This is a genomic window from Agromyces sp. NPDC055661 (genome assembly GCF_053618135.1).
The window spans coordinates 1,850,300-1,906,651 of record NZ_JBSHHC010000001.1 but is presented as its reverse complement, the minus strand read 5'-3'; the positions used below and the strand labels follow the sequence as shown (position 1 = coordinate 1,906,651).

Genomic DNA, 56,352 nt, shown 5'->3' with positions numbered 1-56,352 from the left:
GATCCAGGCCACGGCCAGGCCGACCAGGAACGCGACGGCGCCGGCGAGCAGGGCGACGGACTCGAGCGACTCCGCGTTCTCGGCCGGATGCCGCAGCACGCGGCGGATCGAGGTGGACGGCTGCGTGCTGCGCGCGGGAGCGGTGCTGGTCTGAGCGGTCATCGGGGCTTCCCTCCCGCGGCCCCAGGCGGCCGCTGTGGGGATCAGGATGCCAGCCGGATCGCTCGGTGTCACGCATCGGTTGCGGCGATCGTCCGGAATGCCCGGCGCGCGGCATCCGCTCGGTTCGAACGTGGGCGGAGCTCAGGAGTCGGTCGGGTCGAGCACCTCGAGCATCGAGCCCTGCACGAAGCCCGCCCACTCGTAGGCCGCGCGCAGGTAGTCGTCGCGCGTCTCGTCGGCCTCGTCGTCGTCCTCCTCGACGATGCCCACGCGCTCGGCGAGGATGAGCCGCAGGTCGGTGAGGAACGTGAGCCAGCCCCACGCCTCCGACTGGTCGAGCTCGATCTGCACGACGCCCTCGTCGCCGTCGGCGACCGCGGTCGCGTCCCGCACGCGCTGCGCCGCCTGGCGCTTGCCGTCGACGAGGCTCTCGCGCGTGTACCGGCCGAACTCCTGCGACGCCGGCGGGTCCTCGGGGTAGGCGTTCGGCAGCAGCCGCCCGAGCGCCGGATCGTCGGCCTCGCCGAGCAGGAGCACCGAGTCGACCTGGTCGGCGAGCTCGGAGAGGAGCATCGCCTCCTCGACCTCGAGCACGATGCGCACGCCTTCGCCGCCGCTGCGCCCGGCGACGATCACGTCTCGGCCCTCGACACCGTGGCCTGCAGGCCGTAGCCGTGCATCGCCTGCACGTGCCGCTCCATGGCCTCGCGATTGCCGGATGCCACGACGGCGCGTCCCTCGTGGTGCACCTGCAGCATCAGCCGCTCGGCGACCTCGCGCGGGTACCCGAAGTACGTGCGGAAGACGTACGTCACGTACGTCATGAGGTTGACCGGATCGTCCCAGACGATCGTGCGCCACGGCTGCTCCGACACGTCCTGCGTGGTCGTGTCGGCGTCGAGCTGTTCGAGCGTGGGCGTCACCCGTCCAGCCTTCCACGAGCGCCCGCCCGACGGAACCCGGCTGCGACGGCCCGATCGGATGCCGCCGCCGGCGTCCGCGGCGGGTACACGAACGTGACGAGCACCACCGAGATGATCATGAGCAGGAACCACGAGACCAGCTTCGACACCGACACCGGCTGCCATCCGTCGGCCTGGTCGGGGTAGAACCACGCGCCCGCCCAGGTGGCGATGTTCTCGGCGATCCAGATGAAGAGCGCGACCAGCGCGAAGGCGAGCAGGAGCGGCATCCGGTAGGTGCGCCGCCACACGCGGAAGTGCATGACCGTCGGCCACCAGAGCAGCGCGACCGCGGCGAGGAGCACCCAGCGGAGGTCGACGATGAAGTGATGCGTGAAGAAGTTCGCGTAGATCCCGGCCGCGACGATGACGGTGAGCCAGCGCCGCGGATACCTGGTGAACCCGAGGTCGAAGAGCCGGTGCACGCGCACGAGGTAGGAGCCGACGGCGGCGTACATGAACCCCGAGAACAGCGGGACGCCCGCGATGCGCAGCACGCCGCCGTCGTCGTAGGCCCACGACCCGACGTCCGTCTTGAAGATCTCCATGACCGTGCCCGTGAGGTGGAACAGCACGACGACCCAGAGCTCCCGACCCGTCTCGAGCCGCGTCGCGACCATCACGACCTGGATGAGCACGGCCGCGATCGTGAGCGCGTCGTTCGGCGCGAGGGCCGCGTCGTCGGGGTACCAGAGCCGGGCCGCGACGATCACGGCCAGCAGCGCCGCACCGAACACGCAGGCCCACGCCTGCTTGGCCCCGAACACCAGGAACTCGATGAGCCCCGCGCGGATGCCGCGGTCGGACGCGTCGGCGAGCAGGCGGTGCGCCGCGCGATCGATCGCCCGCTCGACCGGGGTGAGCCGCTGCTCGTGCGCCGAGGTCGGGTCGAACGGGGCTGCCGCGGACGCGGGTCGCGCGAGGTGCGCATCGTCGCCGGCGCGGGGGCGCTCGTCGGTGGTCATCCCGGCCGCCGGGAGGCCGTGACCGTGAACTTCGGGTTGCGCGCGACCTGGCGGGTCGACCCCACCGCGCGCTCCAGGAGCGGCCGGTAGCGCAGGTGCGAGTTCCACACGCACCACAGTTCCCCGCCCGGCGCGAGCACGCGGGCCGCGTCGTCGAACAGGTGCGCCGCGATGCCGGTGTGCAGCGCGGCATCCGAGTGGAACGGCGGGTTGAGCACCACGAGCGCCTCGCTCGCGTCGGGCAGGAGCTCGAGCGCGTCGGCGTGCGTGACGGTCACCCGATCGGCGACGCCGTTCACCTCCGCGGTCTCGCGAGCGGATGCCGCGGCCGCCGCCGAGCGGTCGGTCGCCGTGACGCGGAGTCCGGGGCGCCTGCGGGCGAGCCACGCGGCCACCACGCCCGAGCCGCACGCGAGGTCGACGGCGGACGCGGCATCCGGCACCGCGCCGTCGAGGTGCTCGAGCAGGAAGCGCGTACCGATGTCGATGCCCGTGCCGGCGAACACGCCGCCGTGCGCGACGACCGTGACGCCGACGTCGTCGTGCCGCTCGCCGCGCGGCCAGCCCGGCGCCGACGGCTGCCGCTGGGCCCGCGGGCCGCGCGCCGTGAGCACGCGGGACTTCTGCCGCGCGTGCGACACGTCGACCCGCTCGAACCAGGCGCCGAGCACGTCGTTCATCGCGAGCGACATGTGCTTGATGCGCCCGCCGGCGACGACGACCACGTCGGATGCCGCGGAGCCGGCCACGAGCCCGGCCAGCTCGTCGAGCCGGTCGAGCGACCGCGGCAGGCGCAGGAGCACGAGGCGCGCGTCGCGGAGCAGGTCGGCGCCGAGCGGGAGCGACCGCACCCGGTCGGCGAGCCCCGCGCGGTCGGCATTGGCGGCGAGCGCCCGCTCGCCCGTGACGAGGTCCTGATGCACGCGGATGCCTCGGGCTCCCGCCGCCGCGGCGCCCAGCGCGAGGGCCCCGTAGGCGTCGTCGAGCACCACGACGCCGCCGTCGCCGGCACCTGCCAGGAGCGGCGCCGACTCGTCGAGGATCAGGCGGTCCGCGGCATCCGACGCCTCGAGCCCATGCCCCTCGACGTCGGGGTGGCGACGCAGCAGGGCGAAGTCCAGGACCATGGTGAAAGGCTACGCGTGGCGGTCGACCCGAGTGCGGCTCCCGGTTCGGTTTGCTACCCTCGTGCCCGCATGCCAGCAGCAGGGCGACCGGTTCAGGGGGAGCGGCGCGCGGCGAGGATCCACGCCGCGAGCCTCGAGCACCGTGCCCGGATCGGACGACGCCTCGCGCCGCTCGCGGCCGCGATCGCCGTGCTCTCGCTCGGGCTGACCTACGCGCTGACGCCCCCGGCGCCCGCCGCGTCGGAGGCTCCCGGCGCGGGGGAGGCGTTCTCGGGCGCGACGCAGACCGTGAGGGTGGCCGGCGACGTCGCCGCCCCCGACGTGTCGCACGAGTCCTACGTCACGACGACCGGCCCCGAGACGCTCGTCGAGTCGGGCACGAACCACGACTGGGCCGAGCTCGTGCTCATCTACGGCGACTTCCCGATCACGCAGGCGAACATCGACGTGATGCTGCGCTGGATGCGGCAGGAGAACGGTCCCGACAACTGGTGGAACCGCAACAACCCCCTCAACAACGGCAACGGATCTGGCGGCGGATCGGGCCTCGGCAGCTACGCGACCCTCTCGATCGCGGCCGAGTACGCCGCCGACAGCCTGCGTCGCTACTCGTTCTACGACGCGATCGAGGCGTCGCTCGAAGCGGGGAACGACGCGAACGCCACGGCGCAGGCGATCTGGGCTTCGCCGTGGGCGGGGAGCCACTACGGGTACGGCTCGCACTGGTCGACGGCGCCCGTGAAGGTGATCACGGCGCCCGAGTCGGCCTGGAGCTGACCCGAGCGCCGTGACATGACACGGCTCGGCGCGCTAGGGCACCACGATGTCGAACGACGGATCGCCCTGGTCGAGCACGTCGATGAGCCGGCGCAGGATGTCGAGGTCGCCGTCCACCTCGATGCCCTCGGGTGACAGGTCGCCGCCGGCGAGCCGGAGGAGTCGCGGCTTGTCGAGAGTCAGGTGCAGTGCGGCATCCGGCGCCGGTTCGCGCTCGACGTAGACCAGCACGCCGTTGCGCAGCGTGAGGTGGAAGCTGCGGCCCAGGTCGGTGAGGGTGAGGTCGAGCGCCAGGTCCAGGTCCCACGCCCGCGGACCGTCGACGCGGATCGCGACGGCGTCGAACAGCTGCTCCGGGGTGAGCTGCGCGAGGATCGCCGGTGGGGCGGTCGAGGTGGGGGTACCGAAGTTGCCCGCTCGGAGCTCGGTCGCACCGGAGAGGAAGAAGTTCCGCCAGGTGCCGTTCTCCGCCCCGTAGCCGAGCTGCTCGAGCGTGTCCGCGTAGAGGGCCCGCGCGCCCTCGTGCGAGGCATCCGCGAACACCGCGTGGTCGAGCAGGGTCGCCGCCCATCGATAGTCGGCCGCGTCGAACGCCGCCTGCGCGAGCTCGACGACGCGATCGATGCCGCCGATGGCGTCCACGTACCGTTCCGCGAGCGCCTGCGGCGGGTGCGGCCAGAGACGCGCGGGGTTGCCGTCGAACCAGCCCATGTACCGCTGGTAGATCGCCTTCACGTCGTGGTTGACCGAGCCGTAGTAGCCGCGGGCGTTCCAGGCGTTCTCGAGTGCGGGCGGGAGCTCGAACGCCTCGCCGATCTCGGCGCCGGTGAGGCCCTGGTTGAGCATGCGTAGCGTCTGATCGTGCAGGTAGGCGTAGAGGTCGCGCTGCGTCGACAGGAACCGCACGAGCTCATCGTTGCCCCAGGTGGGCCAGTGGTGGGAGGCGAACACGACCTCGGCGCGGTCGCCGTAGCGCTCGATCGCCTCCGTGAGGTACTGCGACCAGACGTGGGGATCGCGCACGAGCGCTCCCCGCAGCGTGAGCAGGTTGTGCAGCGTGTGCGTGGCGTTCTCGGCCATGCACAGCGCCTTGAAGCCCGGAAGGTAGAAGTGCATCTCCGACGGCGCCTCGGTACCGGGCGCCATCTGGAACTCGATCTCCACGCCGTCGATCACGTGCGTCTCGCCGGTCTCGCGGATGTCGAGCGTCGGCACGATCATCCCGGGCTGGCCGGTCGAGGTGGTCTGGCCGAGGCCGGCGCCGACCTGGCCCTTGGGTCCGCGGTCGAGGCGCGCGCCGTACATGTACCCGGCACGGCGGCCCATCGCGACGCCGGCGTACACGTTCTCGGCGACGGCGTGCTCGACGAAGCCCTCGGGCGCGATGACCTGCACGTCTCCGGCGTCGACCTGCTCCTGCGTCACCATGCCGAGCACGCCGCCGAAGTGGTCGATGTGGCTGTGCGTGTGGATCACCGCGACGATGGGGCGATCGCCACGGTGCCGGCGGTACAGGGCCAGCGCCGCGGCTCCGGTCTCCTTCGAGATGAGCGGATCGACGACGATCACGCCCGTGTCGCCCTCGATGAAGGACGTGACCGACAGGTCGAGCCCACGGACCTGGTAGAGGCCGGGAACGACCTCGTAGAGGCCGTGCTTCGCGACGAGCTTGGACTGGCGCCACAGGCTCGGATGCACCGACGTCGGCGCGTCCCCGTCGACGAAGTCGAACGACGAGGCATCCCACACGACCGTGCCGCCCTCGTCGCGCACGGCCGGATCGTCGAGCGTGCCGACGAAGCCCCGATCGGCCGCCGCGAAGTCGGCGTCGTCGTCGAACGGCAACGCCGACAGCGCCGCCTGGTTCGCCGCCGTGACGGCCTCGGACGGTTCGCGCTGTTCCATGTGTGCTCCTTCCCCCGGGGAGGTCCCCCGGAGCGAGCCTCCCGCACGAGGGGCGGGGGCGCAAGGAATCAGCCGACGTCGAGGATCACTCGCGGTCGAGCGGTCGCCAGACGACGAGGGCGTTCTCGCGCCGCACGCGCGTGCCGGTGCGGAGCGACACGATGTCGCCCGCGGATCCGGCGGCGAAGACCCGGCGGCCGGGCCGGTTGAGCATCTCGTCCGCGAGCGCGGCCTCGAGCTCGCGCACGCGGGCGCGCAAACCCTGCACCTCGTCCTCGAGGCCGAGCACGCGGCGGATGCCCTCGAGGCTCACGCCCTCGCTCGAGAGCTGCGCGATCTCGCGCAGCTGCATGACGTCGCGCATCGAGTACCGCCGCGACTTGCCCGCCGTGCGGGTCGGCGAGACGAGCCCCATGCGGTCGTACTGCCGCAGCGTCTGCGGGTGCATCCCAGCGAGGTCGGCCGCCACCGAGATCACGAACAGCGGGCTCGACTCGTTCATCGCTGGCTCCTCGCCTTCGCGAGCAGCTCCTCACGCGGGTCCTCGTCGGGCAGCAGCGCCGCGAACTCCTCGAGCTTCTCGGAGGCGTCCTTCGAGAGGTGCGACGGCACGGCCACCTGCACGACGGCGAGCAGGTCGCCCGTGCCCTTCTTCGTCTCGACGCCGCGACCCTTCACGCGCAGCACGCGGCCGCTCGGGGTGCCGGGCGCAACGCGCAGCTTCACGGGATCGCCGCCGAGCGTCGGCACCTGGATCGTGGCGCCGAGCGTGGCCTCGGCGAACGTGACCGGGACGGTCACGCGCAGGTTGAGGCCGTCGCGCTCGAACACCGGGTGCTTGCGCACGTGCACGGTGAGGATGAGGTCGCCGGACTCGCCGCCGTCGGGCGACGGATGGCCCTTGCCGGGCAGCTTGATCTTCTGGCCGTCGGCCACGCCCGCGGGGATGCGCACGGTGATCGGCTTGCCCTCGGCGGTCTGCAGCGTGATCTGGTCGCCTTTGGTGGCGGTGATGAACTCGAGCGTGGTCGACGCGGTGACGTCGCGGCCCTTCGTGGGCCCGCCGAAGCCGCGGTAGCCGCCGCTCGGCGTGCCGAAGCGGCCGCCGCCGAACAGGCCCCCGAGCAGGTCGTCGTAGTCGCCGCCCTGCTGGAACGTGTAGCGCGTGCCGCCGCCGGCGCCCCCCGGGCCGCCGAACATGCCGCCGAACACGTCCTCGAAGCCGCCCGCACCGCCGGCGCCCGGAGCCGTGAATCGCGCGCCCGTGCCCATGGCCCGGATCGCGTCGTACTCCTTGCGCTCCTCGGGATCGGCGAGCACGGAGTGCGCCTCGCTGATCTCCTTGAACCGCGCCTCGGCCGCGGCGTCGCCCGGGTTCTGGTCGGGGTGGTACTTGCGCGCGAGCTTGCGGTACGCCTTCTTGATGTCGCTGTCGCTCGCGTCCTTGGAGACGCCGAGCACCTGGTAGAAGTCCTTGTCGAACCAATCCTGGCTGGCCATCGGCACCTCCTCTTCTGAGTCTGTCTGATGAACCGGTGGTCGAGGAGCGCCCGGCGGAGCCGGACGCGTATCGAGACCCGTGTGCGTCTCGATACGCGTCGCCTTCGGCGGCGCTACTCGACGACCCGGATCATTCCTGCGGCGTCTTGACGACGACCTTCGCCGCCCGCAGCAGCGTGCCGCCGAGCAGGTATCCCGTCTCGACGACGTCGCCGACCGTGTCGGTGTCGACCTCGTCGGACGGCTGCTGGAAGATCGCCTCGTGCCGCGTCGGGTCGAACGGCTCGCCGACCTCGCCGAACGGGGTCAGCCCGAGCTTCTCGACCGCCGCGCGGAGCTTCGCCGCGATGGTTGCGAAGGGTGCGTCGCCCTCGAGGTCGCCGTGCTTCTCGGCACGGTCGAGGTCGTCGAGCACGGGCAGCAGCACGGCCACGGCCGCGCCGACCGCGCGCTCCCGCTCGACCTCGCGGTTCGCCTCGGTGCGCTTGCGGTAGTTCGCGTACTCGGCGGTGACGCGCTTGAGGTCGGCGAGGTGCTCGTCGCTCGGCTCCTGCACCTCGGCCTGCGCCGCGTTCAGGATGTCGTCGACCGTGAGCACGTCCTCGTCGTCGGGCTCGGCCGACGCGGCATCCGTCGCCTCGACCTCACCCTCGACCTCGCCCTCGGGATGCCGAACCGCACCCGTCTCGGGGTCGATCCGCCGCTTGTCGCGGATGATCGGCTCGTCGTGGTCCTGGTTCTCGTCCGTCATGGCTACTTCTTCTCGTCCTCGTCGTCGATGACCTCGGCGTCGACGACGTCCTCGTCGGAGGAGCTGCCGCCGTCGGTGCCGCTGGCCGAGGCGTCCTCGCCGGGGTTGCCCGGGTTGGCGCCCGCGGGCTGCTGCTGCGAGGAGGCGTAGATCGCCTCGCCGAGCTTGCCCTGCGACTGCGAGAGCTTGTCGAACGCCGACTTCACGGCCGCGTCGTCGTCGCCGGCGAGCGCCGACTTCAGCGCGTCGACGTCGCCCTGCACCTCGGACTTCACGTCCTCGGGGAGCTTGTCGTCGTTGTCCTTGATGAGCTTCTCGATCTGGTAGACGAGCTGCTCGGCCTGGTTGCGCGTCTCGGCCGACTCGCGGCGCTTCTTGTCGTCGGCCGCGTGCTCCTCGGCGTCGCGCACCATGCGCTCGATGTCTTCCTTGGGGAGGCTCGAGCCGCCCGTGATCGTCATCGACTGCTCCTTGCCGGTGCCCTTGTCCTTGGCGGACACGTGCACGATGCCGTTCGCGTCGATGTCGAAGGTGACCTCGATCTGCGGGATGCCGCGGGGTGCCGGGGCGATGCCGGTGAGCTCGAAGGTGCCGAGCGGCTTGTTGTCGCGCGTGAACTCGCGCTCGCCCTGGAAGACCTGGATCGCGACCGACGGCTGGTTGTCGTCGGCGGTCGTGAAGGTCTCGCTGCGCTTGGTCGGGATCGCCGTGTTGCGCTCGATGAGCTTCGTCATGATGCCGCCCTTGGTCTCGATGCCGAGGCTGAGGGGGGTCACGTCGATCAGCAGCACGTCCTTGCGCTCGCCCTTGAGGACGCCCGCCTGGAGGGCCGCGCCCACGGCGACGACCTCGTCGGGGTTCACGCCCTTGTTGGGCTCCTTGCCGGTCTCCTGCTTCACGAGCTCGGAGACGGAGGGCATGCGGGTCGAGCCGCCGACGAGCACGACGTGCGCGATGTCGGACACCTTGATGCCGGCCTCGCGGATGACGTCCTCGAAGGGCTTCTTGGTGCGGTCGAGCAGGTCGCTCGTCATGTTCTCGAACTGCGCGCGCGTGAGCGTCTCGTCGAGGTTGGCCGGCCCGTTCTCGGTGAGCGAGAGGTAGGGCAGCTGGATGTTCGTGGACATGGAGCTCGAGAGCTCCTTCTTCGCCTGCTCGGCGGCCTCCTTGAGGCGCTGCAGCGCGATGCGGTCCTTCGAGACGTCGACGCCGGTCGTGTCCTTGAAGCGCTTGATCAGCCACTCGACGATCCGCTGGTCCCAGTCGTCGCCGCCGAGGCGGTTGTCACCGGCGGTCGCACGGACCTGGATGGTCGAGAAGTCGTCGTCCTTGCCCACCTCGAGGAGGGACACGTCGAACGTGCCGCCACCGAGGTCGAAGACGAGGATGAGCTCGTCCTCCTTGCCCTTGTCGAGGCCGTACGCGAGGGCCGCGGCGGTTGGCTCGTTGATGATGCGGAGCACGTTGAGGCCGGCGATCTCGCCCGCCTCCTTGGTGGCCTGGCGCTCGGCGTCGTTGAAGTACGCGGGCACGGTGACGACGGCGTCGGTGACCGTGTCGCCGAGGTACTGCTCGGCGTCGCGCTTCAGCTTCTGCAGGATGCGCGCCGAGATCTCCTGCGGCGTGTACGTCTTGCCGTCGATCTCCTTCGACCAGTCGGTGCCCATGTGGCGCTTCACCGACGCGATGGTGCGGTCGACGTTGGTGACGGCCTGGCGCTTGGCGGTCTCGCCGACCAGCACCTCGCCGTCCTTCGTGAACGCGACGACCGACGGGGTCGTGCGGAAGCCCTCGGCGTTCGCGATGACCGTGGGCTCGCCGCCCTCGAGCACGCTCACGACGGAGTTCGTGGTGCCGAGGTCGATTCCTACTGCTCGTGACATGTGTGTTTCTCCTTCTGCCGAGGAGCCTGCGCGAGCGGATGCCGCGCGCACTCGATCGGCGGTCGGCCCGGCCGTCCTGGCCCGCGACCGAAGTCAATGGCGCCGGAACTTGAGTCCCGACGGCTCAAGTGTCTCAACGGCGCGAGGAGCATGTCAAGTCGGATCCACCGAAGTTGAGCCGACTCGACTCAACTCACGGCGGGTTCCCAGTCTTCCACCGAGCGCGGGGTCGCACGGCCGCGCCCGGAGGGGATCCGGATCCGCACTCGGCGGATCCGGATCCAGCCTCAGCAGAGGGGCTGCAGGTTCTCGACGGCGGGCGACAGGGTGGCCGGTCCGCCGAGGAGCCGGATCGAGGAGGCGCCGGAGTCGGCGATCCGGTCCATCGTGACGGCGGGCATGCACCCGGGCCGGGCCAGGAGCAGCGGCGCGCCCAGCGCCCCGGCGAGCGGAGCTCCGGCGAGCGCATCCACGAAACCCTCGCCGGTGGCGACGAGCGCGTTCTCGCTCGAGCCGATGAACTGCGCGCTGATCTGGGCGGCGGTGAGGTACCGGTCGGCGCCGGCGACCCGGCTGACGTCGACGACACCGGGAACGGCCGCGAGGCTGTCGGCGGTGTCGCGGCCGACGGAGGCCTCGCCGCCGACGATGACGATGTGGTCGATCCCGAGGTCCACGATGGCCTTGCGCGTCCCCGCCGAGACCGGCCCGCCCGGAACGAGCAGGACCGGGGCGTCCAGCTTCCCTGCGGCCGGTGCGGCCGCGAGGGCGTCGGGGAAGTTCGTGCCGGTGGCCACGAACGCGTATCGGCCGGAGGTGCCGTTCTCGGCGGCGTCGCGGGCGATCAGTTCAGCGGTCTCGTAGCGGTCAGCTCCGCCGATCCGCTCGATCTTCGCGTCCAAGTCCATGCTGTGCTCGAGGATGTGTTCCACGAGCGGGTCGATGACGGCCGTGCCGCCGACGATGACGATGCGCTCGGGATCGAGGCGGAGGAGCTCGAGGCCGACGGGGTTCGTGATCCAGTCCTGGGGGATCGAGAGGATCACCCCGCCCTGCCGGATGGCCGCAGGCCCCGCAGCCATGGCGTCGGGGAAGTTGTGGGCATTGACGAGATAGACGACCGGGGCCCGTTCGCCGTCGGGGATGATCTGGCGGCTGATCGCGGCGGCGGTGGCGAATCGATCGTCGCCGGCGACGCGCTGCACGTCGTAGGCGGCGGCCGCATCGACCTGCACGGACGGCGCCTCCTGGGAGCCGAGGCCGTCGTCGGCGCCGGCCGGGGCGGGAACGAGGAGGGTGATCGCGCACGCGGTCGCGATGGTGATCGCGAGGGTGCGGACAGGGCGGGTGAGTAGGGTCACAGCGCGAATATACCGGTCGGCGGGACTCCGTCGGAAGGAACTTCCTTGCGGCGGCATCCGCCCTGCGCTAGACACGGATCGGGCCGCGCGCCCGCCCTGCACCGTTCGCACCTGGGGGATCGAGCACTGGGGAGGGACGACCGATGACGACCGCTGCCGAGACGTCGACGACGACGTCGAAGCTGAGCCTCCCGGCCCTGACGGCGATGGTCGTCGGCTCGATGGTCGGCGCCGGGGTGTTCCAGCTCCCCGCGCGCTTCGCGAGCCAGACCGGAGTCTCCGGCGCGCTGATCGCGTGGGCGATCGCGGGGCTCGGCATGCTGACGCTGGCGCTCGTGTTCCAGACCCTCGCGGTGCGCAAGCCGAAGCTCGACAACGGCGTGTACGTCTACGCGCGCGAGGGGTTCGGCCTCTACCCCGGCTTCCTGTCGGCCATCGGCTTCTGGGCGTCGGCGTGCGCGGGCAACGCCTTCTACTGGGTCCTCATCATGACGACGCTGAGCCAGCTGTTCCCCGACCTCGAGCCGCTGCTCGGGCAGGGCGACACCTGGCCGGCGTTCTTCCTCCCGAAGGCGGAGCTCGCCGCTCTGCCGCAGCCGTCGGTCGGCGGCGTCCTCGAGGCCGCCGTCGGTCCGTGGGGCGGAGCGTTCATCCGCGTCGGGCTCATCATCTCGGTGCTCGGGGCGTACCTCGCCTGGCAGCTCCTGGCCGCCGACGTCGTGTACGCCGCCGCGCGCGACAACGACCTGCCGCGGCACTTCGCCGTGCTCAACGGGCGAGAGGTGCCCGAGCACGCGGTGCTCTGGACATCGATCTTCGTGACGGCCATCCTCTTCGCGGTGCAGTTCGTGCGGAACGCCCTCGACTTCACGCTCGACCTCACCGCCGCACTCGCCCTGGCGCCGTACGCGCTCGCCAGCGCCTACGCCGTCAAGATCGCCCTGCGCCGCGACGGCTACGGCGACGTCCAACCGGCACGGCGCACGCGCGAGCTCGTCATCGCGTCGATCTCGACGATCTACACGCTCTTCCTGATGTGGGCGGCCGGGTACGTGTTCCTCTTCCTCGCCTGCATCCTCCTCGCGCCGGCGACGGTGCTCTACATCCTGGCCCGCCGGCAGCAGGGGGCACGCGTCTTCACCCGGCCGGGCCTGGTGAACTTCATCGTCGTCCTGGCCTTCGCGGTCGTCGGCGTCGTGCTGCTCGCGACGGGGGTCGTGCAGGTCTGATCACGTGCGAGCGGATGCCGCGCGCACGACGGAAGGGAGCGTCCATGTCCACCACGTTCGGGGTCCACTCCGAGGTCGGGAAGCTCAACCGGGTGCTCGTGTGCCGGCCCGGACTGGGGCACGAACGGCTCACGCCGAGCAACAACGACGCCCTGCTGTTCGACGACGTGCTCTGGGTGCACAACGCGAAGCGCGACCACCACGACTTCGTGCTGAAGCTGCAGGAGCGCGGGGTCGAGGTGGTCGAGCTCCACGACCTGCTCGCCGAGACGCTGGGCGTGCCGGGCGCGCGGGAGTGGCTGCTCGACCGCAAGATCACCGCCAACGACGTCGGGTACGGCCTCGTCGGCGACACGCGCGCCTACCTCGACTCCCTCGACGACGCGCTGCTCGCCGAACTGCTCATCGGCGGGCTCTCCACCCGCGAGCTGCCCGACGACTTCCGGTCGGACGCCCTCGCACTCGCCCGGGAGTCCTCCGGCGTCGACGAGTACCTCATGGCGCCGCTGCCGAACACGATCTACACGCGCGACACCACGTGCTGGATCTACGGGGGCCTCACCCTGAACCCCCTCTACTGGCCAGCCCGGCACGGCGAGACCCTGCTCATGAAGGCGATCTACGAGTTCCACCCCGGGTACACGGGCAACACCGTCTGGTGGGGCGACCCCGAGGAGGACTGGGGCCAGGCCACGCTCGAAGGCGGCGACGTCATGCCGGTCGGCAACGGCGCCGTGCTCATCGGCATGAGCGAGCGCACGTCCCGGCAGGCGATCACGCAGGTCGCCGCGAAGCTGTTCGAGGCGGGCGCGGCGACCCGGGTCGTGGTCGCCGGCATGCCGAAGCTGCGTGCGGCCATGCACCTCGACACGGTGTTCACGTTCGCGGATCGCGACCTCGTGACGTACTACCCCGACATCGTCGACGGCATCCACGCGTTCTCGCTGCGGCCGGCCGACGACGGCGGGCTGGAGGTCACCGAGGAGCGCCGGCCGTTCGTCGAGGTCGTCGCCGACGCGCTGGGACTGCCCCGGCTTCGGACGGTCGAGCCCGGCGGCGGGTGGTACGCGGGCGAGCGCCAGCAGTGGGACAGCGGCAACAACGCCGTCGCCGTCGAGCCCGGCGTCGTCTTCACGTACGACCGCAACACGCACACGAACACGCTGCTGCGGAAGGCCGGCGTCGAGGTGATCACCATCGTCGGCGCGGAGCTCGGCCGCGGTCGCGGCGGCGGCCACTGCATGACGTGCCCGCTCTCGCGCGACGCGGTCGAGTACTAGCCGTCCCGGTCGGCGATCGGATGCCGCGGCGCGGTCGTGCGGCGACGCGCCGCGGCATCCGACCCCAATTGCGCCCCGCTCAGGGTCTATCGGCGCCATGTCACACACCGCTATGGTTTCGCCCAAGTGTGCGTCATACGGAACGGTGAAGGAGGACAGGTGGACAGGATGCGGAGACGAATGCTCGGCGGTGCGACCGTCGCGCTGGTGGTGGTCGCCGGGATCGGCGTGACGGGCGCGGCCGCCGCGCCGAAGGGGCCCGGACCCCGCTACACGGCGGGCGCCACCGGCGCCGGCGACCCCTACTTCCCGTACGCGGGCAACGGCGGGTACGACGTGCAGCACTACGACCTCGCGCTGAAGTACACGCTCCCGGCTGCGGCACCGGCGCCGCTCGAAGGGCAGCTCGCGGGCGTTGCGACGATCGACCTCGTCGCCACCCAGGACCTCGACCGGTTCAACCTCGACCTGCGCGACATGGACGTGACGGCCCTCACCGTCAACGGCAAGCGCGCCAGCGAGGTGGCGGTGCCGGCAGCCGGAGCCGAGGTCGACGGTGCCGCCTACTGGCAGGTGCAGGACGACGGCGCCCGCGTCTGGGAGCTCACCGTGCAGCCCCGCCCGAAGATCAAGGCGGGCCAGCACGTGCAGGTCGTCGTCGAGTACGGCGGCACCACCACTCGCCCGGAGGACATCGAAGAGGCCCTCTACGGCTGGGTCACGACGCGCGACGGCGCGATGGTCGTGAGCGAGCCCGATGGCTCGATGACGTGGTACCCGGTGAGCGACCACCAGACCGACAAGGCCTCGTACAGCTTCGCGATCACGGTGCCCGAGGGCAAGGTCGCGGTCGCCAACGGCGTCCAGCCGAAGCCCGAGGAGACGGCGAACGGCTGGACGACCTGGTTCTGGGACGCGCCCGACCAGCAGGCGAGCTACCTCACGACGGCGTCGGTCGGCGACTTCGACCTCCGCGACACCTACACCTCGACGAGCGGCGTGCCGATCATCGACGCGGTGGACACGAAGCTCACGGCCGCGCGGCTCAACACCACCAACGCGAGCCTGGCCCGCCAGGTGGCCATGATCGACTTCTTCGAGAGCAAGTTCGGGAAGTACCCGTTCAACTCGTTCGGGTCCATCGTCGACAACGACACCGTCGGCTACGCGCTCGAGACCCAGACCCGCCCGGTGTACTCGTCGTCGGCGAGCGAGGGCACGGTCGCGCACGAGCTCGCGCACCAGTGGTTCGGCGACGCGGTGAGCCCCGAGCGCTGGCAGGACATCTGGCTCAACGAGGGCTGGGCGACCTACGCCACATGGCTGTGGAACGAGGAGCGCGGCATCCGCACCGCGCAGACGGCGTACAACAACTGGTACAACGCGAACCGGCCCGCCTCCTACTGGCAGCTCCAGATCGGCGATCCGCAGCCCCTCGGGCTCTTCGCCGGTCAGGTCTACGACCGCGGAGCGGGCACGCTCCACGCCCTGCGCCTGGAGGTCGGCGACGAGAAGTTCTTCGCCGGGACGCGGCTCTGGCTGGAGCGGTACAACGACTCGGCGGGCACGGCCGAGGACTTCCAGGCCGTGTTCGAGGAGGTCTCGGGCAAGGACCTCGACGCCTTCTTCCAGACCTGGTTGTACGACCAGGTGAAGCCCCCGGCAACCTGGACGCTGCCCTAGGCAGCAGGCGGTCGGCCACCCATCGGCCCTCGCACGTCACGGCTCCGGCTCGGCGCGCGGGGGCCGATCGGTGTGCGGGGGCGCGGGCGCAGCGGCGCACGCGGCCTCCGCCGATGAATCGCTGCCCGGAACCTAGCCGAGCATCATCCCCTCGCTCGCGCCCGACGCCTTGGGATCGGGCAGTCGACGCATCCGGAACCCGTTCAGGATGCCGAGCACGCCGGCCAGGATCGGCACGAGGAGCGCGACCTGCAGCGCGATGTTCCGCGAGTCCGTGTTGATGGCCAGCACCTCGGCCTGCACCTCGGGCGTCTCGTCGGCCAGCAGCTCCTCGAGGCCCGTGTTCGACATGATCTCCGCGTCCTCCTCGAGCACCGTCGAGACCTGCTGTTGCTGCTCCGACGAGAGCACCGTGCTCGAGTCGGCCATCGCGGTGAACGTGAAGGCGAGCGTCGCGAGCATGATCGCGCCGGCGAACGCGAGCCCGAACGAGAGGCCGAAGGAGCCGGCGGCCGAGTTCACGCCCGCCGCCTCGCTCACCCGCTCGTCGGAGATCGGCGACAGCGTGTAGTTGTTGAGCTGGGACACGAGCAGGCCGAGGCCGCAGCCCGAGATGATGAGCGGGATCGTGAGCCACCAGCCCGAGTCGGCGATGGGCACGATGGGCACGAGGATCGCGAGCCCCGCGACGACGAGCACGAAGCCCCAGAGGATGACGCTCGCCGGACGTCGCTTGAGCCCGCGGCCAGCGAGCAGCGCGATGACGAACATGCTGATCGACAGCGGCGCGATCGAGAGTCCGGCCTGCAGCGCGTTGTACTCGAACACCATCTGCAGGTAGATCGGCAGCACGATCATGGTGCCGCCCAGCGCGACCTGCTGCAGCAGCTGCCCGGATGCCCCGGTGCGGAACATCTTGGACTTGAAGAGGTCGGGATCCAGCAGCGTCGGCTTGCCGCGGGACTTCCGCCGCCGCAGCCACCACACGAGCGCGCCGAGGGCCATGACGCCAAGGCCGATGATCACGCCGACGTAGCCGCCGCCCTCCTGCCAGACGAGGATGCCGGTGACCACGCCGCCCATGCCGATGATCGAGAGCGCGGCGCCGACGAGGTCGATCGAGCGGTCGCCGTGGTACGGCACGTCCTTCACCAGGCCGATGCCGGCGAGCACCACGGCGATGATCACGGCCTCGAGCAGGAACCCGACCCGCCAGGAGAGGAACGTGGTGATGAAGCCGCCGAGGAGCGGTCCGACGGCCGCGGCGATCGCGGCGGACGCCCCGACGAGGGCGTACACGCGCTTCTGGTGATCTCCCTCGAAGTTGCCGTGGATGAGCGACTGCATGGCGGGCAGCAGCAGGGATGCCCCGATGCCGCCGATCACGGCCCAGAAGAGGATGACGGCACCGAGGTTCTGCGCGAGCGTCATGGCGATCGCCCCGACGGCGTACCCGAGCAGGCCGAGGATGTAGGCGAGCTTGCGGCCGATGAGGTCGCCGGTCTTGCCGCCGATGAGGATGAACGCGGCCGAGACGAGCGCCTCGAGCGCGATCGCGCCCTGCACGCCGCTCACCGTGGTGTCGAGATCGCGCACGACCGCGGAGATCGACACGTTCATGAGCGACGTATCGACCACGAGCACGAACATCGCCATCGCGAGGAGGAACGCGAGACGGAAGTTGAACGGCGCCCCAGGTGCGCCCTGTCCACTCATGAGTGAACACAACCACAGTCCGCCCGGCGCGGGTAGACCCGACGCGCGGCGGATTCCATGACCGCGTTCCACCGGGCGCTGGCAGAATGGGGAACCGGATCACGGAGCACCGGCGAAGGGAGCCAGGCATGGCGGAACCGATCGAGGTCGGACAGGTCTCGTACACCCTCTCGGCGGACTACTACGCGACGGTCGGCGCCGACTTCGACACCGAGGCGGTCGACGACGCCATCCTCGCGAAGCTGAACGAGCTGGTCCCCACGGGCGTCGTCGTGCACCGCAACGGCCAGGCGTTCGCCGACCCCGACGTCGCCGACGTGGCCCGCCGGCTCGACTGGCAGCACCTGCTCTCGCAGATCGACGTCGACCAGATCCTCGCCGACCACGCCCGCTGACGCGCGCGGTCGGGCGTCGTCGGCGGGCGGAGGCTGGCCTCAGCCCACGACGGCGTCGAGCAGGCGCAGCATCGGCTGCGGCATCCGCTCGATCGGCAGCACCTCGACGACGTCGGCGGCGAACCAGGTCTTGCGCCCGGCCGCCGTGCCCGCGAAGCGGCGCAGCTGCGCGTCGATCGGCCGGTCGCGCTGGGAGGGCTGGCGCTGGAACGTGCGGAATCGCGAGAGGTCGCGATGCCCGGCGAGCACGCCCTCGATCACGTCGGCGCCCGCGGCGCGGATGAGCTCGTCCTCGAGGTCGAGCGTGCAGGCGAAGAAGCCGAGCGCCTCGAGGTCGTCGACCGAGTCGGCCGGTCCGCGCCCGGCCGCCGTGAGCATGCGCGCGACGTGCCCCTGCTCGCCGACGTCGAACAGGCCGAGCACCCGCGGCGGCGCCTCCCGCGCGTCGAGCTCGGCGAGGTGGTGCCGCAGGTTGGTGATGCCGCCCATGGGCACGACGTCGGCGCCCGATGCCGCGAGATCGTGTCCGAGGCGACGCGCGAGCGCCGCGAGCGCGCGCCGGTCGCTCTCGCCCTCGACGAGCACCACGGTCGCGTCCGCGCGCATGGCAGCACCCTACTCGCGCGCACGGACGCGGCATCCGCTCGGCGACCGGGCCCCGAATCGACCGTGGACACGGCGGCGCACAGCGCGTATGCTCGCCTCCGGACCGCGCCACGCGGCATCCGTGCCCGAGAGCGGAAGGAGAGAACGATGACCACCGTCTTTGTCGCGCGCCTCATCGCAGACACCCTCCCCTGCGAGGCCGCCCGCCCGTAGCGCACAGCGCCGCGTCCGGTGGCCTCCATGATCTCGGAGACACCACCGTGAACTTCCTCTCGTCGCTCGACGATTCCGCCGCGCCGTCCGGCGCGCCCACCGCCCTCGCATTCCAGGCCGCCGAGCCCGGCGAGGGCCAGCGCTGGTCCACGTGGCCGGCGACCATCCCATCAGAGCGCGGCCCCGAGCCGCGCCCCGACTGGCTCGTCACCTCCGCCGCGGCCATCGACACCGAGCTCGGCGTCGTGAAGACCGGCAAGGAGGCGAACCTCCACCTCATCGAGCGGGCGATCCCGGATGCCCCGGCCGACGTGCCGGGCAACCGGGTGCTGCTCGCCGCCAAGCGCTACCGCACGAGCGAGCACTCGGACTTCCATCGCTCGACCATCTACACCGAGGGTCGCGGCCTGCGCCGCACCCGCGATGTCCGCGCCGTGGCCAAGGGCACGTCGTTCGGTCGCGCCGTGGCGCGCGTGCAGTGGGCCTACGCCGAGTTCGACGCGCTGACCCGGCTCACCGAGCTCGGGGCATCCGTGCCGTACCCGGTGCAGGTGCACGAGACCGAGGTGCTCATGGAGTTCATCGGCGACGGCCAGGTCGCGGCACCGCGCCTCGCCCAGCAGCGTGCGGATGCCGCGACCCTCCGCGACCTGTTCCAGCAGGTGGCGGACTTCATGCGGCTGCTCGCCCGGGCGGGCCTCGCGCACGGCGACCTCTCGCCGTACAACCTGCTCGTGCACCACGGACGGGTCGTGGCGATCGACCTGCCCCAGGTGGTCGACCTCGTGTCGAACCCGCAGGGCTTCGACCTGCTGCACCGCGACTGCGTCAACGTGTGCGACTGGTTCACCCGGCAGCGGCTCGAGTGCGACGCCGAGGAGCTGTTCGGCGAGCTCGTGGGCGAGGTCGGGTTCTAGCCGCGAGAGGGCGCGTCCGCGGACGCGCCCTCTCGCGCGCGGAGGATCGGCGGCGTTACAGTGCAGCAGGATCAGCGACGATCCCCGGCCGATGCGGCGGCGCTCAGCTGCGCGACATCCGCCGTTCACCCGAACGAACGAGGCTCTCCCACATGACCCAGCACTCCGAGTCCGCCGGCGCGACCGAGCACCTCGAACCCGTGACCGGACTCGAGCTCCAGGGCGATCACCGGATCCCGGCGAAGCAGGTCTGGTCGTGGGCGCTGTGGGACTGGGCGACGCAGCCGTTCAACTCGGTGATCCTCACGTTCGTGTTCACAGCGCTGTACCTGACGAGCGACGCGTTCCTGAACCCGTCGGTGGCCGGCCTCGGCGAGGACGACCCGGCGCACGAGCAGGGCCTCGCCGATCTCGCGAGCGGGCTCGGCTGGGCCATCACGATCGCCGGCATCCTCATCGCGCTGCTCGCTCCCGTGCTCGGCCAGCGCGCGGACGTCTCGGGCCGCCGCAAGGTCTGGCTCGGCGGCGCGACCATCGCGCTCATCGTCACGATGTTCGCGCTGTTCTTCGTGCAGGCGAGCCCCGCGTACTTCGTGCTGGGCATCGCGCTCATCGCGGCCGGCACGGTGTTCAGCGAGATCGCGGGCGTGAACTACAACGCGATGCTCGTGCAGGTGTCGACGCCGAAGACGGTCGGCAAGGTGTCGGGCCTCGGCTGGGGCCTCGGCTACATCGGCGGGATCATCGCGCTCGTGCTCGTGGTCGTCGCGACGACCTTCGACTGGTGGGGCATGCCGACCGACAACGGCCTCGCGTACCGCGTCATCGCCGTCGGCTGCGCCGTCTGGGCGATCCTGTTCGCCTGGCCGATCTTCGCGTACGTGCCCGAGGCGCCGCCCGCCGCGCACCGCGAGAAGGTCGGGTTCTTCCGCGGCTACGTCGTGCTCGTCCGCGACATCAAGGCGCTCTGGCGCGAGTCGCGGCCCACGTTCTGGTTCCTGCTCGCGAGCGCCGTGTTCCGCGACGGGCTCGCGGGCGTGTTCGCGTTCGGCGCGGTCATCGCGGCCGTCGCGTTCCACTTCACGTCGAACGAGGTGCTGTTGTTCGGCGTCGCCGCGAACCTGCTCGCGGGCCTGTCGACGATCGTCGCGGGCCGGTTCGACGACCGGTTCGGCGCGCGGGCCGTCATCCTCGTCGCCCTGGGCGGACTCGTGGTCTCCGGGCTGCTCGTGTTCTTCCTGCACGACGCGGGCAAGCTCGTGTTCTGGGTCTTCGGGCTCGTGCTCACGCTCTTCGTCGGACCTGCGCAGGCGGCATCCCGGTCGTTCCTCGCGCGCGTCACGCCGGCCGGCCGCGAGAGCGAGATCTTCGGGCTCTACGCCACGACGGGGCGCGCGGCGAGCTTCCTCTCGCCGCTGCTCTGGTCGCTGTTCATCGGCATCGCGGGAGCGACCTACTGGGGCATCCTCGGCATCATCATCGTGCTCGCGGCCGGCTTCGTGATGATGCTGTTCGTGCGCGTGCCCGCGCGGTCGGAGGCGCCGGCGGCGTAACCGCGGTCAGCGCCGTGGGCGCGGGCCCGAGCCGCCAAGGCGTCAGCCCGCGGCATCCGCACGCCATCGGCACCTCCAGTGGGATTCAGGCGATCGACGCGTTTTCAGGCGGGTATCGCGGATTCCCGCCTGAAACGGCGCCGAACGCCTGAATCGAGCACGAGCCGCGCGCCTCAGCCGTGCTTGAGGCGGTCGACGAGCTCGTCGATCGTGCGGCTGAGGATACGGGGCATGTCGATGGCCTCGGGCTCGAGCAGCCATTGCACCTGCAGGCCGTCCATGATCGCGATGAGGGCGGATGCCGCGTCCTCGAGCTCCTGTTGGTCGGTGTTGCCCGACACCTCGCCCAGCACGCCCGCGATCTTCGCCCGGAGCACGTGGAAGCGCCCCTGGAAGTAGTCGTGCGCCGGATGCCCGTCGGTGACCGACTCGCCCGAGAGCACGGAGTACGCCTGCACGACGCCGCGCCGGTGCGTGTTCTCCTCGACGGTGTCGACGAGGTGCTGCAGGAACGCGGGGCCCTCGGTCTGCGCCCGCGCGGGCACGCCCGCGACCTCCTCGCCGTCGCGGTACTTCAGCATCGCGACGAGCAGGCCCTCCTTGCTGCCGAAGTGGTGCAGCACTCCGGCATGGGTCATGCCCGCCTGCTCGGCCACCTCGACGAGCGCGCCCTTGTTGTACCCACGGGCGCCGAAGACGTTCATCGCCGCCTTCAGCACCGCCTCGCGGCGCTCGGTCGTGCGCGCCTGCGGGCGCTGCACGCGCTCGGCGGCGGGCCGGCTGCGCGTGTCGTCTCGCGCTGTCTCCACCACGGTGTTCCCTTCCTGTGCGGCTCGCCGCCGCGGCATCCGCTGCACTGCCGGAGGCGCCGACGAGGCTCGCGAGTCGAGTGCAGCACTCGTGACGCGGCCCCGGAACGGGCCCGGGCACGCCGTTACCGAACTGTGACTCTGCCAAACTTACTTACAAGTCAGTAAGTGTGCCAGCATGTCGTTCGTCACTCAACGACGAGCTGTGAATGGAGTATAGGCGTGACCCCAACGACCGCCACCGGCGCCCTCGACGAGAGCGGATCCCTCTCCGGCACCGAGACGATCGCGCGGGGCCCGGGCTTCGACGCCGCGGCCGTCGCCGCCTCGCTCCCCCTCGACGAGAAGGTCGCCCTGCTCACCGGCGCCGCGACCTGGACGCTGCGCGAGATCCCCGCGATCGGCCTGCGCACGATGACGGTGTCCGACGGCCCGATCGGCGTTCGCGGCACCGGCGACGACGGACTGGCCTCAGCCCAGCTGCCGGCGCCGTCGGCCACCGCCGCGACGTGGGACGTCGACCTGCAGGCCCGCCTCGGCGCGCTCATGGCGGCCGAGGCGCGGCGCAAGGCGGTCGACGTGATCCTCGCGCCCGTCGTGAACCTGCAGCGCAGCCCCGTGGGCGGCCGTCACTTCGAGTGCCTCGCCGAGGACCCGCTGCTCACCGCGCGCCTCGCCGTCGCGTTCGTCGGCGCCATCCAGGAGCAGGGCGTCGCCGCGTGCGTGAAGCACTTCGTCGGCAACGAGACCGAGACCGACCGCACCGAATACCTGTCGCGCATCGACGAGCGCACGCTGCGCGAGGTCTACCTCGCACCGTTCGAGGCCGTGGTCGACGCGGGCGTCTGGACGATCATGGCCGCCTACAACGGCCTCACCCGCGACGGCGTCGACGCCACCGCGACCGCGCACGGTCCGCTGCTGAACGGGATCCTCAAGGGCGAGTGGGGCTTCGACGGCGTCGTGGTGAGCGACTGGCTCGCCACGAAGACCGCGGTCGAGCCCGCGCTCGGCGGCCTCGACCTCGTGATGCCCGGGCCCGGTGGCCCCTGGGCCGAGGGGCTCCTCGACGCGGTCCGCGACGGACGCGTGCCCGAGTCGGCGATCGACGACAAGGTCGCCCGCATCCTGCGCCTCGCCGAGCGGGTCGGCGCGCTCAGCGGCCTGGCCGGCGAGGTCCTGCCCTACGACGCGAGCGGTGCGACCGAGGACCCCGCGTCCGACGAGGTCGTCGCGCTCCTCACCGAGGCCGCGGCGCGCTCCACCGTCGTGCTGCGCAACGAGGGCGGCCTGCTCCCGATCGAGGCCGGTGCCGACGGCCCCCGCCGCATCGCGCTCATCGGCCACAACGCGGTGGAGCCGTTCACCCAGGGCGGCGGCAGCGCGTTCGTGACGCCGCCGCACGTGAGCGCGCCGATCGACGCCCTTCGTGCCGCGTTCCCCCTCGCCGAGGTCGCCCTGCATCGCGGCGGCGCGGCGACGGTCGGCGCCCCGCTGACCCCGGGCGAGCTCCTGACGACGCCCGACGGCGAGCCGGGCATCCGCATCGACCTGTTCGACGCCGACGGTGTCGTGCGCGAGTCGCTGCAGGTGCCGGATGCCGCGAGCCTCTGGTTCCCCGTGCACGACGGCGCCGTGGCATCCGCCCGGCTCACCACCGACGTCGAACTGCGCGCGGCGGGCCGGCACGTGATCGAGCTCGCGCCGGTCGGCGCGCACCGCGTCGCGGTCGACGGCGTCCTGCAGGGCTCGTCCGACGAGCCCGTCGGCGTCGAGGTCGTGCTGAACTCCAGCTACGCGAACCCGCCCAGCGTCGAGGCCGTGGTCGAGGTCGACGCCCCGCGGCTCGCCCGCGTGGAGGTCGACGCGCAGGTCATCGACGGGGAGTCGTACGGACGCTTCGTGCGCGTGCACTTCCGCTACCGTGCCCCGGGGCTCACCATCGACGAGGAGCTCGACGCGGCCGTGGCGGCCGCCGTGGCATCCGACGTCGCGGTCGTCGTCGTGGGCACCAACCCCGAGACCGAGTCCGAGGGCTGGGACCGCCCCGACCTCGCGCTGCCCGCGCGGCAGAACGAGCTCGTGCGCCGCGTCGCCGCGGCCAACCCGCGCACGGTCGTGGTCGTGAACGCGGGCGCCCCGGTGATCCTGCCGTGGCTCGCCGAGGTGCCCGCGGTGCTCTGGTGGTGGCTGCCCGGACAGGAGGCCGGCACGTCGCTCGCCGCCGTGCTCACGGGCGCGATCGAGCCGAGCGGCCGCCTGCCGTGGACCCTCCCCGCCCGTGAGGCGGACGTGCCCGTGCCGCACGGCATCCCCGTCGACGGCGTGATCGAGTACACCGAGCGCCTCGACGTGGGCCACCGCGGCTGGGACCGGCTGGGCCGCACCCCCGCCCGCGAGTTCGGGTTCGGACTCGGGTACGCCGAGTGGGAGTACCGGTCGGTCGAGCTCGTCGACGCGGCATCCGCCGAAGCCGAGGTCGCCGCCGTCGTGCGCGCCACGATCGCCAACACGAGCGCCCGCGACGGACGCGAGGTCGTGCAGCTCTACCTCGCCCCCGACCCGGCCGACGCGGCATCCGACCCCGACCGCCCGTTGCGCTGGCTCGCCGGCTTCGCGGTCGTCGACGTGGCCGCGGGCGGCACCGCCACCGTGGACCTGCCCATCGACCGCCGCGCGTTCGAGACCTGGTCGACGGATGCCGCGCGCTTCACCCTCCGGCCCGGCGCCTACCGCGCGCACGTCGGCCGGTCCTCACGAGACCTCCGCCTCGAGATCGGCGTCCCGATCCGCGGCTGAGCACCACGCAACACCAACGCACCAACTCACACAGAAATGCAAGGAGGCATGGAAATGCGAAAGAGCATCCTCGCCGCCGGCGCCCTCGTGGTCGCCGCCGGCCTGGCGTTCACCGGGTGCAGTGCCGGGGGCGGCGGGGGCGGTGACGCGAGCAACAAGGTGCTGACGATCGGCATGCCGAACGGACCGCAGGCGCCGAACCAGAACCCGCTCGCCACCGGCTCGGCCTCGCTCTCGCTCGGCTACGCGTACGTCGTCTACGAGTCGCTCATGCAGGTCAACGAGCTGCACCCCACCGACGACCCCACCCCGTGGCTCGCCGAGTCGGTCGAGTGGAACGACGACTCGACGCAGGCGGTCATCACCGCGCGCGACGGCGTGCAGTGGTCGGACGGCGAGGACTTCACCGCCGACGACATCGCGTTCTCGATCCAGCTGCGCAAGGACACCCCCGAGCTGAACATCGACTTCCCCGACCAGTACGGCGACATCTCGGTCGACGGCAACCAGGTCACGGTCGACTTCACGACCTCGCAGTACGTGAACCGCGACAAGCTCTACAAGCTGCTCATCGTGCCCGAGCACATCTGGGCCGACGTCGACCCGGTGCAGTTCACCGACGACGAGATGATCGGCACCGGGCCGTACCTGCTCGACCAGTTCACCCCGCAGTCGGTCACGATGAAGCCGAACCCCGACTACTGGGGCGGCCAGCCGAAGGTCGGCACCCTGCGCTACGACACGTTCAACGACAACAACGGCCTGACCACGGCGCTCACCACCGGCGAGGCGCAGTGGGGCTGGACGTTCATCCCCGACTACGAGAACACGTTCATCGCCAAGGATCCCGAGCACTTCCACCAGGTGGCGGGCGGCGGCTTCGGCGTCGACGTGCTCTACCTCAACAACGAGACGAAGCCGTTCGACGACCCCGCGTTCCGCAAGGCGCTGAACCTCGTCGTCGACCGCGCCGAGATCTCCGAGAAGGCCGGCTACGGCGTGTGGCCGCAGATCTCGAGCGTCACGGGCCTGCCGCAGCCGTCGGGCGACGCGTACATCGCGCCCGAGTTCGACGGGGCCGAGCTCGAGGTCGACGTCGACGGGGCGAAGCAGCTCCTCACCGACGCCGGCTACACCTGGGACTCGTCCGACAAGCTTGTCGACCCCGACGGCACCGCCGTGACCTTCACGCTCACGAACCCCGCGGGCTGGAGCGACTACCTGTCGGCGCTCGACATCATCAAGGCGGGTGCCGAGGAGCTCGGCGCCACCGCGACCGTCGAGCCGGCCGTGCAGGACACGTGGTTCAACGACATCATCCCGTTCGGCAACTTCCAGGCGACGCTGCACTGGACCGACGGCGGCTCGACGCCGTGGAACCTCTACTCGAACATCATGGACGGCGCGTCGTACGTGCCGCTCGGCGAGACCGCGAACTGGAACTTCGGCCGCTACCGGAACGACGCGGTCACCCAGGCGCTCGCGGCCTTCAAGGGCGCATCGGATGACGCGACCCGCGCCGAGGCGATGCAGGTGATCCAGGACGCGTTCGTGAACGACGCGCCCGGCCTGGTGATCTGGTCGCGCCCCGCCGTGGCACAGTACTCCACGGTGAACTACACGGGCTTCCCCTCGGAGGACGACCCCTACGCGAACCCGCAGCCCACGGGTCCGCAGGCGGCGCTCATCCTCTCGAAGCTCGAGCCCACGAAGTAGCGGTGTGCGGTGCGGCGGATGCCTCCCCGATCCGCCGCACCGCACCCGGATCCGACCCGAACCCCTGGTGAGTGAGATGAGCAACGAAGCCCACGAACCCGAATCCCCGGTGCTGCAGGCCGTGCGCCTGAGCAAGCACTTCCCGGTCCGCGGCATGCGCTCGAAGGACGTGGTGCACGCCGTCGACGACGTCGATCTCGAGCTCCACCGCGGCCGCGTCGTCGCCCTCGTGGGCGAGTCGGGCTCGGGCAAGTCGACCATCGCCCGCCTCCTCGCCCAGCTCATGCCCGCGACGTCGGGCACGATCCTGCTGCACGGCTCGGATGCCGCCGCCAAGGGCCGCCGCGCGTTCCGCCGCTACGTCGGCCGCGTCCAGATGATCTTCCAGGACCCGTTCGGGTCGCTGAACCCCGTGCACACCGTGCGCTACACGCTCACCCGCAGCCTGCGCATCCACCGAGGACGCCTCCGCGGCCACGAGCTCGAGGCCGCGCTCGACGAGCTCCTCGACCGGGTGCAGCTGCGGCCGACCGAGCGGTACGTCGACAAGTACCCCCACGAGCTCTCGGGCGGCCAGCGGCAACGCGTCGCGATCGCCCGCGCCCTCGCGGCGAATCCCGAGGTGCTCCTCGCCGACGAGCCGATCTCGATGCTCGACGTGTCGATCCGCCTCGGCATCCTCAACCTCCTCAAGGACCTCCGCGACCGGCTGCGCATCGCGATCCTCTACATCACGCACGACATCGCGTCGGCGCGGTACTTCGCGGACCGCACGATGGTGATGTATGCCGGACGCGTCGTGGAGACCGGCGACAGCGAGTCGGTCACGCAGGACCCGAAGCATCCGTACACCCAGCTGCTCGTGCGCTCGGCACCCGACCCCGACGACCTCGAGGCGCGCGCCCACGGCGCCCGCGGCGAGGCGCCGAGCCTGGTGCGTCCACCGAGCGGATGCCGCTTCAACCCGCGCTGCCCGTTCGCCACCGACCTGTGCCGCGCCGAGGTCCCCCCGCTCGCCGAGGTCGGCGAGGGCCGGCAGGCCGCCTGCTGGGGCTACTCCGACCGCGACGGACGACCCGAGCTCGGCTCGGTGCTCGAGGCCTTCGGGGAGCGCCCGACCGTCGAGGAGCCCGTCGCATGAGGTTCATCGGCCGTCGCCTCGCCTTCTACGTGATCACCCTCTGGGCCGCCGTCACGATCAACTTCTTCATCCCGCGGCTCATGCCCGGCGATCCGGTCAAAGCACTCATCGCGAAGAACCAGGGCCGCATCTCGACCGACGCGATGGACTCGCTCTACGCGCTCTTCGGCCTCGACCAGCAGGTGCCGCTCTGGCAGCAGTACCTCGACTACTGGAGGACCCTGCTGAGCGGCGACCTCGGCGTCTCGTTCGCGTACTTCCCGACCCCCGTGAGCGACCTCATCAACCAGGCGCTGCCGTGGACCGTCGGCCTCGTGGGCGTCGCGACGATCATCAGCTTCGTCGTCGGCACGCTCATCGGCACCGGCATCGGCTGGCGCCGCGGCACGTGGGCCGACTCGCTGCTACCGATCTCGACGTTCTTCTCGGCCGTGCCGTACTTCTGGCTCGCGCTCATCGCGATCTTCGTGTTCTCGGTCACGCTCGGCTGGTTCCCCGCGAGCGGCAGCTACGACCGCTCGCTCGTGCCCGGCTGGTCGTGGGAGTTCGTCGGCTCGGTCATCTACTACGGCACGCTGCCCGCGCTCACGATCGTGATCTCGTCGATCGCAGGCTGGATCCTCGGCATGCGGAACATGGTCGTGACGGTCTCGTCGGAGGACTACGTGACGGTCGCCCAGGCGAAGGGACTCTCGGAGCGGGCCGTGCGCACGGGCTACGCGGCGCGCAACGCGGTGCTGCCGCAGGTGTCGAGCTTCGCGCTGTCGCTCGGGTTCATCGTCGGCGGCACGCTCATCATGGAGATGGTCTTCAGCTACCAGGGCATCGGCTTCATGCTCTTCAACGCCGTGAACGCCAAGGACTACCCGCTCATGCAGGGCTGCTTCCTCGTCATCACGATCGCGGTGCTCGTGGCGAACATCCTCGCCGACTTCGTCTACGCGGCGCTCGACCCCCGCACCCGTCAGGAGGGCTGACATGACCGTCGACATCACGCTCATCGAGGAGGACCAGGTCACCGGTCCGTCCGGTGCACCGGTGACCGGTGTCATGCCGTCGGTGCCCCGCCGCCGGCGTCGCCCCGGCCGGTTCGTGTTCCTGCGCAACTCGAAGGCCGTCGCGGGCCTCGTGATCCTCGGGTTCTTCACGCTCATCGCGATCGTCGGCCCGTGGATCGCGCCCTACGACCCGGGCGCGCAGAGCGACGACATCCTGCAGCCCCCGTCGTGGGAGCACTGGATGGGAACGACCCACCTCGGGCAGGACGTGCTCTCGCAGCTCATCGTCGGCACCCGCGGCGTCATGGTGGTGGGCTTCGTCGCCGGCATCCTCGCGACGTTCATCGGCGTCGTGGTCGGCGTGACCGCCGGCTTCATCGGCGGCGTGGGCGACGAATCGCTGTCGGCGCTGTCGAACATCTTCCTCGTGATCCCCCAGCTGCCGCTCATCATCATCATCGCCGGGCAGCTGCCGAGCGCCGGCGGGCTCACGGTGGCCGTGGTCATCGCGGTGACCGGCTGGGCGTGGGGCGCCCGCGTACTGCGCGCGCAGACGCTGTCGCTGCGCAAGCGGGACTTCGTCGAGGCGGCCAGGGCCAACGGCGAGCGCACGTGGCGCATCGTCATGGCCGAGATCCTGCCGAACCTCACGGCGATCATCGCGTCGGGCTTCGTCGGCACGGTCACGTTCGCGGTGCTGTCGCTCATCACGCTCGCGTTCATCGGCATCGGATCGGGCGGCGACTGGAACTGGGGCACGATCCTGTTCTGGGCGCAGAGCCAGCTCGCGCTGCAGCGCGGCGCCTGGTGGTGGTTCATCCCCGCCGGTCTCTGCATCGCCCTGCTCGGCATGGCGCTCACGCTCATCAACTTCGGCATCGACGAGTTCGTCAACCCGCGCCTGCGCTCCACGGGCCTGCACGCCCGCACGCTGCGCAAGCGCGGCATCCGGCCCCGGATCGGATTCACGCCGGTCGTGCACCGGGCACCTGGGGCCGGGGCCGGCACGGCGGCATCCGTCGCTCGCTCGACGTCGGCACCGCTCGCGAAGGAGGACCGCGCATGACGCTCACCACCCCCGCCGGACACGGCAGCGCCCTCGTGCCGGTGAAGGACCCGGTGCTCGAGATCCGCAACCTCTCGGTCGACTACGGCTACGACGCCGACCCGGTGCACGTGCTGCGCGACGTGTCGCTCACGCTCGGACGCGGCGAGGTGCTCGGGCTCGCGGGCGAGTCGGGCTGCGGCAAGTCCACGCTCGCGTACGCGGCGACGCGGCTGCTGCCGCCGCCGGGGCTCATCACCGGCGGCGAGGTGCGCTTCACCGACCGCGACGGCACGACCACCGACATCCTGCGCCTCAACGACACGCAACTGCGGGCGTCGCGCTGGCAGGACCTCGCGATCGTGTTCCAGGGCGCGATGAACTCGCTCAACCCCGTCTTCCGCATCGGGCGGCAGATCGCCGACGGCATCCGCGCCCACCGCCCCGAGGTGTCGCAGCAGGAGGCGCTCGAGCGCTCGGCCGAGCTGCTCGAGCTCGTCGGCATCTCGCCCGACCGGCTGCGGTCGTACCCGCACCAGCTGTCGGGCGGCATGCGCCAGCGGGTCATGATCGCGATGGCGCTCGCGCTCGACCCGCAGGTGCTCATCATGGACGAGCCGACGACCGCCCTCGACGTGGTGATGCAGCGGCAGATCGTCGAGCAGATCGCGGACCTGCGCGACCGCCTCGGATTCTCGGTCGTCTTCATCACGCACGACGTGTCGCTGCTCATCGAGATCGCCGACCGCATCGCGATCATGTACGCCGGCGAGATCGTCGAGGACGCGCCCGCGCTCGACATCTACCACCGCCCGCGGCATCCGTACTCGTCGGCGCTGCTGCACTCGTTCCCGCCGCTGCGTGGACCGCGGCGCGAGCTGTCGGGCATCCCGGGCTCGCCGCCCGACCTCGCGCGCCTCGGCGCCGGATGCCCCTTCCGCGACCGGTGCGCCTTCGCGTTCGACGCCTGCGCGACCGTCGATCCCGGGCTCACGATCCCCGACGTCGCCGGCGACGACCCGCGCCGCGCGGTCGCGTGCCTGCGGCACGATGCGGCCGCAGTACGCGCCGCCGGGTTCGAGCCACAGCCGGTGCCCGTCGAGCTGTCGCTGCGCTGACGGGCAGGCGTGCCCGACTCGGCGCGCGGCATCGGCGCGCGGCATCCGCCCGCGGCATCCGCCCGCGGCATCCGCCCGCTCGCTCGGGATTCAGGCGATCGGGCGCGATTCAGGCTGGAACGCGCGGAAGCGGCCTGAATCCTGCGCGATCGCCTGAATCCCGGGTGACGGATGCCGCGGCGGTCAGCCGTGCGTGCGGCCCCACGCCTCCGCGAAGCGCGTGAGGAGGCGGGCGAACTCGGTGCGGTCCTCGTCGGAGAAGTCGGCGAGGGCGCGCTCGATCGACGCCCGACGGTGGTCGAGCACCGAGGAGAGCGCGGTGCGTCCGCCATCGGTGATCACCAGGATGCTGCGGCGCGCGTCGTTCGGGTCGACCTCGCGCCGCACGTAACCGGCGTCCACCGCGGCCTGCACGAGCCGGCTCGCACGAGGCTGGTCGACGCCGATGGCGGCGGCGACGTCGCCCACCGAACTCGGTCCTCGGTGCGAGAGCACCATGAGGAGGCGCATCGCCGCGTGTCCGCCGCGGCCTCCAGGCCCCCCGTGCCGAACCGGACCGCCGTGGTCGTGGTGCGCGTGCGAACCGAACTGGCCGTCGTGGTCCTCATGGCCGCCGGGCCTGCCGCCCCAGCCGCCGGGACCGCGTCCGAACGGGCCGGGGCCGAAGCCCGGGCCGCCAGGGCCCCCGGGCCCACCGGGCCCGCCGGGGCCTGGCCCGAAGGGTCCGGGCCCCCACGGGCCGCCGGGTCCGCGCCCGCGGAACGCGCCGAGCGCCGCCTCGATCGCCGCGATCGGGTCGGACGACGCATCGTCGGCGCCCGAGCCGCCTGTGCCGGCGCCGCCCGCGCCAGACCCTCCGGAGCCGCCAGGTCCGCCGGAGCGCCCAGCGCCCGAGCGGCCGCTCCCGCCCGATCGGCCGCCCCTCGACCCACCCGAGCCGCCCGAACCTGAGGATCCGCCGAGTCCGCCTTGACGACCTGCGCTCATACATGTCATCCTACATATACATGTCACATGACATGCAATATCGAATGGACGCGCATCGCGCGCCGGGCGCCCACACGGCGCACCGAGGAAGGAACACCATGACCACCGATCAGATCACCCCCGATCAGCCCGACCGCTCCGACGAGGAGCCCACCGCGGCATCCGCGGGCACCGACCGCCCCTTCGGCTTCTGGCTGAAGGTCGTCGACCGTCGCCTCTCCGAGGAGATGGAGACGCTCTTCGCCGCCGACGGCATCACGCGCCGCGACTGGCGGCTGCTCAACCTGCTCGCCGGTTCGGCGACGGACGAGCGGCTCGCCGAGCGGCTCCGCGCCAAGCCCCACGCCCTGCACCACCTGGTGGAGCGCGGCTGGGTCGAGGGCGTCCCGCCCGTGCTCACCGAGTCGGGTCGTGAGGCGCTCGCGCGCCTCGACGAGCAGGTCGCCACGCTCCGCGCGCGCATCGCCGGCGCGGTGCCCGCCGAGGACTTCGCGACCACGCTGCGGACCCTCGAGGCCGTGGCCCGCGAGCTCGGCTGGGACGAGTCGCAGCCGATGCCGCGCGGCAAGCGCGGCGGACGCCGGCACGGATGGGGCCACCGCCACGGCTTCGGCCGTCGGTTCGGCGCCCCCCACGGGTTCGACCCCGAGGCCGCTCACGGCTTCGGCCCGCACGGCTTCGGCCGTGAGGGTTTCGGCCCGCGCCCGGGCTTCGGCCCGCGTCCCGGCTTCGCCGGACACCCCCATCAGGACGTCCACGTCCACGTGCACGTGCACGAGGACCGGAAGAGCAAGGGACGCGGTCACCGTCACCACGGACAGCCGCACCCCGAGGCCTGACGCCGCCGCACGGAGCCGGGAGCACGCCACGCGCGCTCCCGGCTCCGTCGTGTCACCCGCGACGCACCGCGAAGCCCATGTACGACAGGGCGAGCGACTCGACACGACCGAAGTCGAGGCGGCGGCTGAGCTCGCCGTAGCCGATCCGGCCTCGTCGCGTCGCGCGCAGCGCCCCGACGATCGTCGGCCATGACGCGCGCGGCGCCAGCCCGGCCAACTCCCCGAGCTCCAGCCCGTGCCGGTCGAGCGTCGCCTCGAGCTCCTCCGGCGTGATGAACATCGACCACTCGTGGATCGACGTGTCCACGATGCGCGTGAGCCGCCACTCCTGCATCGCCCGGATCGCGAGCAGCCGGCTCCGGCGCGTGCGGTTGATCGTGTCGAAGAGGTACAGCCCGCCCGGCCGCAGCACGCGAGCCGTCTCGGCGACCACGCGATCGAGGTCGCGCACGTGCTCGAGCACGTCGCAGCAGGTGACGAGGTCGAACGCGGCATCCGGGAACGGCAGCTGCTCGCCGACGCCCACCACGTACTCGATCGCCAGCCCGCCCTGCGTCGCGTGCGCGCGGGCCGCCTCGATGGCGACGGACGACGGATCGATGCCCGTCGCGGTGAAGCCGAGGCCGGCGAGCTCCTCGGTGATGAAGCCCGCGCCGCATCCGATGTCGAGCGCGCGGCCGCCGGCCGACCCGCGTCGCCCGAGCACGTCGCGGAAGTACGCCATGCGCCCCGGCGTGCAGCTGCCGTGCAGCATGTTCAGCGGGTTGTCCTCGTCCCACCAGCCCGCGCCGAGCCGGTCGTAGACCTCGTTGTCGATCGGCATGCGATCCCTGCGATCCCCGCCCGAACCCCGATCCGCACTTGCGCCGACGTGAATGCCGCAGCCGCCGCTAGACCCCACCGGCTCCGCGCGCGTTGTAGACGACGGCGTCCGACGCGCCGAACGCACGGAACACCTCGATCGCGTCGTCGTGCCCGACCCCGATCGAGACGCGGATGCCGCGACGCTCGAACTCCCCGATCCAGTCGTCGTGCATCGGCCCCTCGTCGAACCCGGTGAGCTCGTCGACCTCCGACCCCTCGCCGGCGATGGACAGCGAACGGACGCCCGACCACATGGTCGCGCCGTAGCACATGACGCACGGGCGCCAGTTGACCACCAGCTCGAGGTCGGCCCCGTCGGCACCGAGGTCCCAACGCCCGAGGCGCTGCTGCGCGAGGCTCAGCGCCATGACCTCGGCGTGCAGCGAGCTGAGGCCGGAGGCGAGCACGATGTTGACGCCCACCGACACGAGCTCGCCGGATGCCGCGTCGACGACGACCGCGGCGAACGGCCCGCCGTTGCCGGCCCGCCAGTTCTGGTCGGCGAGGCGGTTGGCGAGGGCCATGCGCTCGGCTTCGGTCGCGAGCGGACCGTCCGCGGCGAGGGTCGGCAGCTCCTCGACCAGCCACGCCGGCAGCGTCGCCCGGAACTCACTCGCGAAGCTGTCCATGCCCCGTCACCTCACGGCGCCACGCGGATGGTGACCGTCTGGGTCGTGGCGTTGCCCGAGTCGTCGGTCGCTTGGAACGTTACCGCGTAGGTCGCGCCCTGGCGAGCGAGCACTTCGACCTCGGTGTCGGAGACCCTGCGGATCTCCGCCTTGTGGCCGGTGGCCTGAACGCCCACGATCTCCACCGTGACGTCGGCGTCGACGTTGTCGGTCGCCGCGACGTCGAAGGTGATCGAGCGCCACTTGGCGTTCGGCGGGAAGACGACATCGGTGGAGGCGGTGACGGCGAGCTCGGGCGCGACGACGTCGAGGTCGAGTCCCACGACCACGGGGTCGTGATCGCTCGAGCGCCACTCGTCGGGCGCGAAGAGCGCGTCCTGCGCCGGCTTCTTGAACGTCATGTCGTAGTCGATCAGGCTCGGCTCGTCGGAGTTGATGTGCCACGGCTCGGCTCCGGTGACCCGGTCGACGATGCTCGTGCCGCCGAGCGCGTAGTCGAGGTATCCGAGCTGGCCGTCGAACACGTAGGAGTACGCCTCCTCGCCCTGGAACTCGTGCACGAGGTCGGTGTACCCGGCCGCGCGGAACGCGTCGATCGGATCCTCCTTGTCGTAGGAGTTCAGGTCGCCCATGATGAGCTCGTTGCCGGCTCCCTGGCCCGTCGGGTCCCCGGCCAGCCACTTCGAGAGCGCCTTCGCCGCCTTGGTGCGGGTGACGTTGCAGTTGCCTGCGCCATCGCCGAGGTCGGGGTCGCCGACGTCGTCGCAGTCGGAGCCCTTCGACTTCAGGTGGTTCACGACGACCGTGACCTCGCCGCCGGCCTGCAGGTCGGTGAAGGTCTGCGCCAGCGCCGGGCGGTTGAAGTCGGTGTCGAAGTCGGGATCGACCGACGAGTCGAGCACGGCGTGGGTGCCGGTGGGCGCCACCTCGCTCGGCTTGTAGATGAGCGCCGTCGTGATGGCGTCGGTGCCCAGCACGTCCGTCGAGATGAAGTCGTAGGTGCCCTCTCCGACCTCGTCGTTGAGCGCGTCCACCAGGGTGCCGACCGCGACGTCGCCGTTGTTCTCGATCTCGATGAGGCCGACGATGTCGGCGTCGATCGCGGCGAGCGCCGAGACGATCTTCGCCTCCTGGCGGGCGAACTCGGCGGCGTCGTTCGCGCCGCGCGAGCCGAGCGTCGTGAAGTAGTTCAGCACGTTGAAGCTCGCGACCTTCGTCGTGCCGCCGACCTCGGGCACCGGGTTCGCGGCGCGCGGGTTCACGGCCTGGTGGTCGGCGCCCTGCGTGGGCTGCACGGCCCAGGTGTCGAAGCGGTAGTCGAGCACGCCGGTCGCGTTCGCGACGAGGTCGCCGCCGCGGAACGAGTTCGCGAGCGTGAAGGTGTCGCCGTTCGGGTGGATCGCCGGGTCGGGGTTCTCCTCGCTGCGGCCGTCGTCGAGCGTGATCGAGTCGAGCGCGTTCGCCGCCGCCAGGGCCGTAGCCGGCTGCCCCGGCTCGACGACCGCGGTGGGCGTCATGTGGCGCTCGCTGCCGAGCGTGATCGTGCCGAACCGGCCGTACTCGAAGAACTCGAGGATCGAGAGCGACTGCGGCAGGGTGACGCGCATGCCCTCGAGCGGCTCGTAGGCGTCGGGCGAGGCCACCGGCAGGGTGATCGCGGCGGGCGCGGGAAGCGGAGCCCCCCGGTCGCAGACCGAGTTGGCGGTCGCCGTGACCTCCGTCATGCCGAAGAACTCACTGACGGTGCCGGCGATGTGCACCACGTCGCCGGCGGCGACGTCGAGGCCGGTCGGCGCGTACACGAAGACACCGTCGGAGGTCGCGGCGTTCGCGTCACCGGCATCCTGCAGGTAGTAGCCGTCGAAGCCGCCGACCTGGAAGTCGCCGGTCACGACGCCCTCGATCTCGACGGATGCACCGACGACCGGCGACGCGGCGCCGGCGCCCTGCACGGAGCCGATCGTCACCACGGGTGCGTCGCAGTCGGCCGGGGGGAGCGGCACGATCACGACCGTGAGCGAGTTGCGGACCCCGGGAGTGTTGGCCGCCTCGCCGTTGACGAGCGTGCCGGTGTTGCCGGGGATGCCGGCCTTGTCGAAGTCGTTGCGCACCCAGTCGGCCGCCGAGTCGGTGTCCGCGCCGTCGGGGATGCGCGAGGCCGCGCCGACCGCGAAGGCGCCGCCGTCGTACGAGGCGGTGAGCACCGTGCCGCCGTAGGCGCGGTCGCTCCCCCCGCCGTCGTGGACGGCGATCGCGTCGACGATGTCGAGGCCGTCGATCGCGTCGATCACGCCGTCGTCGTTCGCATCGAGGTCATCGCCCAGGGCGCCGGCGAAGCCGGTGACGAGCAGCAGCGACATGGTGCCGTTCTCGAGGGCGTCGGCGGGGAGCCAGGCGAGCGAGCGCCCCTCGTCGTCGGGAGCGCCGAACGAGACGACCTCGTCGACCACGCCGAGGGAGGTGCCGGCATCGCCCTCGATCTCGAGCACGCGGACGCCGCTCAGGTCGGTGCCGGGCTCGGCGAGCAGCTCCACGTACTCGACGTCGGTGCCGGCCGTCGAGGCCGAGAACTCGTTGATCACCGTCGGCTGCGGGCCCGCTTCGCCGCAGGTGTGGGAGCCGAGCCCGTCGAAGGTGTTCGACGCGAACCCGACCCACTCCACGGCGGGGTCGAACGCGTCGTTCGGGTTCGTGTCGCCCGTGCACACCGACGCCGCACGACGCAGCGTGTTGTCCATGGTGGAGGTCAGGCCGGTTCCCCACTCGGTGCCCGGGTCGAAGCCGACCTGCCCGAGCGAGTCGACGACGGTCGTGCCCTTCCAGAGGGCGATCGCGTCATCGCCGTTCCACAGACCGGCCCCGGTCGTCTGGTCGGCGAACGCCGCGAGCAGGTTGTCGGCGAAGACGAACGTGTCGCCCGCGCCGACCGTGCCGTCGAGCACCTGGTTGACGTTCGCGGTCGTGGCGCCGTTGAAGTACACCCGCAGCGTGTAGGCGCTGAGGTCGATCGGGGCATCCGTGGGGTTGTAGATCTCGAGGGCCTTGTTCGTCGACGAGCCCTCGACGTATTCGCTGATGAACACGTCGGCCGGGACCGCGGCCTCGGCGGCGGCCGCCGGAGCGGCGGCCAGTCCGACGGCGAGCAGCGACGCTGCGACGACCATGGCGGTGACAGGGCGGACGGACCGGATCATCGGAGCTCCCCAGCTTCATCGCGCGGGGGTGCCGACATGCCCCCCGAGACGTGGTCAGACTAGGGGACCGACGTCGAGCGGTGGAAGGGTCCCGCCGGTGAAGGGTCGGTGAATCGCGCGGATGTGCGCGGCGACGCGGCATCCGTGCACATCTGCGCAGCTCAGCGCCGCTGCTGCTCCGACCCCGACAGCCGCTGCGCGATGTAGATCGGCACGATCGACACGACGACGAGCACGACCGCGATCACCGAGACGATCGGCGCCTGGTTCGGCCGGAACATGTTGTTCAGGATGAAGATCGGCAGCGTCGTCACGCCCGACCCGGCGGTGAACGTCGTCACGATGATCTCGTCGAACGACAGCGCGAAGGCGAGCAGGCCGCCCGCGAGGAGCGCCGAGCGCAGCTGCGGGAACGTCACGAGCCGGAACGTCGTCCAGACGCCGGCGCCGAGGTCGCTCGACGCCTCCTCGAGGTTCGTGCCCTGACGGCGCAGGCGCGCGATCACGTTGTTGAACACGGTGACGATGCAGAACGTCGCGTGCGCGATGACGACCGTCCAGATCGACAGCGGCACGCCCATGATCGTGCGGAAGAAGTTGTTCAACGCGATACCGGTGATGATGCCGGGCAGCGCGATCGGCAGGATCACCAGCAGGCTGATGGCGTCGCGGCCGAAGAACGAGAACCGCTGCAGGGCGAGCGAGATGAGCGTGCCGAGGATCAGCGAGATCAGCGTCGCGATCGCGGCGATCTGCACGCTGGTCGACACGGCCTCGATCGCGCCCGCGCTCTGGAACGCGCGGCCCCACCACTCGAGCGTGAAGCCGGGCGGCGGCCAGGTCAGCGACGTCGAGGTCGAGAAGGAGTTCACGAGCACGACGAGGAGCGGCACGTAGACCACGACGAGGATCAACGCCGTGACGATGCCGAGCACCGTGCGGGAGAGTCGTGAGAGTCGCATCCGTCGCCCCTAGAGGTTGTCGAGGGCGCCGGTGCGGCGCACGAGGAAGAGGTAGCCGAAGATGATCACGATCGGGATGAGCGCGATCGCCGATGCGAGGGGCAGGTTGTTCGCCGCGCCGACGTTCGTGTAGACGAGGTTTCCGAGCATCTGGCTCGCGCCGCCCACGATGTTCACCGTGATGTAGTCGCCGAGCGAGAGCGAGAAGCTGAAGATCGTGCCCGCGATGATCGCCGGGAAGATCAGCGGCAGCACGACGAGCCGCAGGGTGGGCCAGGTCTTGCCGCCCAGGTCGCCGGATGCCTCGAGCAGCGAGTCGGGCACGCGCTCGAGTCCCGCGTAGATCGGCAGGATCACGTACGGCAGCCAGAGGTACGAGAGCGTGATGATGGTCGCCGGGAGCCCGTACCCGGGTGTGTGTCCGCCGAACGGCGCGAGGAGCCATTCGAGGATGCCGTCCTGCGACAGCACCGACCGCCACGCGTACGCCTTCACGAGGTACGACGCCCAGAGCGGGGTCAGCACCATGATGACGAGCACGCGCTGCATCCGCGGCGACGCGACCTTCGCCATGAAGAACGCGATGGGCAGTGCGAGCAGCACGTCGATGAGGGTGACGAGCAGGGCGACGCCCAGCGTGCGCAGCGTCACGACCTGGTAGAGCGAGCCGGTGACGACCTCGATGATGTTGTCGAGCGTGAACTCGGTCGTGATCTCGCCGGTGAAGCTGTCGACCGACCAGAACGCGGTGACGAGCAGCAGCGCGAGCGCCACGATGTAGACGACGACGAGCCAGAACAGCGGCGCGGTGAGCAGGAAGGCCAGTCGCGCCCTGGGATGGGTCGCGAGGAAGGCCGACCCCTTCCGCGCGACCGTGTCGCGGGGGGATCGGATCGGTTGCCTCGTCGGGGCGTTCGTCGTCATGCAGCGTTCCTGTCGGACGGTCTTCCGTCGTGGATCGGGGGTGGGGGCGGCCCGTTCGGGTCCGGGCCGCCCCGGTCATGCGGGCGTCAGCCCTTGATCTCCGACCAGGCCTCGGTCCAGGCCGCGTAGTCGACGCACTTCACATCGGTGCGACCGTCGACGCAGTCCTCGATCGGGGTGGTCCAGTACCAGATCTGCGACGCGTAGTCGGCGTCACCGGCGTGGTACGCCTCGCAGTCGTCGCGGAACTCGCAGGCCTCGTCGCTCGAGGGCGCCTCGCCGAAGTACGCGGTCGCCGTGGCGTTCGCCTCGGGGCTCGCGATGTAGTCGAGCCACGCGTACGCGCAGTTCGGGTTCTTCGCCTGCGACGAGATCATCCACGTGTCCGACCAGCCGGTCGCACCCTCCTCGGGCAGGACGACGTCGGTCGTCGCACCCTCGCCCGCGAGGGCGTTCTGGATGACCTGCCAGGTCGTGCCGACCACCGAGTCGCCGGTCGTGAACGCCTGGATCTCCTTGAGGTAGTCCGACCAGTACTCGCCGACGTGCGCGCGCTGGGCCTTCAGGAGGTCGACGGAGGCCTGGAACTGCTCCTCGTCGAGCGCGTAGGGGTTCTCGATGCCGAGCTCGGGCTGGTGCGCCATCAGGTACACCGCGGCATCCGCGATGTAGATGGGCGAGTCGTACGCGGTGACCTTGCCGCTGTAGTCGCCGGCCTTGTCGAACACCACGTCCCACGAGGTGGGCGCCTCGGGGAAGACCGTCGTGTTGTACATGAGGAGGTTCGCGCCGTAGCCGTGCGGTACGCCGTAGGGCACGCCGTCGACCGAGTTCCACTCCTTCTCCTTGAGGAAGTCGTAGACGTTCGCGTAGTTCGGGATGAGGTCGGTGTTGACGGGAGCCACGTCGCCGGCGGCGATGAGCCGCAGGGTCGCGTCGCCCGAGGCCGACACCACGTCGTACTCGCCGGTCTTCATGAGGTTGACGGCCTCGTCGGAGGTGCCGAACGTCTTGGTCGTGACCTCGCAGCCCGTGTCCTCCTCGAACGGCGTCACCCAGTCGACCTCGGGGTCGTTGGAGCCGTCCTCGACATAGCCGGGCCAGGCGAGGATCGAGACCTGGCCCTCCATCTCGCCGAGCTCCTCGGCGGCCTCGCCGCCTCCGGAGCCGCCGGCCTGGGACGTGCCACAGGCGGTGAGCAGTGCGACCGAGGCGATCGCGAGCCCCACGGTCGCGCCGCGAGCGGCGGTGCGCATTCGCATCATGGTTCTCTCCTTGTTCTGTGCAGTGCAGGTGGTGCAGTGATGTGCAGTTGCAGGTGCGGTGGGCTGGTCCGGTGGGCGGATGCCTCAGCCGGAGATCCCGGGGAGCACGCCCGGTCCCAGGGGCACGACGTCGTCGTCGTGCCATGAGACGACCACCCGGTCGCCGCGCTCGTCGTCGTGGACGCGATCGCGGTCGTTCTGTTCGAGCACGCTGACGCGCGTGCCGTCGTCGAGGTCGACGACGAGGCGCACGCCGCTGCCGAGGTAGATGGCCTCGACGACGGTGCCCGCGACGTTCACCACGCCCTCGCCCTGGAGGCCGTCGCGGGTGACGGACATCTTCTCGGGGCGGACCGAGTGGTGGCCGTCGCGACCGAGGATCGTGCGCGAGCGCTCGTCGTCGAAGAGGTTGGAGGTGCCGACGAAGTCGGCCACGAAGCGGGAGGTCGGCTGCTCGTAGAGCTCGGTCGGCGTGCCGAGCTGCTCGATCCCGCCTGCGTTGAACACCGCGATCCGATCGGAGAGCGTGAGCGCCTCCTCCTGGTCGTGGGTCACGAAGATGAAGGTGATGCCGAGGTCGCGCTGGATCTGCTTGAGCTCGACCTGCATCTGCTCGCGGAGCTTGAGGTCGAGGGCGCCGAGCGGCTCGTCGAGCAGCAGCACCTTCGGCTCGACCACGGTGGCGCGGGCGAGCGCGACGCGCTGGCGCTGGCCGCCCGAGAGCTGCGACGGCTTGCGATCCGCCATCTGCTCGAGGCGAACGGAGGCGAGCGCCCGGCGGGCGCGTTCGGTGCGCTCCTTGCGGCCGATGCCGCGCACGCGCAGGCCGTAGGCGACGTTGTCGAGCACGTTCATGTGCGGGAACAGCGCGTAGTCCTGGAACACCGTGTTCACGTCGCGGTCGAACGGGGCGCGCTTGGTCACGTCGGTGCCGAAGAGCTCGATCGTGCCGGCCGTGGGCTGCTCGAACCCCGCGATGAGCCGCAGCACGGTGGTCTTGCCCGAGCCCGACGGCCCGAGCATGGAGAAGAACTCGCCCGCCGCGATCTCGAGGTCGACGTGGTCGACGGCGGTGACGGCGCCGAACTCCTTGGTGAGTCCGCTGAGCCGGATGGCCGGCTGCTGGTCGGTCATGACGCTCTCCCCTTCGATGTGCGTTCGTCTAAATCATATGGATCCAGATGTCTACGTCCAGTCCTGCGTGTTACGGTCTTGTCACGGATTTCCAGACGCCGGGTACGGGAGGAACGGATGCCGCAGGCGACGGGACGCACGGATGCCACGCGCGCGGTCGTCTTCTCCCCGCTCGACGGGGCCGGTCGCGCCGAACTCGTCGAGCAGCGACTGACCGACGCGATCGTCGCCGGCGTGCTCCGCGACGGCGAGCGCCTGCCCAGCGAGTCCGACCTCGCGCGCAGCCTCGGCGTCGCCGTCGTGACGGCGCGCGAGGCGCTCGTCGCCCTGCGCGAGAAGGGCCTCGTGCAGACCCGGCGGGGCCGCGACGGCGGCAGCTTCGTCACGCACGACCGCGACGCGGCCGCCCGCATGGTCGACGACCGCGTGCGCGCCCTCAGCCGCATCGAGCTCCGCGACCTCTCCCTGCACTACGCCGCGATCGCGGGCATGGCCGCAGAGATCGCCGCCGATCGTGCGAGCGAGGACGACCTCGCCAGCCTCGTCGAGGTGGACGCACGCGCCGACCTCACGACCCCCGGCGGAGCCCGCCGCGCGGTCGGCCGCTTCCAGCTCGAGGTGGCCGCCGTGAGCCAGTCGCCGCGGCTCGTGCACGAGGAGCTGCGCCTCCAGGCCGAGGCCGGGCCCTTGCTCTGGCTGTGCCTGAGGGAGCAGTATTCACGTGATCGCAGTCGCACCGCTCGACTCGAGGTCATCCAGGCGATCCGCGACGTGCAGCCCGAACGTGCACGGCGCGCGACCACCGACCACATCGCGTCGGCCGTGGAGTGGCTCATCGACGAGAAGGTGCGCCTCGAGCAGGCGCCGACGCCGGACGCCGTCGAGGCTTCCGGGGGTGCAACACCGGAAGGAGGGAGGCCATGACCGTCACCGTCGACGTCGCCGCCGAGCACATCGCGCGGCGCATCGCCTCCACGATCGACCCCGTCTTCGCCATGATCGACGGCTGGCGGGACGTGCTCCAGCGCGAGCTCGAGGGCCCGTTCGCGGGCGCACTGACCGGGGCATCCGAGCCCACCGCCGCCACCCTCGACCCCGTCGTGGCCGCCCTCGTCAGCGCCGAGCTCGAGCGCGACGGCACGCTCATCACGGGCGCGGGCTTCGTCGCCGCACCCGGATTCCTCGTCGATGCGCCCTGGCACCTGGCCTGGTGGCTCAGCGGATCGAACACGTTCGGCGCCGGACCCGATCCGAAGCTGCGACGATTGGAGGTCGTGAGCGATCCCGATTCCGAGCAGTTCCGCGACTACACGACCCTCGAGTGGTGGCGCGTTCCGGCGCGCACCGGGACGCGGCACCTCACCGGTCCCTACGTCGACTACCTCTGCACCGACGACTACACGGTCACGATCACCACGCCCGTGCGCGTGGCCGGCGAGATGGCGGGCCTCGTGGGCACCGACCTCTACGTCGCGCGACTCGAGGGCGTGCTGCTGCCGGTGATCCGCGAGTCGGGGCATCCGTGCACCCTCGTCAATGCCTCGGGACGCATCGTCGCGTCGACCGACGCTCGCCGGGCCACCGGCGCGCTCCTGCGCCTCGACGGCCTCGCCGACGCGCTCACGCCGCTGCGCGACGACGCCACGGCAACGGATGCTGCGAGCCTCCCGGGCGGCGAAGCCGTCGTCCCGTGCGGGGACACCTCGCTCGCGCTCGTGCTCGAAGCGTGACGGCGCTCGGCCGCAACGGACGAGGGGTGGGCTCGGCCGTGACGATCACGATCCGCGAGAAGCGGCGCCGCCGGCAGCGGCAGCGGGCGCTCGCGTACCTCGGCGTCACCGTCGCCTGGGCGCTCTCCATCTGGGTGAGCCAGTTGCTCTCGCCGCCCGACTGGCTGCATCTCATCGCCCTGTTCGGGCACCTCGCCGCCCTCGTCGTGGGGCTCGGCGCGGTGCTCGCGATCGACTGGCACGCGCTGCTCTGGGCCACCGGCTGGAGCTCCGTGCGCGAACTGCGCCAAGCCGACCGCACGCTCATCCTGCCGATCTGGGTGGGCCTCTTCGGGTTGCTCCTGACGGGTGCGCTGCTCGAGCCGCACCTCGACAATCCGCTCACCATCATCAAGATGGTCGCGGTGCTCGTCCTGTCGCTCAACGGGGTCGCCCTGACCCGCTGGACCGCCGACCTGGCCCGGGTTCCCCCGACGGCCAGGTACGCCCAGCTGCCCAGGGCCGCCCGCGCCGGGTTCATGACGAGCGCCATCGTCTCGCAGGTCGCGTGGTGGACCGCAGTGTTCATCGGCATGTTGAATGCCACGACGTGAGCCGCTCGACGCGACGACCTGAACGCCTCCCGAATGCTTGCTGTGTACACGCTCGGCTTCTCCACAGGGTTCTGAGATAGGCTCACGACGATCCCAGTACCCCCGGACTGAAGGATTCTTCGATGCGCCACGCATTGGACGCCCGTTCCGCTCACACTGACCGCCTGCCCTACCCCGGCCCGTGGCGGTACGAGGCGACGCCATGAGCGCGGGCCTGCCATCGCGCAGCAGCGACCGTCGACAGCTCCGGGAGGAGCGCCGGCGGCGCCGTCGGCGCGTCGTCTGGATCTCGGCCGCGGCCGCGGCCGCCCTCGTGCTGCTCGTCGGAGGCGGCGTCACCGCCGCCGTGCTCATGAACCAGGGCGACGGCGAGCCCGAGACCACCGCGTCGACGCCGAAGCCCGCCGAGCCCGTCGTCTTCGAGGACGACGTGCCGGCCACCGCCCAGGGCGCCGAGCCGTGCACGCAGGTGAAGGTGCTCGCCTCGCTCGAGAACTCCGAGATGGTGACCAAGCTCGCCGAGGGCTACAACGCGCAGCCCCGCGACATCGACGGCATCTGCGTCAACGTCGTCGTCACGAAGGACAAGTCGGGCCTCGCGGCCGAGGACGCCGCGGCGAACTTCAAGAACCTTCCCGAAGACGAGCGGCCCATCGTCTGGATCCCCGACGCGAGCTCCTGGCTCTCGGTCGCGCGCTACGGCGGCGGCGGCGCGAGCGTGCCGAAGGCGGCCGAGAGCATCGGGTACTCCGACATCGTGCTCGCCATGCCGAAGTCGCTCGCGACCGCCATCGGCTGGGACCAGACGCGCCCCACGTGGGACGACATCTTCTCCTCCGCCGACGACGAGAACCTCTGGACCGACCTCGGTCACCCCGAGTGGGGCTCGTTCAAGCTCGGCAAGACCAGCCCGCTGATCGCGAGCTCCGGCGAGGCGGCGCTGCTGGCGTCGTACGGCTCCGCCGCAGGCTCCGTCGCCGACCTCACCGCCGACCAGATCGAAGACGAGAAGATCACCGACGAGGTGCGCCAGCACGAGCTGAGCACGAGCCACTACATGGCGACGCCCGAGCACTTCCTCTGGCACGCGCGCCAGGCCGCCGACAACGGCTCGGTCGCCGACTTCCTCTCCGCGGTCATCGTCGACGAGAAGTCGGTGTGGGACTACAACCGCGGCATCACGAGCCGCGACGGCGTGAACCGCATCGAGAGCACGCCCCCGGCCGAGCCGCTCGTGCCGATCTACCCCAGCGACGGCTACTACATCGCCGACAACCCGGGCGCCGTGCTCTCGGGCCCGTGGGTCGACGAGACCGAGAAGGCCGCCGGCGCCGACTTCATCCGCTTCGCCCGCACCAGCCAGGGCCAGCAGATCGTGCGCGACTCGGGCTACCGCGACCTCAACGGCGGGCTCAGCCCGATCGTGCAGTCGGTCGGCCTGCTCGGCGACCCGACCGAGAACGGCGGGCTCCCCTTCCCCAGCCAGCGCGTGGTCATCGCGGCGCATGACGCGTTCCCCGACGTCCGCAAGCGCGCGCAGCTGCTCTTCCTCGTCGACGTCTCCGGCTCGATGGACGAGCCGATCGCGACCGGCGAGACGAAGCTCGCCGCGGCGAAGGACGCCATCACCGAGGCGCTCGGCCACTTCTCGGCGGGCGACAACCTCGGCCTGGCCGCGTTCTCAGCGGTCGACGACGGCCCGATCACGCCGGGCAACGTGAGCCCCGTGCAGGACATCGGCGACTCGCGCCCCGACTTCCTGCGCGCGCTCGGCGGCCTGCAGCCGATCGAGTTCACGCCGCTCTACGCGGCGGTCGACACGTTCGCGCGCGAGCAGGCGGCAAACTTCCAGCCCGATCGCATCAACGCCATCGTGCTGCTGAGCGACGGCAAGAACGAGACCATGGGCCCGACCATCGACGCCAACCAGATGATCGAGAACCTCAAGGCGATGCACCACGACACGCCGGTGCTCATCTTCACGCTGGCGTACGGCGCCGACGCGGACGTGGCGACGCTGCAGTCGATCTCGAGCGCCACAGGTGCCCACTACTACGACGCCACCGACCCGACCAAGGTCAGCGACGTGCTGGGCGACCTCGTCACGAGCTTCTAGCTGGGGCGGGCGGCGGCGCGGCTGCGCGGCTGCGCGGCTGCGCCGCCGGCGCGCGCTCAGGCCGCGAGGTCGTCGACGTCGAGGAATCGGCGCACGACGTCGTCGGGTGCACCGGCCGCCAGGAGGCGCGGCGCGATCGCCCGGCGGGCCAACGCATACGGCGCGGGCGACCCCGACATGACCGACTGCGCGTTCGCCGCGTCGAGGAGGGCGACGAACTCGAACGCCAGCAGCGCGGCATCCGTGCCGGCATCGAGCTCGCCCTGCTCGATCGCGTACCCGACCGAGATGCGCAGGTAGTCGTTCCAGCTCCGGTAGGCGGCGGCGATGGCGTCGCGCACGGGTCCGGGCTTCGCGTCGAAGTCGACGAGGGCCGCGGCGAAGAAGCATCCGCCGGGGAAGACGCGGTCGCGCGAGTACGCGATCCAGGCGTCGAGCAGGGCCGCGATGCGGCGCACGCCGCGGGGTTCGACCCGCGCGGGCTCGAGCACGTGCTCGCGGAACCGCTGCGCCGCCGCCTCGACGGTCGCGAGCTGCAGGCGCTCCTTCGAGCCGAACAGCGTCGCGACGCCGCTCTTGCTCACGTCGGCGGCCGCCGCGAGTCGGCCGATCGAGAGCCCGTCGAGCCCCTCGACCGACGCGAGGTCGGCCGCGCGCTCCAGCACGACGCGCCGGGAGGCGTCGCCCCGGAGTCGTCGGCCGTCGACCTGTTCCATGTCTTGTAGTTTACGCACGATCGTACGTATAGTGTACGTACGATCGTTCGTATTGATTGAAGATCGACCCGCGGATGCCGCGAGCCACGACCATCGGAGGCCGTCATGAACCCCGCCACCACCCTCGCCGTCTCGGCGCTCCGCGCCGCCGACCGGGTCTCCCCGTCGCTCGCCGGGCGCCTCGCCCTACCGCTGTTCCGCCAGGTGCGGCCCGCGCTCCCCGTGCGGCCGAGCGACCGCGCCGTGCATGCGGACGCCGAGCGCGGCACCATGACCGTGCGCGGCCGCGAGGTCGTCACGTACTCGTGGGGCCGCGGGCCCGAGACGGTGCTCGTCGTGCACGGCTGGCGCGGTCGCGCGTCGCAGTTCGGGCCGATCGTGCGGGAGCTGCGCGCCGAGGGCTTCCGGGTCGTCTCGTTCGACGCCCCGGCGAACGGCGCCTCGTCCGGGCCGCACACCGACATCCGGGACTACCTCGCGGGCATCGAGGCGATGCAGCGCCGCCATGGGATGTTCCGCCTCGTGATCGGGCACTCGTTCGGTGCCCTCGCGACCCTCACCGCCGTGCGCGAGGGCACCGCGACGGGCGGCGTCGTCGCGATCGCCGGGATGGGCGATGCCCGCTACCTCGTCGACTCGTTCGCGGAGCGCGTCGGCATCGGCCGCGCGAGCGCCGACGTGCTCGCCCGGGAGTTCTCCCGGCGCGTCCTGCCCGACGTCGCGGAGCCGTTCGCGCGGGTCGACGCCGTGTCGCATCCGCTGCCCGACGGCGTCCCGCTGCTGCTCGTGCACGACCGCGCCGACCGCGAGGTCGCCGTCGGGGAGTCGCTGCGCCTGCACGACGCCCATGGCGAGCGCTCGCGGCTCATGCTGACCGAGGGCGCCGGCCACGCGCGGGTGCTGGGCGCGGATCCGACGCTCGACGCGGTCACGGCGTTCGCGCTGGGCGGGCTCGCGGGCGTCGACGCGGCCGGTCTCGGCGAGCGCGTCGTGCCCGCGGCATCCGCGTAGGCGCTGCAGGTCTCGTCGGGCTGCGTCAGACCGCCGCGAGCACCGCGTCGACCGCGCGCATGACGCGCAGCGTCGCGGCGTGACTGCTGAGCTCGTGCTCGATGCGCCCGTCGCGGAGCGCCTCGGCGACCGCCTCGAGCATGGGCACGTAGCCGTTGCCGACCTTCGGGATCAGCACCTCCTCGCGGTCGAGCTCGATGCCGCCCACGGGCCGCTCGAGCACGAAGCCCTCGGTCGCCCAGAACGCGGGCAGGATGCGGATGCGACCGGCGGTGCCGCCGATCGAGGCGTCGCACGGCAGCAGCGAGCGGAGCGAGGTCGCGAGGGTCGCCTGCCGGCCGTCGTCGTAGCCGAGGAGCACCGCGAGCTCGCTGTCCACGACGGTCGGCTCACCGTCGGGACCGAGGCGGGAGCCGGTCGCCGCGAGCGACGCGTACGGCCCGAACAACAGGTCGGCGAGCGCGAGGGGGTACACACCCTGGTCGAGGGCCGACCCGCCGCCGTGCTCGGCGTCCCAGAGCCGGTGCGTGGGATCGGGGATCACGAACCCGAACGTGGCGGCGAGGTTGCGCGGCTCTCCGATCGCCCCGTCGGCGAGCAGCACGGCGACGCGGCGGATCGCCGGGTTGAACCGCATCCACATCGCCTCCATGAGGAAGACGCCGCGCTCGCGCGAGAGGGCGACGAGCTGCTCGGCCTCCGCGGCATCCATCGTGAACGCCTTCTCGAGGAGCACCGGCAGGTCGCGCTCGAGCGCACGCCGCGCGAGCTCGAAGTGGCTGTCGTGCGTCGTCGCGATGTAGAGCAGGTCGAGGTCGTCGCGGCCGAGCAGGTCGTCGACGGATCCGGCGTGCGGGATGCCGCGATCCGCCGCGAACGCGAGCGTGCGCTCGGCATTGCGCCCCGCGACCGCCACGAGCTCGAACGCGTCGAGGGCACGGAAGTCGGGCACGATCATGTCGGACATCCAGCCGGTGCCGATGATGCCGACGCGGATGCGGGGAGGGTTCGCCATGGCGGCAACGCTAGCCGAGGCGGCGGGCGTCGCGTCGAGCCGCCGGCCCGGCGTCGAGCCACCGCCGCGCAGGTGCGAGCATGGACGCATGGCGCAGCGCATCCCCGCCCTCGTGGGCATCTCGCACGGCACCTCGTCGCCCGAGGGGCAGCGCGCCGTGCGCGGGCTGCGCGACGCCGTCGCCGAGGCGGTGGCGCAGCGGCATCCGGATGCCCCGCCCAGCGTGCGCCTCGGACACGTCGACGTCGAGCAGCCCGACGTTCCCGCGACCCTCGCGTCGCTCGACGCCGGTGAGCCCGCGGTCGTCGTGCCGCTGCTGCTCTCGGCGGGCTACCACGTGTACGTGGACCTCACCGAGGCCGTCGCCGACGAGTCGACCCGCCCGGTCGTGCTCTCGGGTGCCCTCGGACCCGACGACCGGCTCGCGACCGTGCTGCTGCGCCGGCTCGAGGAGGCCGGGCTCCGCGACGACGACCGCATCGTGCTGGCCGTCGCGGGCTCGAGCGACGTGCGCGCGGTCGAGGACTGCCGCGACCAGGCGGCACGGCTCGCCGCGGCATCCGGCCGGGACATCGCGCTCGGGTTCCTCTCGGCGGCCGAGCCGCGGCTCCCCGAGGCGGTCGCGTCAGCGCAGGCCCTGGCCCAGGCGGCCGGGGCAGGCGGCCGCGTCGTCGTCGCGAACTACCTGCTCGCGCCCGGGTACTTCGACGACCTCGCGCGCGCCGCCGGCGCCGACGTCACCGCGCAGCCGCTCCTCGTGCCCGACGAGCCGGCCCCGCCGGAGGTCGTCGACGTCGTGCTCGACCGGTACGCCGCGGCATCCGCCCGCCTCGCCTGACCGACTGACCGACGCGCCCCGAAACGGAGGCGATCGTCCATTACCGCCTCGCGGCGGAGCGCAACCCCCTGTGTCGAACAACGACGCCATGTGACGCAATGCGACGGGCCGTGACCGGGCATGACACGTCACCTGTTCGCGGGTCGCCGACTCGCCTACGTTCGACCGGACACCACCGCGCATTCGCGCCGGCCGAGAGGAGGACGCCCGTGACGACACCGCCCACGACGACGGATGCCGCGCCCGCGCGCCCGGCCCGCACCGAGCGTCCCGCCCGGCCCGAGCGCACCGCCGGTGATCGGCCGGTTCGCGGCGACCGCCCGGCCCGCCCCGCCTCCCGCCCGCACGGGCAGTGGAAGGTCGACGGCACCGAGCCGCTCAACGGCAACGAGGAGTGGAAGCAGGTCGACAACGGCCTGAGCGTGCGCGGTCGCATCGAGCAGATCTACTCGAAGGGCGGGTTCGCCTCGATCGACCCGACCGACCTCCACGGCCGGTTCCGGGTCTGGGGCCTCTACACGCAGCGCAAGCCCGGGATCGACGGCGGCCGCACCGCCACGCTGGAGCCGCACGAGCTCGAGGACGAGTACTTCATGCTCCGCGTCCGCATCGACGGCGGGCAGCTCACGACCGAGCAGCTGCGCGTCATCGGCGACATCTCGACCGAGTTCGGACGCGACACGGCCGACCTCACCGACCGCCAGAACATCCAGCTGCACTGGATCCGCGTCGAGGACGTCCCCGAGATCTGGCGCCGGCTCGAGGCGGTCGGCCTGGGCACGACCGAGGCGTGCGGCGACGTGCCGCGCGTGGTGCTCGGCTCGCCGGTCGCCGGCATCGCGGCCGACGAGCTCATCGACCCGACGGCGCAGATCGACGAGATCACGAGCCGCTTCATCGGCGACGAGTCGCTCGCGAACCTGCCCCGCAAGTTCAAGTCCGCCCTCACGGGCCACCCGAGCCAGGACGTCGTGCACGAGATCAACGACGTCGCGTTCGTCGCGGTGGAGCACCCCGAGCTCGGCGTCGGCTACGACCTCTGGGTCGGCGGCGGCCTCTCCACGGCGCCGCGGCTCGCGGAGCGGCTCGGCGTCTTCGTCGAGCCCGACCGGGTCGCCGACGCGTGGCACGGCGTCGCGCAGATCTTCCGCGACTACGGCTACCGACGCCTGCGCAACAAGGCCCGCCTGAAGTTCCTGCTCGCCGACTGGGGCGTCGAGAAGTTCCGCGAGGTGCTCGAGACCGAGTACCTCGACTCGCCGTTGCCCGACGGCCCCGCGGCGCCGACGCCGACGACCCCCGGCGACCACGTCGGCGTGCACCGCCAGAAGGACGGCCGCTTCTACGTCGGCGCGACCCCGATCGTCGGCCGCGTCTCCGGCCCGGCCCTGACGAAGCTCGCCGACCTCGTCGAGGCGCACGGATCGACCCGGCTGCGCACCACGCCGCACCAGAAGGTCGTCATCCTCGACATCCCCGAGGACAGGGTCGAGTCGCTCATCGCCGGCCTCGACGAGCTCGGACTGTCGGCGCGGCCGAGCCTCATCCGCCGCGGCACGATCGCGTGCACGGGCATCGAGTTCTGCAAGCTCGCCATCGTCGAGACCAAGGCGTACGCGACGGCGGCCGTGCTCGAGCTCGAGGAGCGCCTCGCGGGCTTCGACCTGCCGCACCCGATCAGCCTGCACGTCAACGGCTGCCCCAACTCGTGCGCACGCATCCAGACGGCCGACATCGGCCTCAAGGGCCAGCTCGTCACGATCGACGGCGAGCAGGTGCCCGGCTACCAGGTGCACCTCGGCGGCGGGCTCGCCTCGCTCGACCGCGACGAGGCCGGCCTCGGCCGCACCGTGCGCGGCCTGAAGGTCACGGCCGACGGCATCGCCGACTACGTCGAGCGCGTGGTCACGCGGTTCCTCGCCGAGCGCGACGGCGCCGCCGACGAGTCGTTCGCCCAGTGGGCGCACCGCGCCGACGAGGAGGCGCTGCGATGAGCGTGTCCCTCGCCCCCCGCGCCGCGGCGCTGCGGTCGCGCGACGAGCTGCGCGCGCTGGCCGAGGCGGGCAACCTCGAGCTCGGCAGCCTCACCGACCACGAGGCATCCGCCCAGGCCGTCGTCGCGTGGGTCGCCGAGCACTTCGGCACGGACGCTGCGGCGGTCGCCTGCTCGATGGCCGACGCCGTGCTCCCGCACGTGATCGCCGAGCAGCTCCCCGGCATCGACGTGCTGTTCCTCGACACGGGCTACCACTTCACGGAGACGTACGTGACGCGCGACGAGGTCGCGCGTGCGCTCGACGTCCGGATCGTCGACGTGCTGCCCGAGCACACCGTCGCCCAGCAGGACGCCGAGTTCGGCGCTGAGCTCTTCGCGCGCGATCCCGGCCTCTGCTGCGCGCGCCGCAAGGTCGCGCCCCTTCAGCAGGCCCTCGCCGGCTACGAGGTGTGGTTCACGGGCGTGCGCCGCGAGGAGGCGCCGACGCGCACCAGCACGCCGCTCGTGTCGTGGGACGAGCGCAACGGGCTCGTGAAGGTGAACCCGCTCGCGGCGTGGACGTTCGACGAGCTGCTCGACTACGCCGGCGCGCACCAGGTTCCCGTGAACCTCCTCATGTCGCACGGCTACCCCTCGATCGGCTGCGAGCCGTGCACGAAGCCCGTCGCGGCGGGCGAGGACCCGAGGTCCGGCCGCTGGGCCGGCCTCGCGAAGACCGAATGCGGGTTGCACCTATGAGCGAGATCACCACCGAGACGCTCCCTGAAGCGCGCGCCCTCTCCACCCTCGACGCGCTCGAGTCCGAGTCGATCCACATCATCCGCGAGGTCGTCGCCGAGTTCGAGCGCCCGGTGCTGCTGTTCTCGGGCGGCAAGGACTCCGTGGTCGTGCTGCACCTCGCCGCGAAGGCGTTCTGGCCGGCGAAGGTGCCGTTCCCGGTGCTGCACGTCGACACGGGCCACAACTTCCCCGAGGTCATCGACTTCCGCGACCGCACGGTCGAGCGGCTCGGGCTCCGGCTCGAGGTCGCTGCCGTGCAGGACTACCTCGACGACGGCCGGCTCCAGGAGCGCGCCGACGGCACGCGCAACCCGCTCCAGACCCAGCCGCTGCTCGACGCGATCGCGGCCGGACGGCACGACGCCGTCTTCGGCGGCGCCCGCCGCGATGAGGACAAGGCCCGCGCGAAGGAGCGCATCCTCAGCCTGCGCGACGAGTTCGGGCAGTGGGACCCGCGCAACCAGCGCCCCGAGCTCTGGGATCTCTACAACGGCCGCCACACGGTCGGCCAGCACGTGCGCGCGTTCCCGATCTCGAACTGGACCGAGCTCGACGTCTGGCGCTACATCGAGCGCGAGGGCATCGAGCTCCCGCCGCTGTACTACGCGCACGAGCGCGAGGTCTACCGCCGCGACGGCATGTGGCGGGCCGTGTCCGAGGTGTCGCCGGCCCGCGCCGACGAGGCGATCGAGCGGCGCGTCGTGCGCTACCGCACGGTGGGCGACATGAGCTGCACCGGCGCGGTCGAGTCCGACGCGGCATCCGTCGCCGACGTGGTGCGCGAGGTCGCGACGTCGACCCTCACCGAGCGCGGCGCCACCCGCGCCGACGACCGGATCTCGGAGGCCGCCATGGAGGACCGCAAGAAGGACGGGTACTTCTGATGGGCGACGCGCTCTTCCGCTTCGCGACGGCCGGCTCGGTCGACGACGGCAAGTCGACCCTCGTCGGGCGCCTGCTGCACGACTCGAAGGCGATCCTCGCCGACCAGCTCGAGTCGGTGGCCCGCACGTCCGCCGAGCGCGGCTTCGGCGGCGAGCCCGGAGCGATCGACTTCGCGCTGCTCACCGACGGCCTGCGCGCCGAGCGTGAACAGGGCATCACGATCGACGTCGCCTACCGCTACTTCGCGACGGGCCGTCGGTCGTTCATCCTCGCCGACTGCCCCGGCCACGTGCAGTACACGCGAAACATGGTCACCGGCGCCACCACGGCCGATGCCGTCGTGGTGCTCGTCGACGCGCGCAAGGGCGTGCTCGAGCAGACCCGTCGGCACCTCGCCGTCGTGCAGCTCCTGCGCGTGCCGCACGTCATCGTCGCGGTGAACAAGATCGACCTGCTCGACTACTCCGAGTCCGCGTTCACGCGCGTCGCCGACGAGGTCACCGCGCTCACGCGCGAGCTCGGCCTGCCCGAGGCGCACGTCATCCCGGTGTCGGCGCTCGCGGGCGACAACATCGTCGAGCGCTCGGCGAACACGCCCTGGTACGCAGGTCCCGCACTGCTCGAGCTCCTCGAGGCACTGCCGTCGCTCGACGAGCTCGAGACCGAGCTCGAGGCGCTGCGGATGCCGGTGCAGCTCGTCGTACGCCCGCAGGGCGCGCTGGCGCCCGACGTCGCCGACCCCGAGGCGTTCCGCGACTATCGCGCGTTCGCCGGACGCATCGCCTCGGGCACCGTGCGCGTCGGCGACGCCGTGCAGGTGTTCCCCGGCGGCGCGACGACGACGGTCGTCGGCATCGACGCCGGTCCGGTGGAGCTCGCGTCCGCGTCCGCCCCGCAGTCGGTGTCGCTGCGGCTCGCCGACGAGATCGACGCGGCGCGCGGCGCCGTGATCGCGGCATCCGGTTCACTGCCCGAGCCGCGCCGCGAGCTCGACGCGTCGGTGTTCCAACTCGACCCCCGGCCCCTCGTGCCTGGCGCGCGCGTGCTCGTGAAGACCGGGACCTCGACCGTGCAGGCGCTCGTGACGGCCGTGCACGGTCGCCGCGACCTCGGCACGCTCGCGCTCGAGCCCGCCGATCGGCTCGACGCCAACGACATCGGCCAGGTCGCCCTGAAGCTCGCCGCCGAGCTCCCGGTCGAACCGTACGCCGACCACCGACGTGCGGGTGCGTTCCTCGTGATCCACCCGCAGGACGGCGCGACCCTCGCGGCCGCGATCGTCACCCCGCCCGCCGCACCCGCGGCGGACACCCCCATCCGCACGACCACCACCGAAGGAGCAGCAGCATGAACGCCACGTCCCGCGTCCGATCCCGCCTCGGCCTGGTGGGCGGCATGATGATGGCCGGCGCGATCGTCGCCTCGGCCGTCCTGACCGGATGCAGCGCGCAGTCCGCCTCGGGCGAGACCGCCGCGGCATCCGCCGAGACCGGCACCCCGGCCGAGGAGCTGCGCCTCGGCTACTTCGCGAACGTCACGCACGCGCCCGCGCTCGTGGGCCTGCAGGAGGGCCTCTTCGAGGAGGCGCTCGGCGACACGAAGCTGTCGACGCAGGTCTTCAACGCCGGCCCGGCCGCGATCGAGGCGCTCACCGCGGGCGCCATCGACGCGACCTACATCGGGCCGAACCCGTCGATCAACACGTTCATCCAGTCGGCCGGCGAGTCGGCGCGCATCGTGGCCGGAGCCGCCACCGGCGGGGCCGCCCTCGTCGTGCGCGACGACATCGACTCTCCCGAGGACCTCGCGGGCACGACGCTCGCGACGCCGCAGCTCGGCAACACGCAGGACGTGGCGCTGCGCAGCTGGCTCGCCGACGAGGGGTTCACGACCGACACCTCCGGCGGCGGCGACGTGCACATCACGCCGACCGAGAACGCGCAGACCCTGACCCTGTTCCAGCAGGGCCAGCTCGACGGCGCGTGGCTCCCCGAGCCGTGGGTCTCCCGGCTCATCGTCGACGCGGGCGCGAAGGTGCTCGTCGACGAGGCCGACCTCTGGGAGGACGGGAACTTCCCGACCACCGTGCTGCTCGTGAACGCCACGTTCCTCGCCGAGCACCCGCAGACGGTCGAGGCGCTCCTCGAGGGCCACCTCGCGTCGATCGCGTGGCTCGACGAGCACGCCGACGAGGCGCCGACCGTCATCAACGCCGCCCTCGAGGCCGAGACGGGCAAGCCCCTCGCCGACGAGGTCATCACTCGGTCGCTCGAGCACGTCACGTTCTCGGCCGACCCGCACGCCGAGACGTTCACGACGCTCGTCGAGAACGGCCTCGAGGCCGGCACGCAGAAGGACGGCTCCATCGAGGGCCTGTTCGACCTGCGCCTGCTGAACGGGCTGCTCGAGGAGGCCGGCGAGGACCCGGTCTCCGCGGGTGACCTCGGCGAGGAGTAAGGGAGTCGACCCATGAGCGGGCAGACGGCCATCCGCATCGAGCACCTCGGCAAGCGCTTCGGCGCCGGGCCGCTCGTGCTCGACGACGTGAACCTCTCGATCACGACGGGTGAGTTCGTCTGCCTGCTCGGGGCATCCGGTTGCGGCAAGTCGACGCTGCTGAACCTCATCGCGGGACTCGACCGGCCCACCACGGGCTCGATCGACACGCCTGCCGAGGGCTCGGCCGTGATGTTCCAGGAGTCGGCGCTCATGCCCTGGCTCACGGCCCGCGCGAACGTCGAGCTCGCCCTGCGCCTGCGCGGCGTGCCGCGTGCCGCTCGTCGCGGCGAGGCGCTCGAGCTGCTCGACGTCGTCAACCTCGCGGATGCCGCGGAGAAGCGTCCGCACGAGCTGTCGGGCGGCATGCGCCAGCGCGTCGCCCTCGCCAGGGCCCTCGCCCAGGACCGGCCCGTCCTACTCATGGACGAGCCGTTCGCCGCCCTCGACGCCATCGCGCGCGACCTCCTGCACGAGGAGCTCGAGCGCGTGTGGCGCCAGACCGGCCGCACCATCGTCTTCGTCACGCACAACGTCCGCGAGGCCGCCCGGCTCGGGCAGCGGGTCGTGCTCCTGTCGAGCCGCCCGGGCCGGGTGGCGGGCGAGTGGCGCATCGCCGAGACCGCCGGGCGGCGCATCGAGTCGCCCGAGGTCGCGGCGCTCTCCATCGAGATCACCGACCAGCTGCGGAAGGAGATCCGCCGAAATGCCGCGTGACACCGTGCTCGAGGAAACCGCTGGTCGAGGAGCGACGCCGGAGACGACGC

Annotated in this window: 51 protein-coding genes (2 of these 51 only partly in view); 27 read left to right on the top strand and 24 right to left on the bottom strand. The window is 71.6% G+C overall.

Translation table 11 applies throughout. The features are described from left to right. The 5 genes from ACWGO8_RS08735 to ACWGO8_RS08715 form a co-directional block, all read right to left on the bottom strand. On the bottom strand, positions 1-162 hold the 5' end (the start) of the coding sequence (locus ACWGO8_RS08735; RefSeq protein ID WP_452042682.1) for a hypothetical protein. 1,029 nt of this gene lie to the left of the window's left edge; the window shows 162 of its 1,191 coding nt (coding positions 1-162); the start codon lies at positions 160-162; its stop codon lies beyond the left edge, outside the window. A gap of 141 nt (positions 163-303) precedes the next feature. Continuing rightward, a complete protein-coding gene (locus ACWGO8_RS08730) occupies positions 304-798 on the bottom strand; it encodes a DUF2017 family protein (protein WP_452042681.1) in 495 nt (164 codons plus the stop codon). Beyond that, complete coding sequence (gene clpS, locus ACWGO8_RS08725) at positions 795-1,085, bottom strand: ATP-dependent Clp protease adapter ClpS (protein WP_452042680.1); 291 nt, start codon at positions 1,083-1,085, stop codon at positions 795-797. Before clpS ends, ACWGO8_RS08730 begins: the two co-directional genes overlap by 4 nt. Further along, positions 1,082-2,089 (bottom strand): DUF817 domain-containing protein, encoded by a 1,008-nt coding sequence (locus ACWGO8_RS08720; RefSeq protein ID WP_452042679.1) that lies wholly within the window; start codon positions 2,087-2,089, stop codon positions 1,082-1,084. The genes clpS and ACWGO8_RS08720 overlap by 4 nt, the downstream gene beginning before the upstream one ends. Then, complete coding sequence (locus ACWGO8_RS08715; protein WP_452042678.1) at positions 2,086-3,216, bottom strand: class I SAM-dependent methyltransferase; 1,131 nt, start codon at positions 3,214-3,216, stop codon at positions 2,086-2,088. The genes ACWGO8_RS08720 and ACWGO8_RS08715 overlap by 4 nt, the downstream gene beginning before the upstream one ends. Positions 3,217-3,285: 69 nt before the next feature. On the opposite strand from ACWGO8_RS08715, the gene ACWGO8_RS08710 reads away from it, so the two are divergent. Next, positions 3,286-3,993: a hypothetical protein gene (locus ACWGO8_RS08710; protein WP_452042677.1), complete on the top strand. Its 708-nt coding sequence runs from the start codon at positions 3,286-3,288 to the stop codon at positions 3,991-3,993. Positions 3,994-4,026: 33 nt separating this feature from the next. Here the strand turns inward: ACWGO8_RS08710 and ACWGO8_RS08705 are convergent, their stop codons facing one another. The 6 genes from ACWGO8_RS08705 to ACWGO8_RS08680 form a co-directional block, all read right to left on the bottom strand. Beyond that, entirely contained in the window at positions 4,027-5,898 is a 1,872-nt protein-coding gene (locus tag ACWGO8_RS08705; RefSeq protein WP_452042676.1) for an alkyl/aryl-sulfatase, read from the bottom strand. An 85-nt stretch (positions 5,899-5,983) separates the two neighbouring features. Beyond that, positions 5,984-6,400, bottom strand: coding sequence for a heat shock protein transcriptional repressor HspR (locus tag ACWGO8_RS08700; protein WP_452042675.1), 417 nt, complete (start codon positions 6,398-6,400; stop codon positions 5,984-5,986). Beyond that, positions 6,397-7,398 carry a DnaJ C-terminal domain-containing protein gene (locus tag ACWGO8_RS08695; protein WP_452042674.1) on the bottom strand — a complete coding sequence of 334 codons (1,002 nt, stop codon included), beginning with the start codon at positions 7,396-7,398 and terminating at the stop codon, positions 6,397-6,399. The genes ACWGO8_RS08700 and ACWGO8_RS08695 overlap by 4 nt, the downstream gene beginning before the upstream one ends. 130 nt (positions 7,399-7,528) lie before the next feature. Further along, entirely contained in the window at positions 7,529-8,149 is a 621-nt protein-coding gene (locus ACWGO8_RS08690) for a nucleotide exchange factor GrpE (protein WP_452042673.1), read from the bottom strand. A 2-nt stretch (positions 8,150-8,151) separates the two neighbouring features. Further along, positions 8,152-10,032: a molecular chaperone DnaK gene (gene dnaK, locus ACWGO8_RS08685; RefSeq protein ID WP_452042672.1), complete on the bottom strand. Its 1,881-nt coding sequence runs from the start codon at positions 10,030-10,032 to the stop codon at positions 8,152-8,154. Positions 10,033-10,319: 287 nt separating this feature from the next. Beyond that, on the bottom strand, positions 10,320-11,393 hold the full coding sequence (locus ACWGO8_RS08680) for a cell wall-binding repeat-containing protein (protein ID WP_452042671.1): 1,074 nt from the start codon (positions 11,391-11,393) through the stop codon (positions 10,320-10,322). 143 nt (positions 11,394-11,536) lie between these two features. On the opposite strand from ACWGO8_RS08680, the gene ACWGO8_RS08675 reads away from it, so the two are divergent. The 3 genes from ACWGO8_RS08675 (at position 11,537) to ACWGO8_RS08665 (ending at position 15,585) form a co-directional block, all read left to right on the top strand. Next, positions 11,537-12,622, top strand: a complete 1,086-nt coding sequence (locus ACWGO8_RS08675) for an amino acid permease (protein ID WP_452042670.1) — start codon at positions 11,537-11,539, stop codon at positions 12,620-12,622. Between the two features lie 44 nt (positions 12,623-12,666). Further along, positions 12,667-13,902, top strand: a complete 1,236-nt coding sequence (locus ACWGO8_RS08670; protein WP_452042669.1) for an arginine deiminase — start codon at positions 12,667-12,669, stop codon at positions 13,900-13,902. A gap of 168 nt (positions 13,903-14,070) precedes the next feature. Continuing rightward, complete coding sequence (locus ACWGO8_RS08665) at positions 14,071-15,585, top strand: M1 family metallopeptidase (protein WP_452043536.1); 1,515 nt, start codon at positions 14,071-14,073, stop codon at positions 15,583-15,585. 132 nt (positions 15,586-15,717) lie between these two features. Here ACWGO8_RS08665 and ACWGO8_RS08660 read toward each other — a convergent pair whose 3' ends face one another. Then, the gene (locus ACWGO8_RS08660; RefSeq protein WP_452042668.1) at positions 15,718-17,301 is read right to left on the bottom strand and encodes an MFS transporter; all 1,584 of its coding nucleotides are present in this window, start codon (positions 17,299-17,301) and stop codon (positions 15,718-15,720) included. A gap of 128 nt (positions 17,302-17,429) precedes the next feature. Here ACWGO8_RS08660 and ACWGO8_RS08655 point away from each other — a divergent pair, with 128 nt between their 5' ends. Further along, positions 17,430-17,696, top strand: a complete 267-nt coding sequence (locus tag ACWGO8_RS08655; RefSeq protein ID WP_376953068.1) for a hypothetical protein — start codon at positions 17,430-17,432, stop codon at positions 17,694-17,696. A gap of 39 nt (positions 17,697-17,735) precedes the next feature. Here the strand turns inward: ACWGO8_RS08655 and ACWGO8_RS08650 are convergent, their stop codons facing one another. Beyond that, positions 17,736-18,302, bottom strand: coding sequence for a TOPRIM nucleotidyl transferase/hydrolase domain-containing protein (locus ACWGO8_RS08650; RefSeq protein WP_452042667.1), 567 nt, complete (start codon positions 18,300-18,302; stop codon positions 17,736-17,738). Positions 18,303-18,562: 260 nt separating this feature from the next. On the opposite strand from ACWGO8_RS08650, the gene ACWGO8_RS08645 reads away from it, so the two are divergent. Continuing rightward, entirely contained in the window at positions 18,563-19,432 is an 870-nt protein-coding gene (locus ACWGO8_RS08645) for a serine protein kinase RIO (protein WP_452042666.1), read from the top strand. 152 nt (positions 19,433-19,584) lie between these two features. Further along, positions 19,585-20,985 carry an MFS transporter gene (locus ACWGO8_RS08640; protein ID WP_452042665.1) on the top strand — a complete coding sequence of 467 codons (1,401 nt, stop codon included), beginning with the start codon at positions 19,585-19,587 and terminating at the stop codon, positions 20,983-20,985. Between the two features lie 173 nt (positions 20,986-21,158). Here ACWGO8_RS08640 and ACWGO8_RS08635 read toward each other — a convergent pair whose 3' ends face one another. Next, positions 21,159-21,794 carry a TetR/AcrR family transcriptional regulator gene (locus tag ACWGO8_RS08635; RefSeq protein WP_452042664.1) on the bottom strand — a complete coding sequence of 212 codons (636 nt, stop codon included), beginning with the start codon at positions 21,792-21,794 and terminating at the stop codon, positions 21,159-21,161. A gap of 222 nt (positions 21,795-22,016) precedes the next feature. Here ACWGO8_RS08635 and ACWGO8_RS08630 point away from each other — a divergent pair, with 222 nt between their 5' ends. The 6 genes from ACWGO8_RS08630 to ACWGO8_RS08605 all read left to right on the top strand — a co-directional run bounded on the left by ACWGO8_RS08630 (position 22,017) and on the right by ACWGO8_RS08605 (position 30,611). Further along, entirely contained in the window at positions 22,017-24,593 is a 2,577-nt protein-coding gene (locus ACWGO8_RS08630; protein ID WP_452042663.1) for a beta-glucosidase, read from the top strand. Positions 24,594-24,647: 54 nt separating this feature from the next. Then, positions 24,648-26,309: an ABC transporter substrate-binding protein gene (locus ACWGO8_RS08625; protein ID WP_452042662.1), complete on the top strand. Its 1,662-nt coding sequence runs from the start codon at positions 24,648-24,650 to the stop codon at positions 26,307-26,309. A 76-nt stretch (positions 26,310-26,385) separates the two neighbouring features. After that, positions 26,386-27,450 carry an ABC transporter ATP-binding protein gene (locus ACWGO8_RS08620; RefSeq protein ID WP_452042661.1) on the top strand — a complete coding sequence of 355 codons (1,065 nt, stop codon included), beginning with the start codon at positions 26,386-26,388 and terminating at the stop codon, positions 27,448-27,450. Further along, the gene (locus ACWGO8_RS08615) at positions 27,447-28,427 is read left to right on the top strand and encodes an ABC transporter permease (protein ID WP_452042660.1); all 981 of its coding nucleotides are present in this window, start codon (positions 27,447-27,449) and stop codon (positions 28,425-28,427) included. The genes ACWGO8_RS08620 and ACWGO8_RS08615 overlap by 4 nt, the downstream gene beginning before the upstream one ends. A 1-nt stretch (position 28,428) precedes the next feature. Beyond that, complete coding sequence (locus ACWGO8_RS08610) at positions 28,429-29,514, top strand: ABC transporter permease (RefSeq protein ID WP_452042659.1); 1,086 nt, start codon at positions 28,429-28,431, stop codon at positions 29,512-29,514. Further along, a complete protein-coding gene (locus tag ACWGO8_RS08605) occupies positions 29,511-30,611 on the top strand; it encodes an ABC transporter ATP-binding protein (RefSeq protein ID WP_452042658.1) in 1,101 nt (366 codons plus the stop codon). The genes ACWGO8_RS08610 and ACWGO8_RS08605 overlap by 4 nt, the downstream gene beginning before the upstream one ends. Before the next feature lie 183 nt (positions 30,612-30,794). Here the strand turns inward: ACWGO8_RS08605 and ACWGO8_RS08600 are convergent, their stop codons facing one another. After that, entirely contained in the window at positions 30,795-31,121 is a 327-nt protein-coding gene (locus ACWGO8_RS08600) for a MarR family winged helix-turn-helix transcriptional regulator (RefSeq protein ID WP_452042657.1), read from the bottom strand. A gap of 575 nt (positions 31,122-31,696) precedes the next feature. On the opposite strand from ACWGO8_RS08600, the gene ACWGO8_RS08595 reads away from it, so the two are divergent. Continuing rightward, a complete protein-coding gene (locus ACWGO8_RS08595; protein ID WP_452042656.1) occupies positions 31,697-32,437 on the top strand; it encodes a MarR family winged helix-turn-helix transcriptional regulator in 741 nt (246 codons plus the stop codon). 52 nt (positions 32,438-32,489) lie between these two features. Here the strand turns inward: ACWGO8_RS08595 and ubiG are convergent, their stop codons facing one another. From ubiG to ACWGO8_RS08560, 7 genes are all read right to left on the bottom strand, one after another. Next, complete coding sequence (gene ubiG, locus ACWGO8_RS08590) at positions 32,490-33,260, bottom strand: bifunctional 2-polyprenyl-6-hydroxyphenol methylase/3-demethylubiquinol 3-O-methyltransferase UbiG (RefSeq protein ID WP_452042655.1); 771 nt, start codon at positions 33,258-33,260, stop codon at positions 32,490-32,492. Positions 33,261-33,327: 67 nt separating this feature from the next. Next, complete coding sequence (locus tag ACWGO8_RS08585; RefSeq protein ID WP_452042654.1) at positions 33,328-33,930, bottom strand: nucleoside deaminase; 603 nt, start codon at positions 33,928-33,930, stop codon at positions 33,328-33,330. A gap of 11 nt (positions 33,931-33,941) precedes the next feature. Next, positions 33,942-37,124, bottom strand: a complete 3,183-nt coding sequence (locus ACWGO8_RS08580; protein WP_452042653.1) for an ExeM/NucH family extracellular endonuclease — start codon at positions 37,122-37,124, stop codon at positions 33,942-33,944. A gap of 161 nt (positions 37,125-37,285) precedes the next feature. After that, positions 37,286-38,086 (bottom strand): ABC transporter permease, encoded by an 801-nt coding sequence (locus ACWGO8_RS08575; protein WP_452042652.1) that lies wholly within the window; start codon positions 38,084-38,086, stop codon positions 37,286-37,288. Positions 38,087-38,095: 9 nt separating this feature from the next. Continuing rightward, positions 38,096-39,010 carry an ABC transporter permease gene (locus ACWGO8_RS08570; protein WP_452042651.1) on the bottom strand — a complete coding sequence of 305 codons (915 nt, stop codon included), beginning with the start codon at positions 39,008-39,010 and terminating at the stop codon, positions 38,096-38,098. 86 nt (positions 39,011-39,096) lie between these two features. Beyond that, complete coding sequence (locus ACWGO8_RS08565) at positions 39,097-40,275, bottom strand: ABC transporter substrate-binding protein (RefSeq protein ID WP_452042650.1); 1,179 nt, start codon at positions 40,273-40,275, stop codon at positions 39,097-39,099. An 84-nt stretch (positions 40,276-40,359) separates the two neighbouring features. Next, complete coding sequence (locus tag ACWGO8_RS08560) at positions 40,360-41,409, bottom strand: ABC transporter ATP-binding protein (protein ID WP_452042649.1); 1,050 nt, start codon at positions 41,407-41,409, stop codon at positions 40,360-40,362. 117 nt (positions 41,410-41,526) lie between these two features. On the opposite strand from ACWGO8_RS08560, the gene ACWGO8_RS08555 reads away from it, so the two are divergent. From ACWGO8_RS08555 to ACWGO8_RS08540, 4 genes are all read left to right on the top strand, one after another. Next, positions 41,527-42,333, top strand: a complete 807-nt coding sequence (locus ACWGO8_RS08555; RefSeq protein WP_452042648.1) for a FadR/GntR family transcriptional regulator — start codon at positions 41,527-41,529, stop codon at positions 42,331-42,333. After that, the gene (locus ACWGO8_RS08550) at positions 42,330-43,139 is read left to right on the top strand and encodes a PDC sensor domain-containing protein (RefSeq protein WP_452042647.1); all 810 of its coding nucleotides are present in this window, start codon (positions 42,330-42,332) and stop codon (positions 43,137-43,139) included. The genes ACWGO8_RS08555 and ACWGO8_RS08550 overlap by 4 nt, the downstream gene beginning before the upstream one ends. Positions 43,140-43,177: 38 nt before the next feature. Continuing rightward, on the top strand, positions 43,178-43,732 hold the full coding sequence (locus ACWGO8_RS08545; protein WP_452042646.1) for a hypothetical protein: 555 nt from the start codon (positions 43,178-43,180) through the stop codon (positions 43,730-43,732). Positions 43,733-43,934: 202 nt separating this feature from the next. Further along, positions 43,935-45,848 carry a substrate-binding domain-containing protein gene (locus ACWGO8_RS08540; RefSeq protein WP_452042645.1) on the top strand — a complete coding sequence of 638 codons (1,914 nt, stop codon included), beginning with the start codon at positions 43,935-43,937 and terminating at the stop codon, positions 45,846-45,848. A gap of 56 nt (positions 45,849-45,904) precedes the next feature. Here the strand turns inward: ACWGO8_RS08540 and ACWGO8_RS08535 are convergent, their stop codons facing one another. Then, the gene (locus ACWGO8_RS08535; RefSeq protein WP_452042644.1) at positions 45,905-46,564 is read right to left on the bottom strand and encodes a TetR/AcrR family transcriptional regulator; all 660 of its coding nucleotides are present in this window, start codon (positions 46,562-46,564) and stop codon (positions 45,905-45,907) included. 105 nt (positions 46,565-46,669) lie between these two features. Between ACWGO8_RS08535 and ACWGO8_RS08530 the strand changes: the two genes are divergently transcribed. Continuing rightward, entirely contained in the window at positions 46,670-47,575 is a 906-nt protein-coding gene (locus tag ACWGO8_RS08530) for an alpha/beta hydrolase family protein (protein ID WP_452042643.1), read from the top strand. 25 nt (positions 47,576-47,600) lie between these two features. Here the strand turns inward: ACWGO8_RS08530 and ACWGO8_RS08525 are convergent, their stop codons facing one another. Then, positions 47,601-48,590 carry a Gfo/Idh/MocA family protein gene (locus ACWGO8_RS08525; RefSeq protein WP_452042642.1) on the bottom strand — a complete coding sequence of 330 codons (990 nt, stop codon included), beginning with the start codon at positions 48,588-48,590 and terminating at the stop codon, positions 47,601-47,603. 88 nt (positions 48,591-48,678) lie between these two features. Between ACWGO8_RS08525 and ACWGO8_RS08520 the strand changes: the two genes are divergently transcribed. The 8 genes from ACWGO8_RS08520 to ACWGO8_RS08485 all read left to right on the top strand — a co-directional run. Further along, positions 48,679-49,428 (top strand): sirohydrochlorin chelatase, encoded by a 750-nt coding sequence (locus tag ACWGO8_RS08520; RefSeq protein WP_452042641.1) that lies wholly within the window; start codon positions 48,679-48,681, stop codon positions 49,426-49,428. A gap of 209 nt (positions 49,429-49,637) precedes the next feature. Further along, a complete protein-coding gene (locus ACWGO8_RS08515) occupies positions 49,638-51,422 on the top strand; it encodes a nitrite/sulfite reductase (protein ID WP_452042640.1) in 1,785 nt (594 codons plus the stop codon). After that, a complete protein-coding gene (locus ACWGO8_RS08510) occupies positions 51,419-52,162 on the top strand; it encodes a phosphoadenylyl-sulfate reductase (RefSeq protein ID WP_452042639.1) in 744 nt (247 codons plus the stop codon). The genes ACWGO8_RS08515 and ACWGO8_RS08510 overlap by 4 nt, the downstream gene beginning before the upstream one ends. Further along, entirely contained in the window at positions 52,159-53,088 is a 930-nt protein-coding gene (cysD, locus tag ACWGO8_RS08505) for a sulfate adenylyltransferase subunit CysD (protein WP_452042638.1), read from the top strand. The genes ACWGO8_RS08510 and cysD overlap by 4 nt, the downstream gene beginning before the upstream one ends. Continuing rightward, complete coding sequence (locus tag ACWGO8_RS08500; RefSeq protein ID WP_452042637.1) at positions 53,088-54,440, top strand: sulfate adenylyltransferase subunit 1; 1,353 nt, start codon at positions 53,088-53,090, stop codon at positions 54,438-54,440. The genes cysD and ACWGO8_RS08500 overlap by 1 nt, the downstream gene beginning before the upstream one ends. Next, positions 54,437-55,546, top strand: a complete 1,110-nt coding sequence (locus tag ACWGO8_RS08495) for an ABC transporter substrate-binding protein (protein WP_452042636.1) — start codon at positions 54,437-54,439, stop codon at positions 55,544-55,546. Before ACWGO8_RS08500 ends, ACWGO8_RS08495 begins: the two co-directional genes overlap by 4 nt. 12 nt (positions 55,547-55,558) lie before the next feature. After that, a complete protein-coding gene (locus tag ACWGO8_RS08490; RefSeq protein WP_452042635.1) occupies positions 55,559-56,302 on the top strand; it encodes an ABC transporter ATP-binding protein in 744 nt (247 codons plus the stop codon). Next, positions 56,292-56,352: the 5' portion of an ABC transporter permease gene (locus ACWGO8_RS08485; protein WP_452042634.1), read on the top strand. It continues 932 nt past the right edge of the window; only the first 61 of its 993 coding nucleotides appear in the window; its start codon is at positions 56,292-56,294; the stop codon falls past the right edge of the window. Before ACWGO8_RS08490 ends, ACWGO8_RS08485 begins: the two co-directional genes overlap by 11 nt.

Coding starts and splice junctions, on each gene's coding strand:
- ACWGO8_RS08720 (WP_452042679.1), bottom strand. CDS start 2,089: ATGACCACCGACGAGCGCCCCCGCGCCGGCGACGATGCGCACCTCGCG.
- ACWGO8_RS08640 (WP_452042665.1), top strand. CDS start 19,585: ATGACCCAGCACTCCGAGTCCGCCGGCGCGACCGAGCACCTCGAACCC.
- ACWGO8_RS08560 (WP_452042649.1), bottom strand. CDS start 41,409: ATGACCGACCAGCAGCCGGCCATCCGGCTCAGCGGACTCACCAAGGAG.
- ACWGO8_RS08700 (WP_452042675.1), bottom strand. CDS start 6,400: ATGAACGAGTCGAGCCCGCTGTTCGTGATCTCGGTGGCGGCCGACCTC.
- ACWGO8_RS08530 (WP_452042643.1), top strand. CDS start 46,670: ATGAACCCCGCCACCACCCTCGCCGTCTCGGCGCTCCGCGCCGCCGAC.
- ACWGO8_RS08690 (WP_452042673.1), bottom strand. CDS start 8,149: ATGACGGACGAGAACCAGGACCACGACGAGCCGATCATCCGCGACAAG.
- ACWGO8_RS08495 (WP_452042636.1), top strand. CDS start 54,437: ATGAACGCCACGTCCCGCGTCCGATCCCGCCTCGGCCTGGTGGGCGGC.
- ACWGO8_RS08525 (WP_452042642.1), bottom strand. CDS start 48,590: ATGGCGAACCCTCCCCGCATCCGCGTCGGCATCATCGGCACCGGCTGG.
- ACWGO8_RS08580 (WP_452042653.1), bottom strand. CDS start 37,124: ATGATCCGGTCCGTCCGCCCTGTCACCGCCATGGTCGTCGCAGCGTCG.
- cysD (WP_452042638.1), top strand. CDS start 52,159: ATGAGCGAGATCACCACCGAGACGCTCCCTGAAGCGCGCGCCCTCTCC.
- ACWGO8_RS08555 (WP_452042648.1), top strand. CDS start 41,527: ATGCCGCAGGCGACGGGACGCACGGATGCCACGCGCGCGGTCGTCTTC.
- ACWGO8_RS08510 (WP_452042639.1), top strand. CDS start 51,419: ATGAGCGTGTCCCTCGCCCCCCGCGCCGCGGCGCTGCGGTCGCGCGAC.
- ACWGO8_RS08705 (WP_452042676.1), bottom strand. CDS start 5,898: ATGGAACAGCGCGAACCGTCCGAGGCCGTCACGGCGGCGAACCAGGCG.
- ACWGO8_RS08615 (WP_452042660.1), top strand. CDS start 27,447: ATGAGGTTCATCGGCCGTCGCCTCGCCTTCTACGTGATCACCCTCTGG.
- ACWGO8_RS08535 (WP_452042644.1), bottom strand. CDS start 46,564: ATGGAACAGGTCGACGGCCGACGACTCCGGGGCGACGCCTCCCGGCGC.
- ACWGO8_RS08520 (WP_452042641.1), top strand. CDS start 48,679: ATGGCGCAGCGCATCCCCGCCCTCGTGGGCATCTCGCACGGCACCTCG.
- ACWGO8_RS08600 (WP_452042657.1), bottom strand. CDS start 31,121: ATGCGCCTCCTCATGGTGCTCTCGCACCGAGGACCGAGTTCGGTGGGC.
- ACWGO8_RS08710 (WP_452042677.1), top strand. CDS start 3,286: ATGCCAGCAGCAGGGCGACCGGTTCAGGGGGAGCGGCGCGCGGCGAGG.
- ACWGO8_RS08670 (WP_452042669.1), top strand. CDS start 12,667: ATGTCCACCACGTTCGGGGTCCACTCCGAGGTCGGGAAGCTCAACCGG.
- ACWGO8_RS08650 (WP_452042667.1), bottom strand. CDS start 18,302: ATGCGCGCGGACGCGACCGTGGTGCTCGTCGAGGGCGAGAGCGACCGG.
- ACWGO8_RS08575 (WP_452042652.1), bottom strand. CDS start 38,086: ATGCGACTCTCACGACTCTCCCGCACGGTGCTCGGCATCGTCACGGCG.
- ACWGO8_RS08715 (WP_452042678.1), bottom strand. CDS start 3,216: ATGGTCCTGGACTTCGCCCTGCTGCGTCGCCACCCCGACGTCGAGGGG.
- ACWGO8_RS08565 (WP_452042650.1), bottom strand. CDS start 40,275: ATGATGCGAATGCGCACCGCCGCTCGCGGCGCGACCGTGGGGCTCGCG.
- ACWGO8_RS08490 (WP_452042635.1), top strand. CDS start 55,559: ATGAGCGGGCAGACGGCCATCCGCATCGAGCACCTCGGCAAGCGCTTC.
- ACWGO8_RS08660 (WP_452042668.1), bottom strand. CDS start 17,301: ATGAGTGGACAGGGCGCACCTGGGGCGCCGTTCAACTTCCGTCTCGCG.
- ACWGO8_RS08605 (WP_452042658.1), top strand. CDS start 29,511: ATGACGCTCACCACCCCCGCCGGACACGGCAGCGCCCTCGTGCCGGTG.
- ACWGO8_RS08585 (WP_452042654.1), bottom strand. CDS start 33,930: ATGGACAGCTTCGCGAGTGAGTTCCGGGCGACGCTGCCGGCGTGGCTG.
- ACWGO8_RS08625 (WP_452042662.1), top strand. CDS start 24,648: ATGCGAAAGAGCATCCTCGCCGCCGGCGCCCTCGTGGTCGCCGCCGGC.
- ACWGO8_RS08540 (WP_452042645.1), top strand. CDS start 43,935: ATGAGCGCGGGCCTGCCATCGCGCAGCAGCGACCGTCGACAGCTCCGG.
- ACWGO8_RS08665 (WP_452043536.1), top strand. CDS start 14,071: ATGCGGAGACGAATGCTCGGCGGTGCGACCGTCGCGCTGGTGGTGGTC.
- ACWGO8_RS08570 (WP_452042651.1), bottom strand. CDS start 39,010: ATGACGACGAACGCCCCGACGAGGCAACCGATCCGATCCCCCCGCGAC.
- ACWGO8_RS08695 (WP_452042674.1), bottom strand. CDS start 7,398: ATGGCCAGCCAGGATTGGTTCGACAAGGACTTCTACCAGGTGCTCGGC.
- ACWGO8_RS08655 (WP_376953068.1), top strand. CDS start 17,430: ATGGCGGAACCGATCGAGGTCGGACAGGTCTCGTACACCCTCTCGGCG.
- ubiG (WP_452042655.1), bottom strand. CDS start 33,260: ATGCCGATCGACAACGAGGTCTACGACCGGCTCGGCGCGGGCTGGTGG.
- ACWGO8_RS08500 (WP_452042637.1), top strand. CDS start 53,088: ATGGGCGACGCGCTCTTCCGCTTCGCGACGGCCGGCTCGGTCGACGAC.
- dnaK (WP_452042672.1), bottom strand. CDS start 10,032: ATGTCACGAGCAGTAGGAATCGACCTCGGCACCACGAACTCCGTCGTG.
- ACWGO8_RS08610 (WP_452042659.1), top strand. CDS start 28,429: ATGACCGTCGACATCACGCTCATCGAGGAGGACCAGGTCACCGGTCCG.
- ACWGO8_RS08675 (WP_452042670.1), top strand. CDS start 11,537: ATGACGACCGCTGCCGAGACGTCGACGACGACGTCGAAGCTGAGCCTC.
- ACWGO8_RS08595 (WP_452042656.1), top strand. CDS start 31,697: ATGACCACCGATCAGATCACCCCCGATCAGCCCGACCGCTCCGACGAG.
- ACWGO8_RS08550 (WP_452042647.1), top strand. CDS start 42,330: ATGACCGTCACCGTCGACGTCGCCGCCGAGCACATCGCGCGGCGCATC.
- ACWGO8_RS08620 (WP_452042661.1), top strand. CDS start 26,386: ATGAGCAACGAAGCCCACGAACCCGAATCCCCGGTGCTGCAGGCCGTG.